The organism is Undibacterium sp. Ji42W, from assembly GCF_049340405.1.
Classification (GTDB): Bacteria; Pseudomonadota; Gammaproteobacteria; order Burkholderiales; family Burkholderiaceae_D; genus Undibacterium.
In genome coordinates, this window is the sequence record NZ_JBMPOV010000007.1 from 1 (window position 1) to 56,993 (window position 56,993).

Consider the following 56,993-nt stretch of genomic DNA (forward strand, 5'->3'; position numbering starts at 1 on the left):
TCACCGCCATCATCGCTTCCACAGTTGTTATGGGTAGCGCCTTTGCACAGACACCAGCCTCCGCATCTGCTACTGCTGCATCCAAACCAGCAACAGCCGCCGCAGCAGCGAGTGTAGCCAAATCTGCGCCAGCCGCGAAAGTGGTAGCAGCTTCTGCTTCAGCCAGTGCATCTACACCAGCAACACCGGTTGCAGAAACCAAGCCAGCAATGCACACAGGCGAAAAAGCTGCCAAGCATACCAAGCACACCAAGAAAGAAGCAAAAGCAGCAGGCGCATCTGCCGCAGACAGCGCAGCATCGAAATAAGTAATTGTAGTCAGATTGCATACCGGCAGCTAGACGCTGTCGGGCAATCAAGCAAAAACAGACAAATCGCTCACAGACATATTAAGGATTATTATCATGAACAAACTCATTACCGCCCTGATCGCTTCTACCGTTTTGATGGGTAGCGCATTTGCACAAACTCCTGCGACGACACCTGCAACTACACCAGCAAAAGCAACAGCAGCACCTGCAGTAGTGACAACGACAGCAGCAACTCCTGCTGTGACGACCACTACACCAGCAGGCAAGGCAGTGACGACAACCGTAACGACCACCACTGCGGCAATGCCAGTAGGTGAGACGAAGACTTCTGCCGTAGAAAAAACAGCAGAAAAACATGAAAAACACGTCAAGCACGTCGCTCATGAAAAGCATGCCAAGGCAAAGACTGAAGTGAAAACAGAAGTCAAGCCAGAAGTAAAAGCGGAAGTGAAAACTGATGCAGGCAAAGTTGCAACAGCAGGTAGCAGCAAAACAGCAACGCCAGCAGTGAAGTAAGCTTGCGGCGTAAGCCGTAACATGAGCAGCAAATTAAGTAGCAAATTAAGTAGCAAATGAAAAACGCGCCATGGTGAGATGTGGCGCGTTTTTTTGGTCATTGTGGTGCGCGTGGCGCATCCTACAGTAAGAGGTTTGCGCCTAGTTCATTCAAAGCGTATTTCCATGCGCTGCATGTGGCCCGCAGATCAGTAGGGTGCGTTGCAAGGTACCGAATGGGTCATCTGATGAAGATGGTCATCTGCGCAGGCAAAGGAACTTATTTTTTTGAGAGGCGTTGTAGCTGCTTTGTGTATACATCCATACAAGCAGTGCGTTACAACGCGCCCTACGGACTGACATTGAACGTGGAATATCTTTGAACAGGCGCACTGAATAAAAAAATCAGTATTGCCCGAATCGCCTGATCGCCTCGTCGACGCTTGATTTGAAATCCGTAGGTGAGGGATCACCGCCGCGGGTGCGGCCATACCGCGTGTTATCTAGTTTTGCAGGGAAACTGGCCTGCAGTTCTTTTAATGCAGGCAGGGCGCGTCTGTCGCCTATGTCGGCTAATGTGTCAATAATATAGACCTGCATTCCTGGCCTGCTGCGATGCAGTTTATCAATCAATGTATCGATGGCGCGATAGGATTTGGCATGTCTTAATGCCTCGATAGCGCTGAGCTGTACCAGCTTGTCACTGTCTTCCAGCAATCTCAGCAGGGTGTCAGTTTCAGCCTGGCTTTGTGGGCCTCTCAGTTCTGATAAGGCGCTGGCTGAAAAATTGCGTGCTCTTGATGATTTGTGTTTAAGTAAGTCATACAACGCTGGCCTCGCTTTTTCTGACTTCAATCCACCAAGAGCGAGACAGATGTGCACGATTTTTTCTGCATCTGCATCACGAAGCTGATCTACCAGGATAGGAATCCCGCGTTCGTCAGGTACTTCAAACAGATAGCCTGTCACCGAGTTGAAATTGTCTCCTTGGGTAGTTGTCAGGGATTTTTCCAGCGCCACCCAATTGCGTTCCATGGTTTTCAGTTCGCTTGCAAAGGCATACTGGCGAAATACCTTGTCTTCTGCAATCGGGTCTCTATCCATAAGATCAAATTCGCGCTTATATGCTCCAGTTTCGTAAGAACCTAGTATTACTTGTAGCAGATGACCTGGGCCACGGTACATGGCTTGCGGCGTGCCGTCTTCAATGAAATAAGAGAACAGAGGCGTGTGGTCCTGATCCTTGCAATCCAGGGCTACGTACATTTTCCCGTTAAACTGCAAAATCGGCAAAAAGTGTGCAGGCCAGCCTTCGCCCTCTTTCAAGCCGTTCTCTTTGTGAAAACGTTTGAAGAATTTGTATTCCTCTACGACCTTGTCTAAAGCTTGAAATTCATATGTGGGTGTGAAATCCACGATGCCATTGTGCCAGCGATACATTGCTCTCAAAATTGGGGGTAGCTTGCAAGGAAGTTGCTGTTCCAAAGTATCAATTTCCTGATCATCAAGTGGCGGTATGACCTGGATTTTGTTTTTGGAAAATTGAATATCAAGCCTGGAAAAAATATTGGGTAAGTCTGCATCCGCATCCGGCAACTTCACATCGACTCTTGGTTTGATATCAGGTGGATCAAAATTGATATCGATATTTTTTTCGCAGCCAAGCAGCAGGAATAGTGTTGCGATGCTTGAGACAACGATACGTAAGAATTGCATGGCTTAAAAATTGTAAGTGTTGGCTTGGCATGAAATTACCAGGCGCATTGCCTTATGGGTAGATCGTACACGGGAAAAATATTTTTATGGACTGTGAGGATTACATACGGCGCATTGAAATGCGCCCTACATCATTTTGAAAAGGCGTTTTCATACTTGTTGGACGCTCTGTGTGTTTGCCGCACCCTACAAACCCAGCCTATGCCCCCACCCGGTTACGCCCGGCCTGTTTGGCTTCATACAATTTCTGGTCAGCCTTGGCGATGAGCTCGGCGATGCTGAGCTGGTCACCCGGCACGGTGGCGGCCACGCCTATGCTGAGGGTGACGATGTTGCTGTCACTGACTTTGGTGGAGCTGTGCGGGATGGCCTGGTCGGTGATGGTGCGCAGCACGGAGGCGGCCTTGCTGATGGCGCTCTGCAGTTCGCATTCAGGCATGAGGCAGATGAATTCTTCGCCACCATAACGGGCGACGATGTCGTGCGGGCGGCGGAATCCGGCTTGCAGGCAGGCGGCCACGGCTTGCAGGCAGGTGTCACCCTGCAGGTGACCATAGGTGTCGTTGTATTGCTTGAAGCAGTCTATGTCTATCATCAGCACGGCCAGGGATTTGCCGTTGCGCTGGCAGTGCCGCCACTCTTTATCGATGGCCTGGTCAAAATTGCGGCGGTTGGCAAGACCTGTCAGCGGGTCGGTGAACACCAGTTGTTTTAGCAGGTCGCGTTGCAGTTTGAGGGTCACATGGGTGTGCACGCGGGCGCGCACCACGTCAGGGTTGACGGGTTTGCTGATGAAATCCATGCCACCGGCCATGAGGGCGCGTGATTCTTCATTGGCATCGTTTTGGGCGGTGACAAACAACACGGGGATGTCGGCGGTGAGCTCTTCCTGCTTGAGTTGGGTGCACACTTCAAGGCCATCCATGCCGGGCATGATGACGTCGAGAAGGATCAGATCGGGCGGGGTTTTCCTGCAAAAATCGAGGGCGCTTTGGCCGCTGGTAGCCATGAAGACTTCATGGTCTCTCGCAAAAATCTGGTTCAAGGCCTGGATGTTGATGACCTGGTCATCAACGATGAGTATGCGTGGCCGGTACGCTGCAAATTCGAGATTGTCCGTCAGGCTGGCCAGAGTTTTTGTGATAGGCATGGTTCTACATGGTGCTGGTGTTTATTACTGTGTTATTACTGTTTTTTTTGTTCTGCTACAGTGTCATGTCGCCAGCATAACATTTGTGCCGGCGAACGCAAACGGATTTTGCTGCATTGTAAAATTTACACGGTAATCTCTTCCAGCAGGTTCAGGGCAGTGGCAAAGTCCAGGTTCAGCATGGCATCCTGCATGGCCTGGCAACGCTCACCGGGCAGGTGCTGTTGCAGGCTGGCCTGCATTTCGTGGTAGCGGGTGCTGGCGCGCATGTTCTGGGTTTGCAGCAGGTTTTTTAATTCCTGCAGCTCGGCAGGCTTGATCGGGCTGGCGCTTGCCTCTGGTGCGGCCTTGTCGGCCATCTGTTCATTGAGCCAGTTCTGTACGCTGGAAATGGTCAGGTTCAGTTGTTGGTCGGCACTGCTGATCAGGTCAGGCACACGCTGCTGGTCTTGCTGGGCAATCGCATGCTCCAGCGCCAGCGCAGCGGCGGCGAAGTCCTTGGCGCCCAGGGTGCCTATGCTGCCGCGCATGGTGTGCAGGGTACGTACGGCGAGCTGCACGTCGTCTTGCCGCCACTGGCTGACAGCCTGGTCAAAGTCTTGCCTGGCATGGTTGATCATGTTTTGTATGACGCCCGACAGGGTCTTGATGAGTGCCGCATTGCCCTTGGCCAGGGCCATGATCTTGGCAGGATCAAACACGCCGCTGGCGGCTGGTGGCGTTGTCATGCCTGAGACGGGCAGTGCTTGTTGTGGTGCTTCTGTCTCTGCTTCTGTTGTTATCGTGGCAGGCGCTGTACTGGCAGGTGGCTTGTGTGATGGCATGGCCGCAGGTAATACAGGTGTAGCGGGGGATGCTGATTTGCCTGCGGCGGGCTGTTCTGGCAACAGGTAGTGCGCCAGCACGCCCAGCATCTGGTCTATATCTATGGGCTTGGAGATAACATCATTCATACCTGCGGCCAGGCAATGTTCGCGTTCTGCGGTCATGACACCGGCAGTCATTGCCAGGATGGGGATGGGCAGGGCCAGTTCCTTGCGCAGGATTTCGGTGGCGGTCCAACCATCCATGATGGGCATTTGCACGTCCATGAGGACGAGGTCAAACTGCTCTTCTGCGATCTTGAACATCTCTACTGCTTCACTGCCATTGTTGGCGACCTTGATGCGGGCCCCGGTTTGCTCGAGTATCTTGGTGGCGACGATCTGGTTGAAATAATTATCTTCTACCAGCAGTATGTGCTTGCCACTGAAACTGCCTGCGCCTGTCCTGGTGGGTGTGCTGCTATTGTTCATGGCTTGTTCATTATGCGGGTTTGCGGCAGCGGGCAGTGTCGCGGAAAGGTTTGTTGCACTATGGTGCAGTTGCAGGCTGGTCTCTTGCAGTACATCATACAGGCTGGAGCCGGTGACCGGTTTGAGCAACACGGCATCGGGCGCGCCTGGTTTGCCTTCCATCTGCAGGGCGCTACGGTCATAGGCGCTGCTCATCAAGATCAGGGGAATACGCTGGCTGGCCTGCATGTCCTTGATGGCGGCCAGGGTGCTCAGGCCATCCTTGCCCGGCATGTGCCAGTCGATCAGGATGGCGCAGTATTCATCTTCTGCCGCAGGTTGGTCGGCCAGGTGCTCGCGCACTTTTTGCAGGGCCTGCTCGCCGGTGCTGGCAGTATCGGCATGCCAGCCCCATGCTTCTATGGTCTTGGCGATATAGCTGCGGCTGGTGGCATTGTCATCGACGACCAGGATTTTCCTGGCCTGGTTGCTGCCTGCGCCAGTGCTGGCGCTCTCTGCATGATTGTCTTCGATGGCTGGTGCGGTTTGCATGGGCACGCTGACGATGAATTCTGTGCCCGTGCCTTCCTGGCTATTGACGCGGATATCGCCCCCCATCAGATCGACAAAGCGCTTCGAAATCGCCAACCCCAGGCCAGTGCCGCCAAAGCGGCGCGAAGTGGATGCATCGGCCTGCTCAAAGGCATTGAACAAGCGGCTGATCTGCTCTGCCGACATGCCTATGCCAGTGTCGCGGATGATGAACTGTATCATCAGGCTGTCTGCATCCTGCTCAGTGCCTTGTACCGGCTCAGCTTGTTGCACCAGCAGCGAGACTTCGCCATTGGCCGTAAACTTGATGGCATTGCCGATGATGTTGATGAGCACCTGTTGCAGGCGCAGGGCGTCGCCGATCAGTTCCTTGGGCACGTCAGTGTCGATGCCCATCGATAATTCCAGCTGCTTTTCACCGACATTGACCGACATCATGTTGGCCAGTGCGCTAAGCACATCCTTGAGATAAAAGCGGGTAGGCGACAATTCTATGCGGCCCGCTTCTATCTTCGAGATATCCAGAATGTCATTCAGTATGCCCAGCAAAGACTGGCCAGACGAGCGTATCATCTCCAGGTAATGGCGCTGGGTAGAACTGAGATCTGTCTTGCCCAGCAGATAGCTCATGCCCAGCACCGCATTCATCGGCGTGCGGATTTCATGGCTCATATTAGCGAGGAATTCTGACTTGGTGCGGCTGGCCATTTCGGCCTGGTCGCGCGCGCTGATCATCGAGGTTTCCAGTTGTTTCTGGCGGCTGATGTCAGTGGCAATACCCAAAAAACCGATGTTTTGCCGGTGTTCATCATAGATGCTGTTGATCACCAGGTTGACCGGGATATGCTGCCCCAGCTTGCTGACATACACCCATTGCTGGCTTTGCGCCAGGCCACGCCTGGCCTTGGCGACAAACACTTCAAAGCCCTCTACCGGGTAGCCCAGCTCGGCACTCAGCTCTGCACTGCGGGTGACGACTTCTTCCGGCAAGTGATAGATGGCAGGCGTTTTTTTGTCAACCAGCTCCTGTGCCTGGTATCCCAGCATGCGTTCTGCCCCTTTGCTGAACAGGGTGATGGTGCCATGCATGTCGGTAGCGATAATGGCAAATTCGCTGGCCGCCTCAATCACGCTGGCCAGCTTGGCCTGGGCCCGGTTTTCTTGTAACTGCGCCTGCTTGAGTAGCGTGATGTCGGTGGCAAAGGCATAGAAACCCTGCACCTGGCTGGCCACGATGTGGGGCGTATAGTAAGCCAGGGCATAACGCAGGGTGCCATCGGCGTCAGTGATGGAGCGCTCGAATATCCTGGGTTCACCTTGCAGTGCGGCTTGCATGTGAGGCGAATTTTGCGCATATATTTCTGGCCCGACCACATCGCGCATATGCATGCCGCGTATCTGCTCAGGCGTCAGGCCAAACCATTTATGGTAGGCGGCATTGGCAAAATGATTGTGCAGTGTCTGATCCCAGTAACCTATCATCGCGGGCATATGGTCTATGGTGGATTGCAGTGACTGTTTGCTCTTTTGCAGTTCTTCAGAAAACCGTTGCCTTTCGGCTTCCTTGAGCTGGTTTTCATTGCGTGCCGCCGCCATCAGCATCGGCGGCACCGAGGTAATCAGGATGGGTAGATACACAAATAATAACTGCCAGCGGGCTACGCCGCCGAGGGGCAGCACCTGGCCCAGGCTCAGCATCAGCCCCAGGCAGGTGATGGCCAGCACCGTCAGCAGATGCGATTCATCAAAATTGAGCCTGTGGGTAGCAAAGGTCAGTGCCACCAGGATGTACAGGAAAGGCAGTGGCAGATACAGCAGCGTGATTACCACCAGCACCAGGATCGGCAAGGCATAACGGGCAAAGCGTTCCCAGTTGATGCGGCTGGCCCAGGCAGGTGCTGCTTCCAGCCGCATCCTGCGTACCAGCGGGTAAATCAGGATCAGACCCAGCGAGGCCGACACATACCAGCCAGTGAAGATCAGTTCAAAGTCACCCAGGCCAACCCAGGCTGCCAGTGCTGCCGCCAGCGTGGCACTGCAGGCGCAGGGTAATAAAAAGCCTAGCAAGATCAGCTTCAACATATCGCTGCTTGAATGCTCAAACCCCTGTGCCAGCCCCGCATGCCGTATGGTATAGCTGACCAGCACCACTTCTACCGCATTGGCAAGGGTGAACAGGATAGCTACTGCCAGATTATTGCCCGTCAGCAGGTTGGCGGCCAGGCTGGCCAGCATGGTCAGCACCAGTATCTGCAATTGCCGGGTACGCCCCTGTCCGTGCATATAAGCCACTGCCAGTGCATTGGCAAACCACAGTATTGACACCTGGTTGTCGCCCCGCGTGAGCCACATGCCCGCCACCGCCAGCACAAAGAACCACAGGCAGGCCGGGAGCAATACCCTGGCGGCAGACATGGGATGCTGCTGGGCTGTCATCAAGCATGTTCTCCGGTTGTGGGCAGCGTAAAGCGGGATGGGATTGGTCTGGCTAAGTTTACCCGATTTTCTTGTGATAATTACAGCATAACTATGCAAGAATGTGGTTTATTGGTGCGGTAGCGGTTTTTGTACTGCGCCCACGCTCATCCCTATGGGGCGCAGCAGCTTGTCTGCCGTACTCATGCTGGGGCTGGATACTTCACGCTCTATGTCTTGTAAAGTCCGGGCAGACACCCCGCAAAGCCGCGCATAGTCAGCAATGGTCAGGCGCAGGCTCACACGTATTTTTCTGATGACAGCCGGAACCTGCATCGCCGGAACTGCCGCCAGCTCTGCAGCCAATGTGCGCTGCGCTTGTAATTCTTCTGCTGGAGACAGTGGTTTGAAACGCTTGTCCATAGACGCTTTTCCTTTGCTTGCAGGTCTAGTGGACTGTAATAGTGGAAAACGGACTGCCTGCCATGTGTGCGACGATCATGGCTGCGTTGCAAATACGCGCGATAGCCCCGCTATCGCTGTGTTCATGTGTTCCACCCTTGCCTTGCTCTGATGCGCCGGGCACATGTCATTCGCTCTCGATTCCATTGTGAGAGTCCACTAGCGGAGGCATTGAGGATCTTATATGCACATTATAGTATTATCATTGTTGAGCGCAAACGGCTTACTATGGCAGTGTGGTGTGTAAATGCCAGTGTTCTTGAAGAGGGGGGGGGCTGTCAGGAGCAGGGCAGCTAATTTCAATCATCAATTGCCTCTACACCCTGCCGCCGCAGTTGTTCTACATGATCCTTCATGGCCTTGAGCACTTCTGGCGGGTGCCCTTGCCAGTCTTTGACCTCGCCGACGACTTTCAATGCTTCGCGGCTGTGGTATGATTTTGTCGGATTGCCAGGGACTTTCTTGTCCGTCAGGTCAAGGATGATTTGCTTTGGGAAGTGAAGATTCCATGCGGCGCATGGCAATGCGCCCTACATCACGGCAATTGCAACCGCAGGAGCGGCTTTCGCTGCCAGCAGGTGTGCGGTAACAGTCATTCACGGCTAAAGCCCCTTCTGCGAGAGATGGGGCATCTGCTTGACAGGGTAAGATGTACTTGCCCCTCATAAGCAAGATAAGCCAATTAAGCCATATAAATCATATAAGCCACATAAGTCTGGCAAGCCACACTCAGGCCACCACCAGGCTGCGCCTGATGCCCTCGCGCATGCTTGTGGTCAGGCCATCGCGCGCACGGTATTCGCTGCGTTTGTTGGAAGGGCGCTCGGACAGTGGCACATCTTCGCTCGTCAGCGGCAACAGGTAATTGCCATTGGCTTGTGCGCAGGCACCGGCAGCCTGCCACAGACTGTCGTATTCTGCCTTGATGGTCTTGCTGAAACGGTAGCGCCAGGATTGGTAAATATGGTTTTTCTTGGCGATGCATTCTATGCCTGCACAGTGCAGTTCGCGTGCCAGACTGCGCAAGGCTTCAATCAGCAAGAGGCGCGGCTGTATGCCAAAGAGGCTCTTGGTACAGGCACGCATGGTCTCGCGCGCGTTCTGCTTGCAAGACTGCAGGCCGCCCACCCTTATCATCAACTCGTGGCCTTTACGGTCAAAAGAAAAACTCAGGCATTGTAGCAACTGGTTGCCCTGGAACAGACCCAGGCTCAAGCCACCTTCACGTTTGAAGGCGCAACTGCGGAACAGGCTGATGCGATAAACTTCCTGGTTCTTGCCCTCTAACGTGGCCAGGGTAAAGTCATTGCCCGTCAACATGTCCTGGGCGCGGTGCCGGCCAAACAACTGTGCAGATAAATGAAAATGATTGCGTAACAAACGCAGGCGCGACACGCAGCAAATCTGGCGGTCAAAGAAAGGGCGGTGTATGGCATCCAGCAGGGCAATATCGCCAGGTGTAGCCTTCTGCAAATAGGTCTGGTGCAGGAAATGGAACCAACGCAAGCTCACCTGCGGGCGCAAGCTGCTTCGCAACAGGAACAGAAATTTGCTCTTGAGGCTGCTGTTGTCATCTGCCAGGCGCACATGCAGGGCCCAGCGCAGGCTGCCCATCAAACTGCCAGACGCATGCAACTTCTTTGTATCAATGGCCTCCAGTACCCTGCCTGCAGTCCATAGTTCACGCCAGTTCAAAATATTCACAATCGCACCATTTGTTTCATACTGCAGGATAATGTAACCCAATGTATCAGATATGGGAATATATTAGCAAACTTAATTTTGTCGTCAATTTGTCATCACTTTGTCTGGAGTTAAAAGAAAATAACAAACACAAATAATTTCCACATGGAAATTATGTTGATTTTGGTAAATAAAAAAGCCGAAGTTAGCCGATTTTCAGGCAAGATATTTTGTTATGTAACGTTGTGTTGCAATTCACATCAATTTCTGTGTGGCCTATACATGCAGTTTTTGCATGCTAATGCCGCGACAGCTTGTTGTCATCGACTGAAAACGATTGTAAAAGTCGGATGCAATACCGCTGCCTGCCTATAGCCTGTGCATTACGCAGTCTTATTGCTGATAGGAAATATAAATTGTGAAGTACAAAATACTTTTTGCCAATACGAAGTAAAATGAAGGATGCAGGCATGTAGCACAATCGAGGTCTTAGCTAGGCATGATTGACATGAACGAACTTCCCGCAGGCAAAGCGACAATCATCAGGACGATGATCGTGGGGATATGCATTGTCATCATCCTCGCTTGCGTGCTGTACAGCATCTTCCTGCTGCCTTATTCAGGCAAGATAACTGACATCATTGTGGGCATCGTGCTAGGTTTTGCCGTACTTGCCTTGAAACTGATTGGGATAGAGCCTAAGGATGCCGGACGCGGTCACTAGCTTTAGCCATGCATGTCATCAATTGAAATTAAAGAACCCTGTAATGCAAATACCCAAAAGCAAAGACACGTTTGGCGCCATATGGCTCCTGACTATCTTGATGTGGCTGCCGCCAGTCTGGCAATATTTTTTCCAGACAGATTTCTTTTTCAAAAATATGCGCGGCCTGCAAAATTTTACAGTTTCTGCACCTATTTTATTGATCATACTGGCCTATGCTATTTTGCTTACGCTGCCAAAGACCAGAACCTGGAGCATGGTTCTCAGTGCAGGCGGCTCACTTTTTACCATGGGCTTGCTTATGCAGTACTATGAGATGTTGCAGCATACTGGCGGCCTGGTCGTGATGGTGATTGGAGGTGCCTTGTTGAATACCTACAGGCAGACAATAGACCAGAAAGCCTATGAGCTCGCCGCCGATAAGGCCATGAATATAGATGATGTCACTGAGCCTGCCCTTGGCAAGGCGCAGCAAAGCCGGGCTTGAGTCATGCGATGCGCATGGCACATTGCGCATGACACATCCTGCTGCGTGACTTTGAGTTGCATCATGATTCATCTCTTTGATCTCTTTAAAGAAGCTGCTCCAGCTCGACATTTCCCCCATCCATATCCGCGCCGCGTATACTGTTGCACATTGGCTGCGCATTGCTTCAAATAAAAGATAAATCATTTATCCAATACGCGCTCGCTAAAAAAAACGTACTTACCCAAATACATTTAAACAACATGCACAAAACCTGGTCCTGGCCTGACATCATCGCCGGTTTGTCGCTGGCTGGCCTGCTGCTGCCAGAAGCCGTTGCCTATTCCAGCATTGCCAACCTGCCGCCACAGGCAGGCATCGTTGCCGTGTTTGCCGGGCTGGTCTGTTATGGCCTGATAGGCAGTAGCCGTTTTGCCATCGTCGCAGCCACTTCTTCATCGGCTGCTGTGCTGGCATCTGCATCGGCGGCCATGGCCAATGGCGATGCGGGTTTGCGCATGCTGGTAGCTATGGGCATCGTCATCATGACCGGTGTATTTTTCATGCTCGCGGGCGTGGCAAGGCTGGGCAGTATTTCTGATTTTATTGCACGGCCTGTGCTGCGTGGTTTTGCCTTTGGCCTGTCTGGCGTCATCATCGTCAAGCAGTTTGCCCATGTGGTGGGTGCGCATGTGCATTACACTGACATGCCGCGCTTTATCTATAGTTTGTTGAGTCAGCTACAAAGCTGGAACTGGCTGTCACTGGCGGTGGGCGTAGTCGCGCTACTACTCTTGTTTATGCTGGCACGCATCCCCTCTATGCCAGTTGGCCTGATCGTGATTGTGCTGGGCATACTGGCCGGACAAAGGCTGGGTCTGGCGCAACATGGGGTAGAATTGGTGGGGCAGATAGACTTGCATCTGCAAGTGCCAAGCCTGCCTGACCTCACTTATGTACAGTGGTTGCGTATTGGTGAATTGAGCATTGCCATGCTGATGATACTGTATGCTGAATCCTATAGTTCCATCCGCAATTTTGCCATACGCCATGGCGATATCATCGCCCCCAACCGTGACTTGCTGGCGCTGGGTGCAGCCAATCTGTTGTCCGGCCTGTTTCAGGGGATGCCGGTGGGGGCGGGCTTTTCTGCGACTGCCGCCAATGAGAGCAATGGCGCGCGCAGCAAGGTCGCGGGCTGGTCGGCAGCAGCGGCCTTGTTCATCATCGTGCTGACGCTGTTGCCCGTCATCGCCTTGACACCATCGCCCGTGCTGGCAGCCATTGTCATCCATGCAGTCAGCCATTCGCTGCGGCCCTCTATGTTCTACCCGTATTTCAGCCTGCACCGCGACAGGTTCGTGGCAATTGCTGCCGTGGTCGCCGTACTCATGCTGGGCGTGCTGGATGGTTTGCTGGTCGCCATTGGTATCAGTTTGCTGATGTTATTACGTAGGCTGGCAGAATCCAGTGTGTCTGTGCTCGGTCGTTTGAATGGCGGCCATGATTTTGTCAACCTCGTCAACTATCCCGAAGCCAAGGTGATCCCCGGCGTGCTGGTCTTGCGGCCAGAGACCGGCCTGTTCTTTGCCAATGCTGAACGCGCCTTGACGCAAGCCAGGCAATACATCGCCGCCAGTGATGCCAAAGTCGTCGTCATCAGCCTCGAAGAATCACCTGACCTCGACAGCACCAGCATAGAAGCCATTGCCGACTTTTGCGCCACCTTGCATCTGCAGAAAAAACACCTGATGTTCGCCCGCCTCAAATCCAGCGCCCGCGTCGTGTTGGAAAGGGCCGCCATACCGCATCTGCACACAGGCAGCTTCAGCGAACTCAGCGTCGATGATGTCGTCACCATGGCGCGGGAAGTGTATGTGGAAAAAGATTGAAGAGATGCCAGGCCAGTAGGGTGCGCCATGCGCACCTTGTTCCATCTGGCATGTTATATCAATCGATATCAATTGATATCAATCACTACCTTGCCACTCGCCTTACCTGCTTCTACCAACTGATGTGCCTCCATCGCGGTGTGCAAATCAAATGCACGTTCATCCAGCCTCACTATAAGCTTGCCAGCATCAGCCAGCCTGCCAGCTTCACGCAGGATGTCGCCGTGGTGCTGGCGCTGCTGGCCGGTGATCAGGGGCAGCAGTGTGAACACGCCAGAGTAAGTCGCGGCCCTGAAAGACAGCGGTGCCAGCGCATGCGTGCCCCAGCCCAGGCAACTGACGACATGGCCGCCGTAAGTGCGCACCGCTGCAAACGAGCCATCCAGGGTAGCGCCGCCAACGGTGTCATACACGACATCAAAACCCGCGCCATCTGTATATTGCTGCACGTAGTCGGCCACGCTGTTGGCCAGGTAGTCAATCGCCGTTGCGCCATAGCTTTCTATGATGTCTTTTTGCGCGGCGCTGCCCGTGGCATACACATCGGCACCCAATGCCCTGGCCAGTTGCACAGCCATGTGACCAACACCGCCAGCGCCGCCGTGTATCAACACTTTTTGCCCAGGCTGCACCCTGGCGCGATCTACCAGGCCCTCCCATGCGGTGATAAAAATCAGGGGCAGGGCGGCCGCTTCACGCATGCTAAAGTTTGCTGCCTGATGTGCCAGCAAGCGCGCATCCACGGTAGCATACTGTGCCAGTGAACCGGGCACACCCGCGATGCCACCCGTCATGCCATATACAGCATCGCCAGGTGTAAAGCCGCTGACGCCAGCACCAACAGCTTCCACTACCCCTGCCATGTCTATGCCCAAAATGGCGGGCAGCACAGGTTTTGCGTGGGCGGCCTTGCCAGCGCGGATTTTGATATCCAGCGGATTAACACCGCTGGCATGGATGCGCACCAGCACTTCGCCTGTGCCAGCCTGAGGGCGGGCTATTTCGCGCATGACTAAAGGTGCGCCAAAGTTGTCCAGTACCAGTGCCTGCATAGTGTTGTTTACCATGATGATTTCTCCTGAAATGTAGAATGAAAGTAGTCTGTTTACAATCTGGACGGCGCCGCTTGACTTGACTTGACTTGTTTTGTCTTGCCTGGCCCCGCGTCTCCAGTGCAAAACAGTCTATTCCCGCACCCCTTGCAGATAAACGGGCCTGGCCGCAATGCAGTTTTCCGAAAAACTGCATAATGCGCAGGTTCCAGCGCGCAAGGCAGGCTGACGGCGGTGCTAGAATGCAGACATTGCGCTGGGGATAAAACACGGGAGTATGCAAATTGGACAAACTTGATGCATTAAAAGTGTTTTGCCGCGTGGTTGAACTCGGTGGCTTCAGCCGCGCTGCCGACATGCTGGGCATGTCCACTTCTTCTGTCACCAACCAGATCGCCTCACTGGAAAAACACTTCAACATCAAACTGCTGAACCGCAGCACGCGCAGCATGTCGCTGACCGATGAAGGGCGGCATTGTTATGAACAGGCTTTGCAGTTACTCGGTGATATGGGTGAGCTTGAGGCCAGCCTCATGCATTCCAACCAGGCACCAGCTGGCAGTATCCGCGTAGAGCTGCCCGCCATTATCAGCCGTCTCTACATTGCACCGGCCCTGCCGCGTTTTATCGCTGCCTACCCTGACATCAGCCTCAAGATCACCGTTGGCGACCGCAATATCGACATGGTGGAAGAGGGCGTCGATGTGGCCGTGCGCATAGGTGAGCTGCCCAGCTCCAACCTCATCGCCAAAAGCCTGTGCAAGACCAGCTACCTTTGTTGCGCAGCCCCGGCTTTCATTGACAGGCATGGTCAGCCACAACAACCGCAAGAACTGGCGCAATACCCCTGCCTGGGTTTCTTGCGCCCCAACTCGCGCCAGCTAAGAGCATGGCAGTTTCAAAAAGGTGGCGAAAAATTCTCACACCTGCCATCACCATTACTGGCGATGGACCATGTCGAATCCCTCATGGCAAGCGCCAAGGCAGGCGCAGGCATCATCCAGCACATGTCCATCTCATTGGCTGGCCCGTTGCGGGAGGGCTTGCTAGTACCCGTTTTGGCAGACTGGGCAGTGCCCGGCCCGGATGTCTCCGTGCTGTTCCAGCAAAAACACCACCGCGCCGCCAAGATCAAAGTGTTCGTGGAATTTCTGGAAGAAGTATTAAGGCCGTATTCTGTGTGAGCTACGTTGGATGAATCCAGATTGATAGCACCTGATGACATTGCCTGACGCCAGATCAAAGCCGTGACGCAGAGCGCATTGTAATGCGCCGCACGCGATTCCGGCATGTATGAGGCAATGTACATTGCCATAGACCGCCATGCACTATAATGGTAAAAAAACCATAGAAAGCATTCATGCAATTGCGCCACCTGTTACTACTCCTGTTATCCCTGTTCCTGTTTCCCCTCGCCAGCCAAGCACAAACAGAAGCATCCAAAGAACTCGTGCTCAATCAAGAGCAACTTGCCAAATACGGCCAGACCTATAAAACCGCAGAGGTCAAGCACCTGCGCCAGTTTCTCAATACCTATGCAGACCACCGCCAGGATGTCTCCCCCGCAGAGGAAAGAGCCGCCAGTGTTCTCGATGAGTTAAAGATAGACAAGAAAATCCTCAAGGGTAAATTCCTGGTCTATCTGTTTTCCAATTTCCTTGGCGGTGGCAAGGGCGTCTCCATCGTCTCGCAAGACCATCCAGAAATCAAACTCGATTTCTGGGTCTATAAAATCGAAGACAACGAGTGCGAAGTACGCGATTTGCTCGTGCAGGCAGACAAGCGCGACATCGAGGCATTCAAGATCGTCTATCGCAATTATTTGCATCACAAGACTTTGTATATGTGATGGCGATGGAAGATGTCTCACTGTACGTAGCGTTGCAACGCTACGTACAAGCTGGTAAAAAAAACAAATATCGCATGGAGCCAGTTAATGGGAGTTGATCTGCAAGTAGTCGTTGATATAGGCCTGAAAGAGCCATCCCATGCTTCGGTATTGGCTGCCTTGCAATCGAGCTACGAAGACATGTGCGAACTGTGGCATGATCACTATGAAGTGCCCGTTAACGCTGGTTTCAAGGCCTTGAATCTGGAAAAATTCAAAGAGGTTTATACCGCCAACTGGACAATGTCAGAATTCATCCCAAAGAAGAACTATACCGGTGACGACATACCGCAAGCGTACTTTTACTTGAATGGCCCCTACGGCTGGCGCGCAGAACTGTGTCAGGACGCCGTTATCTTTAACGACAGCACTCGCTGGGCTAGATTTTGCAATGATGATCAATGGAGGCAACTGATGATCGCAAGCGTCAGCCTGTTTGCCAGTGCGCTCTCTTCAAGCCGCGCCTGTTTTATTCCAGACAGCAGCTATTGTGGCTCGGAATGCGCTGATACTCTCTGGGAGAACGGCAATTTCAACGCCGTATATAACTGCTTGCAGAGCCAGGGACACAAGCTGCAAAAGCTTCAGCCTGCCGGGGCATCTTCACACATGGAATTTATTGCAGTGATGACCAGCTAAAATCCAGATACAGTTGCCAGCTCAAATGATATTACCCCTAGCTTGCAGTGCGCTTTGGTGCAAAGCTGGCACGTCTCTTGATTGAACCCGGCCCATTTTAGAAAGAGCAACCATGTTCTTCAATAAAAAGAAAGAATCACCCATAGGTTTGCTCAGCGAACCACGCGAGTTGCATTACATATTCGCCCACCAGGGCGTGCGTCAGACATGTATAGATAACCCCTTGCAGTTTTTTTCCATCATTGCGTCGGAAGAACAAAGAAAATACCTGGCCTGGATGTGGAATACCTGCGCCAAATATGCCAAAAAACCACCCAAGGACCTCAGAGTAGATGATGTCAAAGTCACGACTTGCCGCATCCAGAACTATCCAGCCGCGATACTCAAAATGCCACAAGCCAGGGCAGTGGCAGAAGCACACTATGTCGCCGCAGTGCTCATGTTCAACAGCGACAACGAACTGCCGCCAGAAAACGTAGGCGTGCGCTACTTCACACTAGAGTGCGGCATCAATATGGACGGTACGCTCAGGACAGTTTTTTGTGAATGGACAGACGATACGCATCGCAATTTTGGTGATGGACCACGGCCAGAACTTGAAGCATTCATGCAGGTAGTGGCTGACAGGCTGTCAGCCTAGGTAAGGAGGAGTCCTCGGCCTCGCGTGAGCGGGAGGGGTTTTTCGCTGATTTTCGTGAAGATATTATTATTTATCCGTAAAAAAATATCCAGAAGGTACAAATGTTGGAGAATGTAGTAGAAATCAAAATTCGTTTACGACGCCGTGTGATGGATTTGGAGAGGTACCTGGCTTTGTTTGAACTCATTGTTGGCGTATCAGAATTTAATATCAGCTATCCTGGAAATGAGGAAATGAGGAAATGAGGAAATGAGGAAATGACTGATCAAGTAGAATTTCTATGGCATCAAGCTATTGCACATCTGGGTTTTAATAAGGTTTGGAGCAGATAAAACTCAAATTGGGCAAGATGGGAAATTTTATTTTTCACACTTTGAGGATTTCGAGCAATGGTGATGTGAAGGTGCTATTGCCGTGACGTTAGATGAATTACAAAATTATTTGGAAAATTTTCTGATATACAGAATTCGATATCACTTCTTGACAGCCTTGTTGGTGGTGTTCCTTAGATCAGAATCGCCGTGATACATCAGTACTTGAAAAGATCGACAAGCGTTTAGAGAAATATCAGGCTTTGCTGAATAAGAAAGATTGAGAGAATGAACCTGACGATGGTAGCGACGTAGGTACCATTAGTGCAATCGTACTTGAAATCACTTACGCTGCCTGTTTCGCGTCACAATAAAGTAAATACCAATAACAGAAAAAATCGGGCCTATAACGCCAAAGACGAAATGTACAAATGCCAGTGCCAAGTGATTATCTTGAGCCAAGGCTAGCGCCGTTGGCATAGCGATGGTCAGGAATAGTCCTGCCAATAAATATTTGGCGCCTTTAATGGCACGCTCTGTCCATTGCTGCTGCAATTCATCTCTCCTGCAATAATTGGTTTATGTGATGCAATCCGCGCTGCTGTCTTTTATGCGCAGTTTTGCGCACACATTGTAATGTCGTAGATACGATTAGTGCAACGTAATCGTACGCATGATCAGCAGTAAATCTCTATACAGCTTGATTGTCATTCCTGATTGATGATACCGGACAAAGCTTCATCATGTTCACGTCGAAATAGATAAGTGGTGACCGTGGGGCTTGCTCGTTAGCTTTGGTTATTTACAGCATGACATGGGTTCGATTACGATACACTAATCGTATCTACGTGCTGGTGAATGTTTTAGACAAAAATATGAACGAAACAATGATTTATCTTGATGATCCGGCTTATTTTGGCATTTGGGGTAAAATTAAAATTGATCAAATCCCTATGTTCAGAACCTGGCTTTGCTCTGAGCATAACATTTCTAAATTGACTGCCCATCAGGCGTTTACGCAATATGTCAAGCATGGCGAACTGACACAGATTTATGTGGACTACGGCTGGCTGGAGATTCCACACCTTCTGAAAAATATGCCTGATTTTGTCGAGCCAGACACTTCAGTAGCAGCCGTTTCCACTATTAACCCATCGAGATCAGCAAAGTTTTGTAGCGAGCATTAAGTTTATTTTGGGTGTAAAAACTGCCCAGTGTGTACCGACGAGTTTATTCATCATGGCCGCCGGATTTTGAATCTCCCCCGTATCCCCTAGAAGAATTCTAAGCAATTAAAGAAATTGGCGGAATTGCATGCGAAATTCCATCGTGAAGAAAATGAGACCGCTATCGCGTACCTTTTTGGCACGAACATAGATAGTAATTCCTGGAGCCTGAACAACAATATCAGAGGATTGGAGTCAAAGATATTATCCTCAAAAATATTCTTCTTGAAATTACTATTTATACCGACGCTAACGCAAATAAAGGAGCAATAGAAAGAGTTATTCAAGTCTTGAATCTCCCAGATTCTGAGGAAATCTCGGTTTCTGTTTATCTTCCAAACGGTGATTACCCTGACTGGTTTTTCATGAATATGGAACAGTTTACTGGTTTCATTTTCAGATTTTTGAATTGGAGAAAAGCATTTAGTCTTGTGCTCAAGACTAACACTAGTGCTTATGTTTTTCTTCTTCCTGAAGAACGCTTAATGCTTTTCCAGCATGTAACTGAAGGAACTTGAACTCCATCAAAAACTCGGGCTGGAACTGACATTGACAATATCTGGAAAAATGAGACGTCACGACATCAGCTACTCACTCCGGCATCCCCAAATACAACTCCTCCACCCTGGCCCGCGCCCACGGTGTCTTGCGCAAAAACTTCAAACTGGATTTAATGCTGGGGTCGCTCTTGAAGCAGTTGATGTCTATCATCTGTCCCATTTGCTCCCAGCCATAATAAGCGACGAGTTGTTCGAGGATTTTTTCGAGGGTGATGCCGTTGAGGCTGCGGGGGGCTGGTGTGTTCATGCGGGTGCTCTCGTTGGTGCTCATGTTGGTGATCTTGTTCAGATTCACGTTGGTTCTTCGGTGATACGGATGATATCACCGGGGGTGCGCGGGTGGTATCAGGCGGGGCGGTACCAGCGTAGGCTGTAGGGCAATTGCCATGCAGGCACGCGGCCTGGGGCCTGGCGGTCTATCAGGAGCCAGGCTGAGGTGATCAGCATGAAGGGGAAGTGGGCGGGGCCGGCGGCGGTGGCGGCCAGCATCCAGGCCCAGCAGGTGCCGCCGCACCAGAAGGCGGCTTGCAGGCCATAGCGCAGGCTGTCGCGGTCGGCCTGCCAGCCAAAAGCGGCGAGGCGGGGGCGGCTGTGGCAGCGGTTCAGGCAGTATTGTTTGGCCGGGCTGATTTGCCATAGCAGGGCAAGTGCCAGCAACATGGCAAAGCACCAGCGCATGTCGCCGATGACGAGTCGCAGCACCAGTGAGGCCAGCATGATGAACGCACCAGCCAGGCTCCATATCAGTAAATAGGCGATGGCAAACAGCAGCAAGGCACGCAGGCGGCGGCGTGCGAGGCTGCGTTGCCACAGGTAAGTTATTTCTTGCGCGAGCAGGGGTGACATCATGGCCAGCAGCATCAGCAGCCAGTTGGCCATCATGCTAGTACTGGAATTGGTGTGCCAGACAAAGACCAGGCGATCGCCGATATTGGCCAGATAAGCCAGGTCTATGTTGGCAAGACTGCCGCAGTACTCTGGCACACGCACGCCAAATTGCAGCGCAGCCAGCCCGAGCCAGCCCACCATGCTGAGCAACAGCAAGGGGCGGGGACAGCTCAGCATGGCCGCGCGCAGGATGGCAAACAGCGTGGCAAACAGCATGGCTACAGGCTTTCGCGGAATACGCTCACGCGCTCTACCGTGATGTCGTGCTCAGGCTTGACGGTATTGCGCGCTACGAATTGCACTTGCAGGGTATCGCTGAGCTGGCTTTCATCGAGTTGCAGGTTATCGACGATGCTGGTGATTTCAAACACCTGGGTGATGCCTGCACCGCCATGCGGGCTGTCTGTCTTGCTGGCGTCGGATACGCCAAACAGTGACAGCACGCCAACCTTGTTCTCTGGGTGGTCTTTCGGATCGTCGCCACTGGGCACGTTCACGTACACATAGAAGACGGCAGCATCATTTTTGCCGCGTATGTTTTCCAGGTTCAAAAAAACGCGGTCTGGTTCTTTGGGCGTGGCGCTGAACAGTTTGACGCTCTCAAAGCTGTTATTGACCTTGTCTGTGCTGGCTTTATCCAGCGTCACGCTGGTGTGCGACACGCCACCGGCCAGTTTGATGCGATTGGGATTGGCCCCTAATAATTCTGTCGCCACCTGGCCTCCTGCAGATTTGATATCCAGAAAATTCACCATAGGCGCATCGCTCAAGAGACGCAAGCCTGTGAGCCTGACTTTTTTGCGCGTGCTGCCCGCCAGCGGGTCGCTGGTGTCCTGATAAGTGTAGTTCAATGGCGTGGCCGTGGTATCAAGCATTTGCGAGGCGGTGAAAGTGATGCCTTCACCATCGGGGTCAGGCACGATGAATTTACGGTCAGCCGGGCCTTTGAGCCAGCTATCCTGATCAGGGTCAAGATTTTGCGGATCACGCTTGCGCCAGACTTCCCACAGGCGGTCTATATTCGCATGGTGCAGCCAGAATATCGGGTCAAGCGCGGCGGTGGCAGGGATGGACATCAGGCCATAGGTCGTGCGGTCTTCTTCATGCTCTGGGTCAGCCAGGCCGCCGACCAGGCCATGCACGGTATTGTGCGGGTCAGATTCGAGATGGCCGTTAACGCCTTTGCCATGATTGAATTTAGTGTCTGGCCCGCCAAAACCAGAGTTGCCACCACTATCGCCTCCGATAAAGGCATGGTCTTTCAAGGCATTCAGCGAGACGTCTTCAGGTTCGACGATGAATTTGCCGTGGCCATCACCATAGCGGGCTTCGACAAACAAATGATTGGGCGAACCATCCGGCATGGTCTTTTGCAGGAAAGCCGGTGGTACAGAACGTGAATCAGGGTCAAAGTAATTCCAGTATGGCAGCGACCAGTCAGCGGGGCCACCGAGCTCGACCACGGCACTGCGCACGATGGCTTCAAACGATGCCAGATAACCACGATGCCAGGGCAAAAAATACCAGCTCTGATGCTGGCACTGGTCCCAGAATCTGGCCTTGTCACTGTCTGAGGGCAAGGCCTCGCCACTGCTGTAATAGCCATGGGCCGACCAGAGTACTTCATTAAAGCCATGCATGGCCGCCAGAAACCGCCAACTGGTGCGCGATGCCAGCGGCCTTTCCTGCATTTTGCCTACCGCCTTTGCATACCAGACCAGCGTATCGTTCCAGTCAGAACCCAGTGTTGAGACGTCCTTGCGTTCAAATGTCATACATCCTCCGTGTGATGGTCAGGTATGCAAAAAAAATTGCTATAAAATCTTGCAATATCATCTATTTATTGTCAATTGTTTATTTTGGCGAGAGACATGGATCGCCACTACAGCGCCGCTGCAAAATAGTCTCCCGCATTGGTGGTGCTGTCGTCGCAACGCTAATTGCGATAAACTGTCAGCGGCGCGATGGGTGAAATGCGTTGCTGACAGACACGGTTTCCCCCAGGGTAATGATAGTGACGGTGATGCTTCATATTGAAGGTAGCGGGTGCACAATGAATCCAGATCAAGCTTTGCCAGGTTTTCGTCTCGTTGGCGCGGGTACGACCTTTCAGTCGCGTGATGTATGCGACATGGTCTCTGAATCACAACTGTTTTCCGACCTTGAGTGGAAAGACATCGAAGCCCTGGCTACCTATCTGCAATGTTATGAAGTCTCGGCAGGTAGCATCATTTTCAGGGAGGGCGAATCCGGTTCCTACATGGGCTTCCTGGTCAAGGGCGAAATCGGGATACTCAAGACCGACCTCGACGGCACGCCGCATCGCATAGTATCGGTAGGCCACGGCAAGACCATCGGCGAGATGTCCATTATCGATGGCGAAAAGCGCTCAGCCACCTGCATCGCCTCACAAAACAGTATCCTTCTTCTGTTGACCAAGGACAACTACCAGCGCATCATCCGCGAAAAACCTGCGCTGGCCGTACAAATCCTGGCCCGGCTGGCCAAACTCATGAGCCAACGCCTGCGTAGTGTGAGTGGGCAACTGGTGGAGTTTTTGTGAGTGATTCTTGAGAGAAGGGCGGTTCCCCCTGGCGATACAGACTGGCTGCATGTTTGCTTGGCCGGTATCTTCTTGCCGCTATACTGCTGGCTGCTGAACAATCCACTCCATCCTGCCAATCCAGCTTGATGCGCTTATGAGTATCGTTGCCTGCTACGTACAGGTCACCCTTGAACAATTACAACTGATCAGGCAACAACCTGTGCTTTTGTGGCAAATGAAAAATGATGCGCGCTTTGCCAGGGCTGCCATGCTGGATGTAGATCAGGACTAGCAAGTAATGTCATGGCTCGCATCACCGAAAAAGCGGCTTGAGCAACAAGACAATGTCGCCCGCATGCATGTGCTTGACCGGGAAGAACGCGCTGCAAAAAAGACAGATAAGGACGCTTTTAAAAAAGCCGTCGGGCAAGAAATGCACAAGATGGGCAACAAGCCACAAGATACCGACGCCTTGCCTACCGACCCGCTGTTGAAAGGTATAGAAGGGCGTTGCGAGAAAACGCAGCGTGATACGGCGATCAATTTTGGCCTGGACGATCCGTGTGTTTATGCACCGGCAGAAGTCAAGGCAATTGCAGATGCCTTTGCGCTCACCAGGGAATCTGCGATCAAGGCACAATTCAACCGCGCCACGATGGCAAAATATGAAGTAGGCGGCATGTCCTGGAAAGAAGAAAAAGATAGTGTCTATGAAAAATTTCTTTTACCTTCATACCGCGCTGTCAGCCAGTTTTATCAGTCCGCCGCCAAGGCGCAGCATTATGTGCTGGTGATTTATAATTAAAAGGCTGTCGCGAAATTTGGATAAGCAAGCACTGTCATCAAAAAAACGTACTAAAGCAGAGTAACAAGTTGGCATAGCCTGAGCGTATGAGCATGTGTAGGGTGCGCCGTGCGCACCGTCTTTCTGATCAAAAACCTCAAGAGGTGTGTTGCTTCATTCACAGGAGTATATGCCTACGTTAAGAAATGGTGCGCATGGCGCACCCTACCCAACCCTAAACAATGTGGCAGCGTAGTCGTTAGGCGCAATTGTAATGTGCATGACGCACATGGTGCGATGCCCTGTAACCTTGCCTGGTTTTACGTGCATTCTGGTTAGATTTGTCCACTTTTTTTGTCGGTATCAAGATAGAGCAGGCGAAAAAAATCCATGGCAACACTGTAAATACCTGCGCAAAAATTACTACATTATCTGCACTGTTACCTAGCAAGAGTTTACCGATTTTGCAGAATATCACCCAGGGCAAAAAATTTGATACACCCAGAACCGGGGCGATGGCCAGCAAAAATGCGCCTAAAGCAGCAGACTTTGTTTTAAAAGCGCGGACCGCAGTGGGGACTATCATCAGCAATATGGGCGCCAGGAAAATCAAAGCTCCATTTACTCCGGCGATGGATGAGAATTGGAATGCCAGCCACCATGAGAAGCAAGCTGCCATGAGAAAAATGATCGGACCAAGAACTTGCATAAAATGTTAATCAGTCAGTAGGTTGCGGTGCAATGCACCTTATGTGCGTAGCACATACGGCAATGCGCGTTTGCCACGGCATGTAACACCAGCATAAGGCATAGTATAAAGTGCCCAACAAGAGGCATCGCATCTACCCATCACTCACTCTTTACTAATTCGCTTCAACCTCTGCCCCAAAATCGCCCAGACACAATCCTCGCCATCAACATTGCCGACTATAGCCCAGCCAGTGCCTATCTTTTCTACGGTGGTGACGCATTCCAGTTCTGCGCCCAGTTTTTTTGCCCAGTTCTCGGCGGCGCTTTTGCCTTTGAAGAGTTCCTTGCCTTCAAAAATGACGGTGGTGTCAAACACGGGGGCGGAGAATACGGTGTTCATATGGTGGGTTCCTGTGAGGCTTGTCTGGTGTGTAGCTGATATTGTAAATGGCGTGAATGATGGTGGTTATGCGTTCTGCCTCAACGAGCATACAACAGCACCAGTTCCAGGCTGTTTGAACCCGGCTTGCCCTGCTGGATGACTTCTGCGGCATCGTCATTCATGAAGTGAGTTTGCAGGATCAGGAAATAGGCCGTGTTGCTGATGCCATTGAGCTTGCCCTGGTTGCTGGCATAGTAGGGGAAGCGTTCAGGGTAACGCGTCCATTCCGCAGCGCGCCGGTAAGCCAGAGACAGTTTCTTGCCTGCGTCCGTTTGATATAAATTTTTCCCCAGTTGCATAAAAATTTCTGCCGTGATGGTGGCGGGGTGCAGGGTGTAATGGGTATAGCTGATACCGTTGATGCCTTTGTCGGGGCCGCCGCAATAATTATTGGTGTTGCTGCGGCAAATTTCCAGCGGCATGCTGCCATCATCTGCAACCTGGTTGGATAACAGGGTTTGCCAGCGCTGTTGCGCGCGTTCCAGTTGCTTGTTGTTGCCGGTATAGGCGGCAATGCTGGCGTCCATCAGTACGCCCCAATTGCCGTGATTGTTGGCCTTGTCAGCATGTGACAGTGGCAGCGCCACGTTTTGCAGCATGCTGATGAAGTCACTGTCATCCCAGGGGCTGGCATTGCGCACCCAACTGGCGGCGATCACCAATTGCGGGATATTGAAATTGAGTTCAGCCGCACCTTGGTCTTTTGATGCATGTGTCAGCGTCTTGCCCCAGGCATCAGCGATCTGCTGGGTGTGGCGCGCATAAACGATGTCGTGACTGAGCTGGTAGCAGAGGGCTGCACGATAAGCTACCCCCGCATCCGTGTTCAGGTATTTGCCGCTGGGATCATGGCTGACCCCGTCAGCGGTGTAATGGCGCGCCGGGCTGTAGTCAGCCACTGCATGGCTGGGTTGTGCCAATTCCTTATCGCAACGCTGGCGCAATGCGGCCCAGCGTGCGGGTTCTTGTCGTAAGGCGGCGAAGCGTTCTGCACTGAGCATCATGGGCTGTGCCGGTGTGACACTGGTCTGAGCATGGCAGGGGAGGGCGAACAAGGCCAGAACGAGACTGGGTATGAGGTGACCGGGATTATTTTTCATGACGACGATAAGCGAGCTGGACATGAGGCATGATACCGTGTCCGGGCAAGGCGAGGTGATAAAGAGGAAGTCCTGTGCATGGACAGCTATTGTTGCATCAAGCTGCTCGCCTGCTAATTACTCATCGTCATTCAAAAGTAACATGCGTTTTTTTCTCCAGCCAAATGTGCAGATTTGCACAGCCTGTTTGCCTTGTATTCGCAAAATAATGATTTACCATGATTGCTACCTGTACAGGTCTGCATCTGCCTAGCTCCCGCTTGCCCAGATGGAATACCAAAAACATCAGGAGACAAGAACGTCAACTGCTTTAATTTTTAGCTCATTTTTTGAGCCAGTGCACTTGCGTGCTGAGCTGGCGCGTACGCGTTCAACACCAAAACAAAGCCAGGGGTGCGGACGTATGCCTGTCCTGGTTGCCGGGTCTATGGGTAAACACTTTGCCAGGGTAATCATCGTTGTACAAGTGCAAAGTGATTGATGTGCAAAAAACTTGATCCGCAAGCTGCTTAACATCACGTAAATAAAATCACATAAATAAAATCGCATACATAAAATAACGGAGACATCAATGAACAAGATCAAGATTACCTTGCAGGCCATCATGCTGATGGCCTGCTCGATGCTGGCCAGCCTGACTGCACATGCAGTCACTGCCGGGCCAGGTAGCTGGAGTAGCCAACAGACCTGGGCGGCTGACGGCGTCAATGGCGGCAACCTGACAGGTTATTTCTACTGGCCAGCAGCGCAACCGGTGCTGGCAGGCAAACGCGCCCTGGTGCTGGTGCTGCACGGCTGCACACAGACCGCCTCCGGCGATGTGATAGACAAGACCAGCGACAAGGGGTTTAACTGGAAGGTGGTGGCTGAGCAATATGGTGCCGTTATCCTAGCACCAAATGCGACTGGCAATGTCTACAGCAACCATTGCTGGGACTATGCCAATACCACCCATACCCGCAGCGCGGCAGGGCATGATGCAATTTTGCTGGACCTGGTCAACCGCTTTGTCACTAATCCGCAATATGCGATTGACCCTAACCAGGTGTATGTCACTGGCTTGTCCTCTGGTGGTGGAGAGTCCATGGTGCTGGCTTGCCTGGCACCCGATGTATTTGCCGGTGTTGGCATCAATGCTGGCCCGCCACCAGGCACCACCACCTTGCAGATTGGGGCCGTACCCTCAGGCTATACTGCTGCCACGGCAGCCAGTAAATGCCAGGCCATGGCAGGCAGCAATGCAGCAAAATTTGCTACCCAGATTGCCGGTGCGGTGTGGGGCACCAGCGACTATACAGTGGCGCAAGCTTATGGCCCCATGGATGTAGCCGCCATGCGCCAGGTCTATGGTGGCAGTTTTACCCAAGGCAGCAGCGTGAGCATCGCTACTGGCGGCACCAATATCCCCTATACCGATGTCAACGGCAAAGTACGCACGCATGAGATCACCATCAGCGGCATGGGCCATGCATGGCCTGCGGGCAGTGGCGGCCAGAACAGTCATTATGTTGATAGCACCAAGATCAACTATCCGGTATTTTTGATGGATTTCTGGTTCAGGAATAATCTGCGCGCATCGACCGTGCCTGCACCTGTGATGAGCAGTTGCTCCAGCTCAGGCATCACTGCCACCAGCGCCACGATCAATGGTGCTGCTACAGCCAGTGGCAGCATCAGCAACTACACCGTCAATCTCAGCGGCCCCAGCACTGTCAACGATACCGCAGCAGGCAGCGGCGGCAGCTTTAGCAAAAGCTATAACCTCGCCAGCGGTTATTACACAGGCACAGTCATTGCCACCGACAATCTGGGTCAGGTATCCGCCAGTTGCACTATCCCGCAATTTCTGGTGGGTACTGCGCCAGCGATATCGGCACCAGGTGGTTTGAGCGCAGGCACTCCCACGGCCACCAGCGTAATGTTGAGCTGGAATACAGTCAGCGGCGCAACTGGCTATAACCTGTATAGCAATGGCACAAAAATCACAGCCTCACCACTCACTGCTACCAGTTACACCGTTACTGGCCTCACAGCCAGCACCAGTTATAGCTTTGCTGTTTCGGCTGTGGGCAGCAGTGGCGAAAGCGCATTGTCTGCCGCCATCAGCGTCGCCACCGCGTCAAGCTGGGTTTGCAGCGCAGTCACTGCCAGCAATTATGCCCACGTACAAGCAGGCAGGGCGCACGACAGTGGTGGTTATGCACTGGCCAATGGCTCCAACCAGAACATGGGGCTGGACAACCTGTTCTATACCAAAACACTGGCACAGACAGCTGCGGGCTATTACATCATTGGTCATTGCCCTTGAGCTTGTTCACTGAGATAGGCAATAGCAAGCAGGAGCAGACATGCCGGACGCGCATGTCTGCTCCTGCGCCATCAGCGCCAGTCTTTAATACGTACCCTGAATTTGATAAGGCGCAGTCAGCCATTCATAACCCGCTGGCGAGCTGCTTATATGGCCCAGACCAGGGAAAGATATGTGCGCACTGCCAACCAGATAGCCCTTGCTTGCCGCCAGTTGCAATAAATGCTGGCGCGAATTGACAGCAGCGGCTGCGTCAAAATCATACGCGATGGTGATCGTCGGATCTTTGAACTGGGCTGCACCGGCATGTATCACGTCACCCCACAGCAGCAAGCTCTTGCCCTGGCTGCTGATCAGGTATGCCGTATGCCCCGGCGTATGGCCGTAGGAGGAGATAGTGCTGACACCTGCGAACAACTCTTGTGCGCCGCTGAAAGTTTTCAAACGGCCAGCATCGGCATATGGGTTCACTGTCGCGCGTGACTGGGTAAATGTGAGTTGTTTTGCTGCTGGTGCGGCATTAGCCTGGGCTATGCTCAACCAATAGTTTGCGTCGTTATTATCGACATACACCTCTGCATTGGTGAACAGGCGTTTGCCGCCAGCGGAGAGGCCGCCAGAGTGCTCACCATGGATATGCGTGAGCAAGACCGCATCGACCTGCTCAGGCTGGTAACCGGCAGCGCGCAGATTGCGTATCAGCCTGTTGCTGCTGCCACTGCCATCGCTGGCAGCGCCAAACAACTCGCCCGCGCCCGTGTCAACCAGCAAGAGCTTGCTGCCAGTGTTGATCAGATAGGTATTGATCGACAGTTCAGCAGGCAGCTCTTCATGATGATGGGCGTAGGCTGCGCGCACATCCTCAGGCTTGCTCATGATCTCATCGACATGGCGGCTTGCAGTACCGTCTGACAACACTGTGACTTCAAAGCTGCCCAGCATCATGCGGTAAAAACCTGGAGCCTGGAATTTAGCCATGGGTACTGCTGGTTTCGCCGTTGTTTCGGCTTGTGCCTGGGTTTGCATCATCGACCACATGGCCAGCGCGCTGGCAAAGCTGCCCAGCATGATGGTGATAGCCTTAGTGATGAGGCGGAGTTTGGTTGCGGTATTGTTTTTCATGATATTTCTCTTGTCTTGTCTTGTCTTGTAGGGTTGGCGTTGATTTTTGTCGGTTTGTAGTCTGACCAGGGCTTCAGTATAGGCAAGAATTATGTTTAAATAGTATAGTAAAAAATAATTAAACCATGTAGTGCAGCTAATGAATTGGATTAACTGATGCGCGCCAGTGAATTTGCAGAATTCAAGGCCTTTGTGGCCATAGCCGAAAGGCAGAGCTTCGCCAGGGCGGCAGCTTTTCTGGAAGTCACACCGTCGGCACTGAGCCAGGTAATGCGGCAACTGGAGACCCGCGTCGGTGTGCGGCTCTTGCACCGCACTACACGCAGCGTCTCGCTGACCCAGGCTGGCCAGCAATTGCTCGACCATTTGCGGCCCGTGCTGGAAGGGCTGGAGAAAGCGATAGAAGCCATCAATGAATTTCGCGATACGCCTGCGGGCACAGTGCGCCTGACCTCGCCACGGGTCGCGACAGAATTGCTGCTCGCGCCCAGGCTGGCAGAATTCCACAAAACCTATCCGTATATCGTGCTGGACATCTCGGTAGAAGATAAAACCGTGGATTTGGCCAAGGGCCGTTACGATGCAGGCATACGCCAGGGGGAATTATTGGCGCAAGACATGATCGCCATCAGCATAGGCCCCGAGCGCCGCTTTGTTTGTGTCGCTGCAAAAAGCTATATCGCCAAAAACGGCATGCCACATACTCCGCGCGATTTGCAAAAGCATGAATGCATACGCATCAAGCGCCCCACGACCGAAGTGCATATCCCCTGGTCTTTCATGGACAAAGGGCAGGCACTGGAAATTGCCGTAACCGGCCACCTTATTGTCAATGATGCCAACCTCGCCCTGGCCGCCGCCCTGAATGGCGCTGGCATTGCCGCCCTGGCAGAAGACCATGTGCGCCCCTACCTGCAAAGCGGCCGCCTGCAAGAAGTACTACCTGATTTTGCAACCATACGCGCGGGTTTTTATCTGTATTACTCCAGCAAACGCCACATGACGACAGCCTTGCAGGCGCTGATTGCATTCTTGCGGGTGGGAGGTACCAAGTAGTGGAATAGCGCCATAAAAAATACCTGATCAAAGCCGTGATGTAGGGCGCACTGTAATCAGGCCCAGTCTCCGAATGCAGTAAACACGCAACATCCATGGCGAATAAACTTTCCTTCCTCAAACAAGTGTTGCTACAATTCGGCCATCGTAGCAATACCGCACATACACTTTATGTGATCAACACCCTCTCCAGGGAAAATTTGCCAGGTCAAAACAAGAAGCACAACAAGACCAGGTACAACATGGAATGTTCAGCGCGATGCCATTACTCAAACCTTGTGCAGGCCTTGCAGACCGGCTCTGTAGCGCATCACAAAAATACGATATAAAAATCTGAAACTCAGTTCAGCTTGTTTCCAACTAATTTCAGCTTGCTCATCATAGCGTGTAGCCGTATGGCGTGTGCCAGCGACACTGCACGCCTTAAAATAAAAAAAACATGAAAACCAATTATTACCTCGTTATCGACTTTGAAGCCACCTGCTGCGACCAGGGCAGTGTGCCCCGTGAACAAATGGAAATCATAGAATTCGGTGCAGTCATGGTCGACGCAACAAATTTTCAGATGCTCAGCCAGTTCCAGCGTTTTGTCCGGCCTGTCAGGCACCCCGTGCTGACGGGCTTTTGTACAGAGCTCACATCGATACAGCAACACGATGTGGATGGCGCGCCTTTGTTCAAGGATGTGGCCGCTCAATTCAAGAAATGGCTGCATCAATACCAGGGCTTTGTATTTTGCTCCTGGGGCGATTATGACCGCAAACAATTGCAGCAGGATTGCGCCTTTCATCGCGTTTCTCATCCTGTCGGTGCGCCGCACATCAACCTCAAGTCCTTGATGTCTGAACGCCTGAACCTGCGTAAAAAGCTGGGCCTGGGCCAGGCTCTGCGCCAGGCAGGCATGCAGTTTGAGGGTACTGCCCACCGTGGCATAGACGATGCGCGCAATATCGCGCGGCTGTTGCCTTTGCTGTTTGATGCCGGAGATCATTAAGCTGGCGTGACGATAAGAAGTGCAATTACCGTTCTGTAGAAGTGATTCAGAAAATTTCCTGCTTCTATACGCCACACATATCAGAAATTAACAAAAAACTATCCACTACCGTAAAATACCCGGCCTTGCATCCTGTAGCCACCATTTGACATAAATCTCATGTTCACGCGTTTCTTTTTAAATTTGTTCATACTCATTCTCCTGGCATTGAGTAGCTATGAGACCGTGACCGGCTTTTTCGAAAACCGTCACTTCAGCAAGTATGGAAAGGTCGCCGAGACTGAACAAATACGAAAGTATGCGCAGAGCGTTCACACACGAAAATCGCGCGGACATAGTCCTGATGTGACCATGACGAACGAAGCCATGATCAATTTCACGACGGTAGGCAATCAAAGAATCAGCGTCAATAAAAAACTACCAAAAGACATTCTGGAAAAATACCAAAAGCATGATCAGGTCGGTATAGAATATCTGAGTACTGTACCTGAAACAACACGCTGGGTAGGAGAGAAGCGCGACGTACGCGGCTCCTTTTATTTCTGGCTGGTGATGGTAGCGATTACCTATTTTTCCATGATAATGGGGAGCAGGAAAAGGAATTGATATTTTTGTGCTGCGATTGTTAGTTTGCGCTGGATTATGACCCGGCGTTTGCATCAAATTCTGACCCACTCGTTTTAATGTCTTTTAAGGGTTAGGTTGAGGCTAGTTTAGTCTTTTTTTCCTTTACGTGTTCGTTTGCTGGCTGAATTGACCCGGTCAGTTTGATCCACCTTCCACTTCCTGGCGAAGGCTGCCACCCGGTCATACGACCCTTCAAATCCCAATTCTTTCAGATCGAGATGAAGCTGTTTTAAGCTGCGTCGTTGCTTCCGATTTTTACCTGCTTCGGTTTTAAGCCAGCTTGAGAGCTGCAATGCGTATTTGTCGATAGCACTGGTTGTTTGTCGTTCCGCATAGGCTGGCTCTGTGACTTCAGAGCGCAGATAGCGTCGGACTGTGTTGCGAGAGATGCCAAGTCGTCTGGCGATCTCCCGTAATGGGATTTGGTCACGAATGTGCCAGCGTCGAATAATACCTAGTAATGCCACGTCAATCACTCCTGCTCCCTACTCATCAAGATAAGTAGGATTGTGTGCTAAACGTGGGTCAATTTTAGATGCAATTTATCCAGCAAAGTGGGTCAATTTTCAGTGCAAATCAACACCTCCATGACTGTTGGAATATTGATCATGTAGTCAGAGATCGGGAGACAACGTGTCTGCTTTAAAAAAATGAAGAAATGTTTTGATCATCAGGAAAACGACAATCCAGATACCAACGCTGCAAAAGTATCCAAAGTAATATCCAGTGTTATTGTAACGCCCAAAGAAATGGTCACCTGCCAAGAAAAATATAATCAGAACAAGGAAATTCAGTGCACCAATGACGGGAGAAAGTATTACTAAAAATATTCCCCGTACCAATGCTCCCTTTTTTAGATAATGCACACTGCCAGGTATCAGCACGCTTAAGACAGGCGCAAAAAATACCAAAAGCTGTAAAATTGTATTGCTAGCATTGTCAAACGAAATGATGCCTGCTTTCATCAGTAAATACACAGCTAGGGCTCATAAAAAAAGGCTTAAGCTTGACAGAGAAAATTTTAAGTTGTCAGTCAAAATACTGTCTTTTTCAAGTTAGTCATGAATCAGCTTATTGCCCGGCTTTGTCTGCACGATGGACAGCAACCCCTAACAAATTATTCTCACGCTGCCATCCATGAGGCGCGCTAAAACGGATAATACATACAGCACCATAGGCCAACAGAAACCCAAAGACCAGCATGTGCGTCACCACAAGAAAGACGCCATAGACTAGGGCAGCAAGGGCCAAGGCCTGCATGAATCTGTATGTATTCTCGTTTTTCAGCCACAGCAAGACCAGCAGAAGTAATGAAACTGAGATAGACGCAACAGCAAAACCAGGGTGAATGTGGAGGGTCATCAGCTCGCGTTCATTTAAATATGGCCAATGCACATCCACGAGCTGCCCGGTGATAAGCACCAGGGTAGTTAAAATGTGAACAGACAGGAAAGTCAATGCATTGCTGTGGTTGTTTTTCATAGGGAGATTTATTCTGAATATTTCGTGCTCGAATTGTAGCCAACTATTTTAGAGTGGCTCTCAACCGTTGCAGATTACTATACACTTGAATCCGGATGTTCAGAAAAGTGACGAAATAAGGCTGACTTATTTCCCATCTTCATCAGCACGATGGATGGGTTTGGCAAAAATACTGAAAACACCCTGAAACGCTAACGGCGCACTGTATTGGATTACTTGGCCTGCAACGAGCATCAGCGACAAATCTATACCAATCATAAAATGGTAGCTGATGTATGAACCGTAGATACTGGCTGCCAGCGCAATGCCAAATATAGGCTTGTATGTTTTTTCATTCTTGAGCAAGAGTAAACATAGTAAACTGGCTGAAAATAACAAATGGACCTGCACCAGTTCAGGGTGTAGCAACATGCGCCCAAATGCAGTTTTTTCAGAGAAGGACCAATGCACACCTATCAGCTGTCCGTTTGTCAGGAGCAGGACCTCTGCTGTATAAAATAATAGAAAAAAAACAGTGACTTTGTAATTGTTTTTCATGAAGAAAAATTATCCTGAAAGATAGTCATACCTATGAATTCCTGCGTGATTTTTATTTTTTTTTACTGGCATGTAGGATGTGACGCACGATCTCCGGTAAACGTTTAAAGCCAAAGGCGCATTTTATTTCAAACGCGAGAGCATATTATTTTTTGATCGAAAAATCATGCGCCGCTTTTAAAATAAGGTTCAAGGCGCACAAATGGCTCAAGATAAAGTCTGAAACCTGTTTCTTTCCTTGAGCTGCCTCTTGAATATTCACCGATCTTCAACTGCCCCAAAAATTCCATATACCTGCCGCGCTTGTCATCGACTGCACAGATGTTCTTGCAGCCTATGAGTTCAAGATACAATAAGGGTGTATCCTGGCCTGTGACAAAAACGCTGACGGTCACATCGCCATCCAGCGTCGAATCAATAAGCTGTATCGTCGCCACCGGTGTCGTGAAGGTGTAAGTGATGGTACGAAATTCATCTTCTTCAACTGCTGAAGCGAGGTCGAGAATATCAAGATAAGCCAGGCGCTGTTTACCTGCGGCAATGATGTCGGTGTTATTTGTCATGGAGGGTGCGGCCTGTACAAATCAGGAAAGATGTACATAGCTTAACATGGCATTTAAAAATTGCACGTTCGATACCAGATCACAATCATCAGGATTTCATTGCATGTTGACGCGCTTTACTTATGCAGTTGTGCTTGCCACGGGTTTGGTCAATACCCGCGCGGTAGGCAATCACCGCGTTTAAGGAGGCCCGTGAGTTTGCAAGGCATGGGTCATTGATATAAGTGCCTGTGATCACGCTGGTCGGGTGCGCCGTGCGCACCGCGTTTGATATGACGAGAAGATAAATTCCCCCGAAAAAACGGTGCGCACGGCGCACCCTACTGGTTGCAGAGGAGTTTCGACTTAATCACATTCTCGCAAGGCAGCCTCTACACATTTCAAGCGGTGGAGATCAAGTTCATAAATGTGCAGGGCTTCTTTGCCCGGTTTTCTCTTTTTGAAACTAGCTTCATGTTCAACGACGGTTAATTGCATTTTTCTTTTTGCATACGCCAGCTTGATCTTTGCTTTTTCTGGTTCTCCTGCCAGTAACAAGAGATAGGCATGGTTGGCTGCAGAAAGTTCATTATTGTTGCCTTTGCCGTAAAATTTCGCGACATCTTTGAGCGTGTTGAAGTTTGAGAACCAGCTTTCTGCGATGTGCAGGTGTTGCGCTACAAGTTGCAGGCTTGCCTTTAGCTCATCCGCATTTTCTGCCGGGTATACCTCTGAATGGTAGCTTGCCAGATTGATCCCTAATCTTCGGCCTACGATGAAACCAAAGCTCTTTTCAGCTGGGTCAGTTTGCCAATAAGTATGCATACCGGGGACACTCAGGCCAATTTCGACCCAGAAATTGCCACTACCATATCCAGATTGTTGCAAGTAAAAACCTTCTTCCCAAGACTCACGCTTACGCAAGAAGTATGCACCTGTCGTTTGCTGAAAATCCAGATTGGTGATCAAGGGTTTTAAATGCTTGGGTGCAGTTTTTGAAAATGCACCGTAGTCTCGCTTAACAGCCATATATCGTACTTTCAAAATTTGGTGATCCTGATCAATAGCGATCATTTCGTTTTTTCATCATGCTTAATTTGATCAGAAACAAATTCACAAAAATTGCCATACCTTCTGCTTTTTTGCCTTGGTGTCATGGAGGGTGACCAGAGTACCACAGGATATGAACCAATTTTTTCACTGATGTCTAAGCACCAGAACGAATCAGTCATGAAATTATCAGTAATAAAAATTAAATGCTCGGGAGCGGGTGGACCTTGCTCCAGCCAATGTTCATTCATACGTATAAAGCGATTTTTTTCCAGGATGTGTGCATCCGATGCGTAGTCTTCTCCCAGGCTGAGAAAAAAGCTGGCATAGCTTGCAGACAAACGTGCGAATGCAATCAATTCAGGTGGGATGCGAAAATCCAGACATGATTCTATATGCGTAATGCTGTTACTGGTGGGGACTGGATGACGTTCCCATTGTGGCACAAGAGCTGTGTCAAATTGCTGGATAAGTTCGTTCATGTGATGACGGATATTGTAGGCTATCGGTTATTTTTTTAGAACTCGGGGCCGCAGCCACAGCTTGCGAAAATCCATCCAGCCGCAGCGAGCGAGGGTCACGCCGCCGAGTTGCGGGCCATAGTCTATGCCGTGGCGGGTGTGGCGCATGGGTAGTATCCAGGCTTGTTCTACCATGCGGGCGAAGCAGGCTTCGATGAGGTCGGCACGTTTTTCCGCGCTTGCTTCAGCGGCGATTTTTGTACTGGCTTTTGCGAGCCAGTTTCGTTCTGCTACATCCGTCATCTGCTTGACCAGTGATTCTCCAGCCAGCCAGCTATAGAGACCAAATTCCATGTCGTTATCGAGCACGTCACCGGCGATGACGACATCAGCCCAGTCCCGCCAATGGTAAGGGCCAAATTCAGGGAAGGGCAGGATGTGGATGCTGACATCTGCACCGGCCTCGCGCAACCTGGCTGCGATGCAATGGGTCAGGGCGATATGGCTATCGAGTTCATAGGTCACCACGTCAAGGTGGGATGGTAATGCAGGTACTGTCGCCACTGTCTCTCGCGCTGGCAGATGGTGCCATTGTGGTAGCATGCCAAAGGCCATGGGGCGGGTTTCTTTCGCGGCCAGTTCAGCGGCAGCGGGACGCAGCCACGCGCCAATGGCAAGACGCGCTGCGGGAGTCGCAAATTCTGCCCGTGCCGGGTTCAGCATGACCAGGTCACAGCCTTGTTCCAGTGCGCGTATCTGCGACCAGCTATCATCAGCGGCGGGTACTTGATCAGGTGAAGCGTGCGCCAGATGCAGATCGACTTTAGGCAAGGGGCTGCCATGTGGCACGACCCACAGATCGATTTCATCCAGCAAGGCGCGTTCACGGAAGTAGCCATCAAATGCCGCCAGTGTGGCCCGGTGTTCATTATTGCGTATCAGGCGAAAAGGTCCTGCACCCATGGGCAGGCTGGCAAAATCTGTTCGTTTGTCATCATCCACTGGCATGATCACCGCGGCATGGTGAGCCAGCAAATTCAGCAGCAAATGGTCGGGCTTGTTGAGTTGCAGCTTCACGCTGCGCTCAGCCCCGCTGATGCCAGCCAGATGCGCAAACATGGCGCAGTAAGGGCCGACGGTATCACGGGCGCGTTGCAAGGAATAGGCCACATCCTCGGCGCGTACAGGACGGCCATCGTGGAATTGCAGGCCAGGCCGCAAGACAAATTCCCAGCTACGGCCATCGGCACTGGCATCCCATCGATGTGCCAGTGCCGGGATGATCTGTTCGCTTGCGCGGTCGTATTCGGTCAGGCCAGCGCAGATTTGCATGATGATGTGTTGCTCGGTGCGGCGGTTGATGTGAATGGCATCCAGTGCATGCAGCGGGCGGTAGAAGGGCATGCGCAAGCTACCGGCGCGGCCACCACCAAGATAACCAGGCAGCGATTGCTTGAGACGCTCACGTCCCGCACTGGGCAAGCCATCAAAGGCGGCTTCGAGTTTGCCGTCAGCCAGCAAGTGATGCAGTCGTTGCAGACGCAGGCTTTCATGGTCTTGCAACAGGTGCAGGCGTGAGCGATGGCCGCGCCCATTGCCTGGCTGCCAGTCTATCCAGCCTTGCTCCTGCATGCGTTTGAGCAGCAAACGGGCATTGCGTTCGCTACAGCACAAGGCGGCGGCAATCTGGGCCAAGTCGGGCGCTTGGGCGCTGGGATACCATTCGGCCAGGCGCTGGAAGTGATCAAGCAGGCGCATCTTTGTCCGGCAATAAAGGGGGAAGGAAATATCAGATTCTATCCGTTTTTGTGTTTCCGCCTTTGATATACGCTAGTGGGCATCGCTCAACTCTGCTTTTACATTCTTCATGTCCACTCCCTCGCTTTGGCAACACACCAACTTTCGCCGCTTATACGCATCGACCATCAGTTTTTCATTGGGGACCCAAATCTACCAGCTCGCCATGCCACTGATACTTTACCAATTGACGCAATCAGCCGGGGTCATGACGGGCATGCGTGCGGTTGAGCTGCTGCCCAATTTGCTGCTGGCGATGTTCATTGGTGTCTGGGTAGATCGCATAGACCGTGGCCGCTGGGCACGCTTTGCCATTGTCGGCATCGTCGTATTGACTGGTATGCAGGCGCTGCTGCTGGAGAACGGTGCGCGCGCACTGTCATTTTTCTTTATCACTGCCTTCCTGCTGATGACTCTGCATTATCTGTATGCCATCTGTCGCATGGGCATGTTGAAAGAAATGCTGCCAGAACAATTGCTGCTGCCTGCCACCGGACAATTGACGGTGCTCAATCAGGTGTTCAGCATCCTCGGTCCGGCGCTGGCTGGTGCCGTGATTTCCATACGCATGGACCTGGGCCTGTGGCTGCCCATGCTGGCCATGCTGCTGGCCGCCTGGTTGCTCAGGGACTTGCAACTGCCGGTGCGCAAACCGGATGCAGATGGCTTCTGGAATGAATGGCGCGATGGCTGGCGCGTGCTGGTCGCCAACAAGCCGCTGTGGCACCTGGCCTGGCTGGTGGTCATCATCAATGGCAGCGCAGGCGTGGTGGATGTACTCTTTTTATTCCGCGCCCGTGACCAGTTGCAACTGGGCGCAGCCGAAGTCGGCCTCATGTATGGCGTGGCAGGCATAGGCGGTGTTATCGGCGGCGTGGTTGCCAGCCGCCTGCGCCAGCGCTTTGGCCTGGGCCGCCTGCTGGCAGTGGAGCTGGGTGTAGAGGCGTGCTCCATGCTCTTGCTGGCCTGGGGCAACAGCATACCGTTGCTACTGCTGGCGTTAGCCATCAACAGTTTTTGCACCGTCATCGGCAATGTCTGCATCTGGGGCTACCGCCAGGAGAGTACAGACAGCCGTTACATAGGCAGGATATCCGGCCTTACTGGTTCGCTATTCAAACTGTTGATGCCGGTGAGCCTGGTGTTGTCTGGTGCGTTGGTGGGGGATTTGCCACTGGCGTGGATATTGAGTGCCTGTGCGGTGACGCATTTTTTACTGGTGGTAGGGACGCGGGTGTCGGCGGTGTATGGGGTGGAGTAAGGGGTGGAGTAGAGGGTGTCGGAGTGGTGTAGGGTGCGTTGAAACGCACCGTTTCTAAATTTTTGAATACACTTAAGAGCATCAAAAGCGGTGCGTTATAACGCCACTCGCTGAGGTTTTTACAGAAACAGAAAACACGAAAGTTGCACGACGTGAGTACTTAACGTTCCTTATTTTGATTCGGTGCGTAGGATGCGTTATAAGGCACCGTCTTTTGACTGAAGAAGTGACCAGATTCAGAATGCTGGTTTTTCGGCCAAGGGCCAATCGAGCTTATACCCATACCTGTTGAACGCGCGCCGGAGTTTTATCAAGGTTTTTCTTGGCATGTTGGAGCCAAGATTTATCTGTACTCTGCAGGATGTCATATCTGGAACTATGCCAATTCCCAATAACAGGTAGACCATATCCACATATCCCAGACTGCATGCCTCGGTTAATGCATAACTGGATACCATGCCACCGCAAGAGCTGAGTAGCTCAACAATTTCGATGTCGTTTTCCACGACAAACCAGTGCATGACCGTTTCGCCTGAATAGTTCTTGCAGTTTAATAATTCTGGCTCGCAGTTGATCATCTGCCGTACCGAATGCGGGGTGTAATAGACCGCTTCCATGAGGCGGTCGTAGCCATAATCTTTTCCCGGATGTCCTGCAATGTAGTTTGAGATCATTATTGGACTTATACTTGGTACCTGCATCTTTGGCAGTAAAGAGGGTGAGATCGTTGAATTCGAGGTTCAGAATCTCTAGCGCATCTTGTTGATTGATAATTTATATCAGATCGATTAAATTTTATTATAGGTGTGCCAATCAAGCTGTCAATGTTGGGGATTTCCCTATGAAGATGGCATTTCTGTACTTGCTTTGTCTGTGACATTTCCAGTATAGACCCATTTGACAACTGATAAAAACAGGATTATTCTACAAAAATGAAAACACTGAGCATACTCTTTTTTACCTCCGCCCTCCCGGCATGTCAGACGACATCCCGGGGCCGCTGATGTGTGCCCGTTGAAACTCTGATCAGATAGAATCAGAAAAAAAACAAAGGCCCACAAGGGCCTTTTTTGTTTTCCAGCACTTTGTTTCCGGTACTCTGTTTTTGCCCTTGATAACCAAAAACTCGGCACCACTTTAGTCAACACTTTGCAGTGTACCTTGAATCAATCACTCTCTCAATGAGGAGCCATATAACATGAAGTCAGCAGATGTAGAACGCGCGCGGGTCCACTGAAATAAGGGTGGTCGCATGGCCCCGCGGCGCTGTCACCAGGACAACCCCACGACCGCTCGCTATGTAGAAAGACCCATCATGACGAACAATGTCCCCCGTGCCGCTTCCAACAAGGCATCTGCTCACTCTGCGCGTAACAACTGGCGCAACTTTGGCATCATCGCGCACATCGACGCTGGCAAGACCACGCTGTCTGAACGCATCCTGTTTAAAACCGGCGAAATCCACCGCACAGGCGAAGTCCATGAAGGCAATGCAGCCATGGACCATATGGATCTGGAAAAAGAACGTGGCATCACCATCGGTGCAGCGGCGACCCGCTGCGTCTGGAACGGCCATGAATTCACGCTGATTGATACACCTGGCCATATTGACTTTGCGATAGAAGTTGAACGCTCTCTGCGCGTGCTTGATGGTGCCATCACTGTCTTGTCCGGCGTGGCTGGCGTGCAGCCGCAGACTGAGACTGTCTGGCACCAGGCTGAGAAACATGGCGTGCCCATGATCATCTTTGTCAACAAGATGGACCAGACCGGTGCAGACTTTGCCCGCGTGACAGAACAAGTGCGCAAGCACCTGGGCGCGCGCCCTGTGCCGCTGGCGATACCTGTTGGTGCTGGTGATGAGTTTGGTGGCGTCATCGATGTCTTGCAACAGCGTCTGCTGCAATGGGATGCCAAGGGCAATATGACGGTGATGGCTCTGCCCGCAGAACTGGAGGCGCAAGCACAGATAGCGTATGCCTATGCAGCCTCGGTCGCGGCAGAAGCGAATGACGCATTGACGGATGCCTATCTGGCGAAAGACACGCTGACCCATGCAGAAATTTTGCAAGGTTTGCGTACCCTGACGCTGGCCAGAAAAGCCACGCCCATGCTGGCCGGTTCTGCGTATAAAAACGCAGGCATAGAACCGCTGCTCGATGCGGTGATAACCTGGCTGCCTGCGCCTGACGACCGTGCTGCTCCCGTTGCGACATTGAACGGTGACAGCGTGACTGTGGCAACTGGTGATGCTGATCCTCTGGCGGCGCTAGTGTTCAAGGTCACGCATGATGAACATGGTTCGCTGGCGTTTGTACGTATTTATGGTGGCAGTTTGCATGAAGGTGAAACCATCTGGAACGCCAGCCTGGATAGTTCTGTGCGCATAGGCCGTCTGTATGTCGTGCATGCGGATGAACGTACCAGTACCACGCAGTCTGGCGCGGGCAGTATCATCGCCATCGCCAACCTGAAAGATGCGCTGACCGGGCAAACTTTGTCCAGCAAGGCGCAACCGTGGACGCTAGAAACCATCCATGCAGGTGAACCTGTGGTGGCGCTGGCAGTTGAGCTAGGCAGTGGCACTGACCGTGCAAAGATGCTGGCAGCGCTGGACAAGTTCCGTCGTGAAGATCCGTCTTTGCGTCTGGAAAACAATGTCGAGACTGGCGAAACCATTTTGTGGGGTATGGGTGAGTTGCATCTGGATGTGGTGCTGGAACGTGCCCGCCGTGAAGCTGCGGTGGACATACGTGTCGGCGCGCCGCATGTGGCTTACAAAGAAACAATGGGCTTGCCTATGGTCGAAGCAGAAGGCAAGCTGGACAAGCAAAACGGCGGCAAAGGCATGTATGCCCGCGCGGTCGTGCGGCTTGAGTTGCTGGATGAGGGCGATTTTGCCTTTGCCAATGTCGTCAAGGGCGGCGTGATACCAACAGCGTTTTTCCCGGCTGTTGAAAAAGGCGTACAGCAGGCCATGCAACAAGGCCCGCTGGGGCAAAAAGTGACAGGCGTTAAAGTCACTTTGCTTGATGGTGATTTTCATGCCGTTGACAGTAACGAAATGGCTTTCATCATTGCTGCCAAGGAAGCGGTGCTGACAGGCTTGCGCAAGGCCAACCCGGTTTTGCTTGAACCCGTCATGAAAGTCACCGTTGATGCCCCCGCCATTAACACCGGCGATGTCATCGGTGACTTGCAAAAACGCAACGGCCGTGTCTTGGGCATCACAGAAAACACAGGCCGTGTTGAAGTGGTGGCCGATGTGCCCCTGACCAGACTGTTCGGTCACACGAATGACCTGCGTTCTTTGTCACAGGGCAGGGCGTTTGCCAGTGCGGTGTATGCACGCCATGCCGCATGTGATGTGAATGAGGCGTCGTTTGTGTGAGTGGTATTGAATGTGGGTGATGGGTGAACCGAAATCTGGTTTGCCTGTTATCTGCAAGTTAGTATGAGAAAAGCCAGGGCGGGTGCTCTGGCTTTTCTCTTTGGTGCTGACCCATACATTGTTGATTCTTGTATTGTGTTCGACGTTAATTTAGACGACGATGTTGGTTCAACATCAGGATGCACATTCGTGCACAGACGTGAATCTACTCGGCTGGTGTTTCAGATACGCTCGTAGCGTGCCTTGGCTGTCGCTGCGTATATGATATTCGTGAACAACGAAAGCCCCTGGGCTCCAGCTTGCGCTGGAGCGACCTTAATATGGCGTGGGATGATAAAGCGAGTTACCAGCCAGGTGGAAATGTTGGTATGCCAGACAGGCAGGTAATCCTGACAACCTTCAATTCGTCATCTTGCGCAGACAGGAATCCATCGTATTAACACTCTTTGCTTTGATATGCTTTATCGGCTGTGATGAATATTTAGATTTGCTAACCCCCGCCCTTGATCGCCGCCGGGCTCACGTTTGTGCAGGCGGGCTATGGCATTATTGATACCCTGGCTTGAACGAGGAATTTCCTGAACATTCTCAATGCCCATGCCGGTGATGAATATCCGGATAATGTGCGTGCGCATGTACCAGAGGCAGGTGGCGGTGTGCATGCGCGTGGGGTTCTTTGCCGTCCCATGCAAATTCGTGGTCATGCTGGTGATGTTCGTCATGCACATGCGCGTGGGCGTGTTCCATGGTTTCGTGCTCATGTGCATGTTCATGGTGTTCCGTCAGGTGCAGCCAAATGCCTGCGCCCATCAGGGCGGCGGCCAGCCAGAATGGGGGGCTGGGTGTGTCGCCTGGCAATAGCAGAGAAATTGCTGCACCGACAAACGGGGCTGCCGAGAAGTAGGCACCTGTGCGGGCTGTACCCAGATGTCTGAGCGCCAGCACGAACATGACCAGGCTCAGGCCATAGCCACAAAACCCGACGATGCCTGTCGCCAGTATTGTCTGGCCTTCAGGAAAAGTATCTCCCATGGCCAGCGCTATCGTCACATTGACCGTGCCTGCGACCAGGCCTTTGATTCCGGCGATTTGCACGGCATCGCTGGCAGCTACTTTGCGGGTCAGGTTATTGTCTATCGCCCAGCAAAGGCAGGCTGCGGCTATGGCTATAGCGCCCCAGGGTACACCCAGGGCAGGTGCCTGCTCCCACGATAGCAAGATGCCCGCCGCGACGATGAGCAGCATGCCAATGAAGATGCGGCGGTCAAAGTTTTCTTTGAAAACAAACCAGGCTAGCAGCGCAGTCAATACACCTTCCAGATTGAGCAATAGTGATGCGGAGGAGGCCGGAGTCAGGCTCAGTCCCAGCATCAGCAAGACAGGGCCAGCAATGCCACCTGCAACGACTGCGCCACTCAGCCATGGCAAGTCTTGCCGCTTGAGGGGTGTGCTCTCGCGGCCGTTCTTGCGGGGCAGAATGGCGCGCAAGATATACCAGAGCAAGAGACCCAGGCCACTACCGAGGTACAGCATGCCCGCTACGCCGATGGGGCTGGAATGTACCAGCAGCAGTTTGGCAAACGGGGTGCTGGCACCAAACAGGGCTGCGGCCATCAGTGCATAAAAGACGCCTTTGTGCATATACTTTGCTCTGGTTTCATTAGTTTGATTGTTGCTAGCCTATTATGGCATGGCAGGCAGCCTGTGCGCGTTTGACCCGGGCAGGCATGCATGCCATGCATGCTCAGGCTCAGACTCAGATGCAAGTAAGCTTAAACACCATGCTTTGCAAACAATGCCTTTGCCAGCGACAATACGTCAGGTTGGCAGCTTGCTTTTTTTTAAGTTTGCATCGTGCCAATGTCTGCGGGCTTTGCCTGCAGGGGCAAGCCTGCTTCGCGCCAGGATTCTATCCCACCCGCGAGGAAGCGTGCATCAAATCCACGCGCCCGTAATGACAGGGCGGTTGATCTGCCTATGTCCAGTCCATGGACGCAATAAATCAATATGGGGTGTGACTGATTCAGCTCTTTACTCCAGTTGCCTACCTGTGAGGGGTCGCGCCATTGCGCGCCTGGCAGCATATCCTTGCCTTCCGCAAAAAATTGCGCCCTTCGCACATCGATGATTTGTGTTGCGGGTTCTACGTGCATGCTGGCAGCAACTTCAACTGCCCAGATAGCAGCGTCTGCGGCAACAGCCGCACCATAACGGCGATAGATGCTGTCCCAATTCAGATTCTGCATGAATGCATCCACATAAGCTGCCGCTTTGGCACCGAAGTCCATGTGATAGGCATGCTCATACATGTCCAGCGCGAGTATGAGGGTAGCACCAGCCAGTAATTGCGTATGGTCGCTTGCCCAGTGATTGATCAGACGGCCTTCGCGGGCAGACCAGGACAGTAAGGCCCAGCCCGAGGTTCCGCCCATGGCCTTGGCCAGCGCCGTAAATTCTGTCTGCCATTGTGCGACTGACCCAAAGTCACGCTCCAGCGCGCTCGATAAGCCACAGGAAGGTAAGACCCCATCACCACCCAGCACATCAAAATATAGCTCATGCAGGTAGGCGGAATTGGTGGCGATCAGTTCTTCCCGCTTCAGGCCATTGATGGTAAAGGCAGGTGTGGCCGCCCAATCCAGGCTGGTCAGTTGCTGGCGCAAGGCATTCAGTCGTTTGACCGCCCCGGTATAGTTGTTTTCATGGTGGCTGAAAATAAGCTTGCTGCTCAGGCCCTTGAGCAGGTCCAAATCGAGAGTAAGCGAACGTAATATCATTTCCATATTGCCACCTTTAAGTATGGGAGATGAGGGGATAAATCAATAAGCCAAGTACAGCCGCAGCAGCGACAAGTACAGGCTCCTGCAATTTCTTGAATTTCCATAGCAGCGCTATGCTCACCAGGGCAATCAAGGCAGTCGGGATATCGATGATAGAGCGTTTGGCAATCACGATCACAGACCCGGCAATCGCCCCTATGGCTGCCGCCGTGATGCCGTCAACAAAGGCCAGCACACCGGGGACTTTGCCGTATTTTTTGAAGTAAGGTGCAGGTATGACGGTGAACAGATAGCAGGGCAAGAATGTCGCCAGCGCTGCCACGCATGCCCCCGGTAAGCCCGCCACCAGATAACCGATAAATCCCACTGTGATCACGACCGGGCCAGGCGTGATCATGGCCACAGCCACAGCATCGACAAATTGTTTGTCAGTGAGCCAGTGATGTTCTGTTACGACGCCGCCATATAGAAACGGCACGATCGCCAGGCCAGAGCCAAACACGAAAGCACCCGCCTTGGCAAAGAAGATGCCTAACTGCGCCAGCAGTGATACATCCAGGTTGCCAAGCAAGCCCGTCACCAGCGGCAGGGTGGCGCCGACGGAGTTCACCGTGTTTTTGTTCAGGAATTTTGGTGGTGCACGCAGCAACCAGACCAACACACCAGCAGCAATAAACAGCCAGGCGATTTCTGATTCGGTGACGACCGTGACAGCAGCCAGGAGCAGGAAGATAGACCACAGCAGTTTGTCCTTGCCCACGCTTTTTTGTGTCAGCTTTTTGGTGCTCATGACGATGATGCCAATGACTGCGGCACCAACACCGTAGAAGACAGACTGCATCCACGGCAAGCCTCCAAAATGCATATACGCCCATCCCAGTGCCACTACCATGAAAAATGATGGCAACACAAAGGCGATGCCCACCAGCGTCGCCCCTAAGATCCGGTAATGCACGTAGCCCAGATAGATAGCAAGTTGCGCCGCCAGCGGGCCGGGGGCAAGCTGGGCCAGGGCCAGGCCTTCTTTATAATCAGCCTCACTGATCCAGCCGCGCTCGCCGACAAGGTCGCGGTGCATATAGCCTACCAGTGCCACCGGGCCACCAAAACCCAGCGTGCCCAGGCGCAAGAAATAGGCGATAAGTTGCCAGAGTGTGTAGCTGTTGCCGTTTGCCTCGCCCATGTCATGCTCCTGTTACAGTCCACCGGTTTTCTGGAAAGAGGCCAGCAAACCATCAAATACAGCACTGGCTGCCTGCAAGAGTTGATCATCATCGGTAATCGCTGCGCGCATGCCTGCCAGCACGCTTTCTATTCCCACCGCTTCGGGTGGCTGCACGCCGCCTACATCCAGGTAATGCACCAGTGCACCGAGTTGTTGCAGGGCCGGCGTTTGTAGTGCAAAGCTTTCGATGAGTACTTCAACACTGACGCGATTGCCGGTGTGGCTAAAACGCGCACCATCAAAATCAAAACCCAGTGCATCGGCCGGGCAATCAGCAGGGCTGGCCAGCCATAAAATGACCGCATGGGCATCGATATGGCGGCGTATCAGCCAGGCGCAGGCCAGTCTGTCCACCCAGGGGCGGGCACGGGTTGCCCAGATACGTCCCTGGTAATCGCTCATCGCTAGCTGGCTGATCTGCGCCTGCACGGCATGCGGCTCGTCCGGGGATTGCAGACGGGCGATGCTGAGTTCCAGTTCCTGCAAGGTGATATCGGCCTGGCGTTGCGCTGCGCCGGGGAAAAAGTCTATCTCTGCCAAAGTGGCAAAGGCCTTGCGCAGCTTGCGGGCCTGCTTGATGCTGTCGGCCAGCGTGCCTGCGCTCAGGGCAGCAGCAGCCTGGGCCACTTCGGCCAGCAGGGCGGCATAGTCAGCATTGCGGTCAAACAGTGCCGCAAAATTCGCTACTTGCGGCTCTTCAACCTGTAACAGCATGGACGTGCCACCAGCCGACAAGACATCGGCAGCGATGGCCTCCATGCTGCTGCGGCATGGGCTGCTATCTGGCATTAGATACACGCCATCGCGCAAGACCACGGCACCAGAGGCTTTCAAGGCCCGCCACGCACGCATCCTGACGGTGGCGTTCTCTGTGGGCAGGCTGATAATCAGTAATATCCATTTCATTTGGTAGATTATTCTACATATTAGTAATTATTGCTACAAAATTTTAGTGCTTGCATGGGTGCCCATGAAAATATAAGTTTTGCAATCATGTGGGTGGTATCACAGCATACGCACCCAAAAGCAGCATTTTTGCTGAATAGTATGGTATAAAAATTGCTGGCCATAAATAATCACTTTGCATATCCGGAAGTATTTCACGCCATGCATGAATCCATTTCCCTCGCCCCTGCCAGCTTCTTGCCAGAATATGTAGAACTCTGCACTTGCCCGGAGTTGTACGCCCTGCTGGCGCAGGCTGCCGTGCCGGATGCAATCGAGCAGGCGGCGGCTTTTGGGCGCTGGTGGTATCACCCAGATAGTGATGGCATGGTGTTGTCCAATGTGACGGCAGGCATGCTGGGTGTGGTATCTGGCTGGCACGCGGGCTTGGAGCACGGCTTTGCCAAAGTACTCGCAGATGACATGGCGCAGGTAAATGCCACCCTGCGCAATGCGGCTGCCAGGTACGGGCAGATCGACTATGAATTTCGCATCTTCAATGAAGGCAGCGGCCTGCGCTGGTTGCGCCTGAGATCGGTGCCGCAAGCGCCTGCATCTGTTCTTTGTGAAGGCATACTGACCGATATCACTGCCGCCAGGCACGCCGCCATGCGCGAGCGCCTGGGCTTTGAATCGACCCGGCTATTTGTTGGTGCAGATTCAATAGGCGTGGCTGTCACCAAAGTTATACAACTGGTCTGTGAAAACCTGGGCTGGGAGTGGGGCGCTTATTGGACGGTCGCAAGCAATGCCTCAGGTGAGCGTCAACTGAGGTTGCAGGATTACTGGCATGCTCAGCAAGAGACCCTGCAACTGTTCACGCAAGAAAGCCAGGCCATGCAGGTGCGCCCCGGTACTGGCCTGGTCGGCCAGGTGTGGCAACAAGGCGAGCCGCGCTGGGTAGAGGACATGAACAGTGACGAAGATTTTTTGCGCAATAAGAGTGCGACACAGTGCCAGCTGCGCTCCGGCTACATCTTCCCGGTCGCCTACATCACCGATGAAGGTGAGCGCCACTGCCCCGGCGTGCTGGAATTCTACAGCCGCCTGACTCGCCAGAGCGAAGCGCAACTGCCCAGCTTGTCCGCCACCATAGGTGCACTGATTGCGCAAACCGCCCAAAGGCTGGAGCAACAAGAAACCATACGCCTGCTGGCACAAATCGATGGGTTGACTGAGCTCGCCAACCGCAGCCATTTTTACCAGATACTCGACAGCGCCTGCAAAAGAAGCGCCACCACCGACGCCGTATTTGGCCTGATCTTTATTGACCTGGACCGCTTCAAACCTGTCAATGATGCCTTTGGCCATGAGGCTGGCAATGTGGTCTTGCGCGGTTTTTCGCAAAGAGTGCAGGGCTTGCCCATACCCGGCAAGCTGGTAGGGCGGCTCGGTGGTGATGAATTTGCGATACTCTACCAGCCCGATGGTTCTGCCACGCCCTTCAATGAACAGCTCGACAGTCTGGTCAGAGAGGTGCTGCATGCAGCGCAACTACCCTTTATGTTTAACGGCCATGAGATTACTGTCTCGGCCAGCATAGGTATCAGCATCTATCCCGACAATGGCCTGACCGGCCCTGAGCTCTTGCGCGGTGCCGATACTGCCATGTACCGCATCAAGAAAAATGGCCGCAATGACGTCAGCTATTTTTCCAGCAGCACCTCCTACACCCTGGCCGTGCAACAGTCAGACCTGGCGCAGCGCCTGACGATGCAAACCGAGCTGCACCAGGCCATTGCCGAGCAAGCCCTGTTCCTCGAATACCAGCCCATCTTTGCCGGTAATGGCCAGATCCATGCGATAGAGGCGCTGATACGCTGGCGCCGCGCCAATGGCGACATCGTGCGGCCCGACATCTTCATCCCCATTGCTGAAGAAAGCCGCCTCATCATACAGATAGGCAGTTGGGTCGTGCACCGCGCCTGCCACGACCTGGCACGCCTGCACCGCTGTGGTTTTGAGAATGTAAAGGTACATGTCAACATGGCCGCCTCAGAATTCACCTCCAGCACGCTGCCAGATGAATTGCGTGCCGTCGTCGAAAGATCAGGCATCAAACCGCAGCACCTCTGCCTGGAACTCACAGAGAGCATGCTCATGCAACAGCCTGACCATGTCATCCCCATCATGAGCACGCTACGGCGTCAGGGTTTTGGCATCAGCCTGGACGATTTTGGCATGGGCTATTCCTCGCTCGCCCACTTGAAGAACCTGCCCATCTCGTCGATGAAGATAGACCGCTCCTTCATCAAAGGCCTGCCACAACAAAGCGAAGACCGCGCCATCGTCCGCACCATCATAGAGCTAGGGCGCAACCTGCGCCTGAACGTGATTGCAGAAGGCGTAGAAACCGACTCCCAACTCGCCTTCTTGCGACAGTTTGGCGATACCCTGATACAGGGTTTTGTACTATCCAGACCGCAACCTGTGGAGGAGTTGATACGGGTGTATGGCAAGGGGCTGGAATTGCCGTTGGTGGGTGATATTTAGCCGGGTTTGTTAAGTCACCGCTGACAGACAGCCATCAGCTCCTGCTTGCATTAATGGCGATCATGAGCCTGGGTAAACTCTGTCACCTGATTATTTGGATACCTTTTCTATCGTCATTCCTGCGCAGGCAGGAATCCATCGTGTTCATATCCGTGCGTTTGAACTTTGCACAAGCCACATTAAAGTCAGATAAGGTTTTAATCATCGCATTCGCACGATCTACGATATCACCGTAAAGTAGGGCGCATTGCAATGCGCCGCATGGGTATGTCGCATGCCGTGGCAATATATTATTGCAGCGCACGTCGCATGCATACGGCGCATTATAATGCGCCCTACCACCGGAGCTTTGCAAGCAGCAGAATTGGCTTCAGTCATGAACCTCGCCATAGCAGTGCGCATGACGCACCTCCATGCGGAAGGTTTATTTGATCTCTTGAAGCTTTACATCAAAGACTCTTTAGTTTGGCAAGTTCCAGACGAACTGACCAGAAAACCAGGAGCGCATTGCTTTGCCGTCGTGCATTTCCGGCGAGAATTTACATCTGGAGAACGCCTGCAAGGTCGCTGTATCCAACAGCGCAGAGCCACTGCTGACGGAGATGTATTTTGCTGCGATGCCTCCGTTTTCATCAATCAGGAAACGGAATTTTGCCGTGCCACGCAACTGTTGCTGCAAGGCTTCTTCAGAGTATTCGGGCTGAGTACAGGAATTTCGATCAAGAGTCGCAGGCGAGTAATTTTTGGGGCGCTCCACTCTGACATTGGATACCATCGTTATCGTACGTTCAATCTTATTGTTCTCTTTGTCGGCAAGTTCTGCCAGGTCTGTCCGTCCCAAAGTCCGGTACACTTTGCTCAACTCTTCTAGAGAGGCAGATTTTTGTGGTAATGCTTTTTTACCCTGTTGATTAGAAAAAGTGACGGCTTTTTTCAATACAGACACTGCCTGCTCTAACTTTCCCAATTTGACATATACACGACTTAATACCCTGTAAAGGTTCGGCATAATGAGTTCATCTTCAGTCCCTTTGGATTCAAGGTTTTCTACTGCTTCAAATGCAAATTTTTCTGCTGCGGCATATTTACCTTCCTCCATCAGCATTTCAGCAATTTCACGTAATAAGATGGAATAACTCGCGCCATCTTTCGCAGGGTCTGTGCCAAGAATTTCTTTGGTCTTGAGTGCCGTGGCATACGCCTCGTCATATCGTTTCATGTTTTGGAGTGTGTGAAAGCGATTTTCGTAAAGATGTGCAAAATAAGTGAAGTAGGTACTTCTGTTAGCTTCTGCAATGTTGAGTGCCAGATCATTCACTCTCAATGCGCCTGCGTAGTTCTTGTAGTATGTCTGTAAGTTAGCTTCATAAGTGAGCTCGTCCAGGATGTTGCTACTGGCTGCCAGGCATGTATTGGATGATGCCAGCGAGAAAAGGCAGATAGCGAAGAAAGATTTTATTGATTTTATTGAATTCATATTTGTGAAAGCTTGAGGCGCAATACAGTAAATGATCATTTGACCGGGCGACCGAACAGGTCAACTGGCATATGCAATTGCTGTTGTTATTGATTGCCATTCATCCAGCGAGAAATGGCAAATCATACCTGAATAGTCAGCTTCCAGGTGTGCTGAGCGCAGTGCCATTGCCTGCAGAAGACACCGATTTGTAATGCGCTTACTTGTGGGCGGATGCCTGCGAATACCTTATATTAGCGAACTGTAACAGTGGAAATCGGAGTGCCTGCCATGTGCGCGACGATCATGGCTGCGTTGCAAATACTCGCGATAGCACCGCTATCGCTGCGTTTTGCGCCTTGCCCTGATGCGCCGGGCACATGTCCTTCACTCTCGATTCCACTGTTACAGTCCACTAATCGCATATGCGTGTGATCACAATACTTGCCAACGGGATTGACTTATGCATCAAACAAAACATAGACCGGTTTTAAAATGAAACTAAACTTGGAAATACCCTCTGAAGAAGACTGGGGCGACTATAGAAATGACCTTGACCAAAAATATGCGCATAAAATGTTTTTTGGAAAAAACCTGGAAGAAGCAAGACTTCTTTTTGAAGGGGCGGTCATAGAACGAACAGAAGAACTCAGGTTCATGCCGGTAATTCCGTTTCGCTATTATATTTTCGCTTACTGCCGGTACCTGACATCAACTGCAGTGTTGGGTAGATGGGATGCCTCAGATGCTGCCAGCTGTTTTTTGCGACTGGTCGAGAGCAAATTGAGTGATGAATCTGATGCGATTTCTCCAATAATGAATGAACTCATGCCTACAATCGAGTACGTCGCAAAAAATCAAGTATTGTTTGATGCTGATGTTGATATCTATGGCGACTTCAATGAGATTTTTTCAGAGATAAGGCGGCTGGCGCAGATGTAGCCACCAGGTGGCAAGGCAGGGGGCATTGCAATTCCTTCTACGACCTGAATAAGTAGCATATAGCTAGTAAAGTAGGGCGCATTGCAATGCGCCGCATGGGCATGCTGCATGCCGTGGCAAAGATATCTTTGCCGTGTGCGTAGTTCACATACGGCGCATTATAATGCGCCCTACGACCGGAACTTTGCTAACATCAGGAGCGGCTTCAGTCGCACATATGGCTATCATCATGCCGATGCATGAAGGTTTTACTTTTGATTTCCACCGCTCAAATGCTGATGTGCCACCTCAGCCACATCCGCAAGCACAGACTTTGCCAAATGCCTGATGCAGTTGTTGACATCGACGTTGTCTGCGCCATTGATGGCGATGCAGGCATCGATGACAGCGCGGGCGTGGTCGGCATTGTCGACATGATAGTCTTCACTAAAAATAAATGCCTTGATTGCCTCCATGGCAGGTGCGGCTGCCTTGCCTAACTTGCCCAAGGCGATGACGGCAGGCCCGGCGCTGATAAAACCTTGTCTGGCGACTGTCTTGCGCAGGGCTTCGATAACAGCGGCGGAGTCGTCACCTATGGCGGCAAAGCAATCTGCCAGCAATTGATTGGGGCAAGGATAGCCACTAAAATCTTCTACTTCTTCGTTGTCCCGTGCCAGTCTCAGCAATTTACTTATCTGGCTGCTGGCCTTGTCACCGAGTTTCATCAAAGCCACTAGCATGGCTGACTGCACACTCCAGTCATTGCCTTCAGTATCAAAGATCATGTCACCGAGGCGATTGATCAGTACTTCATCTTCTATGCCGAGCAAGCCCAGTGACATGGCTGCATTGCCCCGGATGAACCAGGCTTCACTGTCAAGACAGGGGGCCAGTATCGCTACTGCTTCTGCTTGCCGGTCTTTGCATAGTGCCAGGGCAATGACGCCAGTACGGTATGCCTCGTCATCGCGATTGCTGCCATATGATAGTGCCCGGCGCACAATTATGTCTTGTGCCTGCAAAGGCAATGCCATCTCCAGGGATTCAAAACTTCTGAGTATGCCGGATTGCAAATTGTCGTTGCCATGCTCAAACCTGCTCATTACATTGTCAAAACCTTTGGGGTTTTTCGTCAATGCCGCAGCCAGTGCAATGCCGGGCTGGTAGGGTCATTCATGCACTCCGTATTCTTCCATCGTGTCGAGGAGCTGTGCTATGTGCCGGTCGTCGAGTGTGGGAAACGCATCCATCATGGTTCCGGCAAAGGAGGTCAAAAATCCGTCACCAGTATCGAGCAAGGCCAGTACTTCTTCCTGCGCCAGATGGCCATAACCTGGCAGTGCATACATGAGACTGTCCAGGTCGGTCACCACCTGTGTGTATTCTTCTTGTGTTTTCTTTCTGGAAGCGCCCTTAAACAGGCCGAGGAAAGTTTCATCGCTCGATGCAGCTTTGAAGGCAGCCAGGCTGCGCGTGTAATTCAGACGATAGCCGGTCAGCATGCGGGCGACGCAATTTGCTGTGTCAAAGCCCGGCATGTTCATGACGGTCTTGAACAGTGTTGCATCCATGCGCAAGACCAGGGGAGATGCATGCAGTGCGTGCAGGCCTTGCAAGGCTTGTTGATTGATCTGGTAATCGTCACCTTGAAAGAGATTAAGCAGGCAGGTACCAATTTCTGTGAGGCGCGGGGCTTGCCACCTGATCAGGTATTCGCCAGAGCTGGTGCGCAGAGTAGCATTGAATATGCTGGTGACCCTGAGTGTGCCTATTTGTTTTTTACCTTCAAGAATATTGATTTCACGGCCTTCCCAAAGGCAGGCCGGGTACATGTCTGGCATGGATAAACACACAGCCACCCGACCACTTTCACCCGGCTGCACCTGGTCGCTATCCAGGTATTCATGGATGCCCGTGCTGCAGTGATTGTCATGTAACTGGTGGGCGGGTCTGTATCCGTTAAGCACGGCAGACTGCCTGCCGTCGTTGTCGGTACGTGAGAGGCTGAGTATGCCTTCAAAATCCGCGAGGCGGGGTAGTGTCATTGCTTGTTTTGTTTTTATCTGATGGTTGCGAATATAGGTTATATGCGCACATGAGTTTTATTGTGCTGATTCATTATGATCCCTGGCTTTGCAGACACTGTCGTGCTCAAACGGTATGCCTATCTCCTTTGCTTGTTGGATAACTAGCGTGCTTTCGTCAGTGACGGTTATTTGTAGCTGTTGACCTTCATGAAAATGGAATTGATATGCTGTACCCATCGGTGGCGTCCATATTTCGCGTATGAGTCTGATGTTACGCCACAAGATCCTCAATTTTCTGAAGCGGCGATGAAAAGTAAATCCAGCATCGTCGATTTGCGGACGTGCGCGTAACAGGTGATGCAAAGCCAGGCCACTAAGCTGGGTGACCATAAAAAATGGTGACCCTATTCCTAGAATCAGAATGACTAGCCAACTGCTCGCTGATCCTGAGCTGAGCACGCTCAGCAGCCAGAACAGGCCAAACAACACGAGGCAGACCAGTGCACACGGCACCGTGACAGGGCTGGTCAACAGCAGCATCAGAAACAAATAGAGATCAGAGCGTGTGATGCGGTTCATGCAGGTCATAGGCGGATAGACCTGCTATTGTGACATAACAGAGGCAAAGCAGACCGCCAGTATCCATATCAATCCCGGCTACCTTCTTTTACATGCCTCGATCTCATTCACATTTGCTTACACTAATATTTGTTGAATATATTTATTTTACTATACTGATCTCCAGCTGCCAGCATCACACGCAGCGACTGCCCCGATAGCATCTTCCATCAACGGTTCTCTCACATCGGGGGAGGTTCCTCCTTAGTCATCAGCTTTAGCATCAGCATTAGCATCACCCGCATCGACAGTTCACACATTCACCTTATTTTATTCGGAGACAGTATGAATTCACTCAAACTTATTTTGATGGCCGTTGCAATTTCGGTGTTACAACTCAGTGCAGCTCATGCGGCGAATATTTCGCTGCGTGTTGCCTACAGCGATGGCAGGCAGGGTACCAGCTTCACTCCTGTGCGGGCCGAGCTTGGCGAGTTTGCGCTGACACCCAGCATGCCTGACAGTGGCCAGGGCGAACCCTGGCGTGTCATCGCCAGAAATGCTCAAGGTACGATCGTCCATGAAGTGCTGGTGCGGAATGTGCAGCAGCGCCATGTCGAGGCGTTTGACCCCAAGACTGGAGCCATCGACGTGTCGCAGCAAGTCAGGCAGGCTGACGGGGTGTTTGAGGTATCCTTGCCTTTTGATGACAAGGTCGCCAGCATAGAGATCCAGGCGCAAGCCACGGGCGATGCGCGCATGGCGCTGCCACCACCGCAGCCAGCGGTATTCAAGCGCGCTGCCCTCGACCAGATAGTGCGCAACGGCCAGGCCGCACGTATGCAGCCACCACCATCTGCCACTCCGGCGGCAACCGTCACGACCATCATCAATAATGGCCCGTCCAATGCACGCATGGATCTGGTCTTTGTTGGCGATGGCTATACTGCTGCCGAGATGAGTAAATGGCGTACGGACGCGCAAAAAGTCATCGATGGCTTCATGGCCGATCCTCTGTTTGCAGCGAATCGTGCCAGCATCAATGTGTACCGTGTTGATGTCGTCAGCAACCAGTCCGGCGCAGATGAGCCGGACAAGGGCGTGTATCGCGACACCGCCATGGATGGCAGCTTCTACTGCTATAACATCGACCGCCTGCTGTGTGTGAACTCAACCAAGGTATATGACATCGTCGGTTCGGTACTTGCGCCTGACCAGCGTGACGTCATTGTCGTGGTGTCCAACTCCACCCGCTATGGTGGTTCTGGCGGTGAGATCGCGACGCTCTCCATGCATGCCCAGTCTGTGGAAATTGCCTTGCATGAGATAGGCCACACCGCCTTTGCCCTGGCTGATGAATATGATTACGGTACTTGCAGCCTCAGTGCTGAACCCAGCTCAGGCGATGTATCTCTGAATGGCACACGCAATGTCAAATGGGGTGGCCTGATCTCGCCTGCCACCGCCGTACCAACCGGCCTGGGGCAATATGCAAATGGCACGGTCGGCACCTTCCAGGGCGCGCAATATTGCAAGACCGGGAAATACAGGCCAACAGAAAATTCCCGCATGCGCACGCTGGGCTATCCTTGGCATGCAGTCAATGAAGGTTTGGCCAGGACAGTGTTTGCCTCATACACACCAGCACCAGGTGGTGCTGTCACTCAGACCGGCAGCCTCGCCAGTGGCGCAACGGCCAATGCACCCAGCGCATCACCCGGCTACATCCAGTCTGGCAATGGCACCTATAGCATACAGTTGAGCGGGCCAGCGGGGACAGACTTTGACCTCTACCTGTATAAATACTCAGGCAGCGCCTGGACCAAGGTCGCCAGCAGCGAAGGCAGCACATCGACTGAATCCATCAATTATGCGGGCACGGCGGGTTACTACTATGTGCAGGTCAAATCGTATGCGGGGAGCGGGAACTACACGGTGACTTATAACTTCCCACCGAAGTAAGTTTTGCATGGGCGTTTTTGAGTAGTTGCGGGACAAAACGCCCATTCTGGATTTTCTATGCAGGGCCATACAAACCGTGTGGCCTTTTTA

53 protein-coding genes and 1 pseudogene are annotated in these 56,993 nt (G+C 52.1%); 23 read left to right on the forward strand and 31 right to left on the reverse strand.

The window, feature by feature from the left end; genetic code table 11:
- Together ACO0LG_RS15900 and ACO0LG_RS15905 are read left to right on the forward strand one after the other, a co-directional pair.
- Window positions 1-308 (forward strand): hypothetical protein (locus tag ACO0LG_RS15900; RefSeq protein WP_423028021.1); only part of this gene is annotated, 308 nt, incomplete at its 5' end.
- Between the two features lie 96 nt (window positions 309-404).
- Window positions 405-827 (forward strand): hypothetical protein, encoded by a 423-nt coding sequence (locus tag ACO0LG_RS15905; RefSeq protein ID WP_423028023.1) that lies wholly within the window; start codon window positions 405-407, stop codon window positions 825-827.
- Between the two features lie 384 nt (window positions 828-1,211).
- On the opposite strand, the gene ACO0LG_RS15910 is transcribed toward ACO0LG_RS15905, so the two are convergent.
- The 6 genes from ACO0LG_RS15910 to ACO0LG_RS15935 all read right to left on the reverse strand — a co-directional run bounded on the left by ACO0LG_RS15910 (window position 1,212) and on the right by ACO0LG_RS15935 (window position 10,079).
- The gene (locus tag ACO0LG_RS15910) at window positions 1,212-2,522 is read right to left on the reverse strand and encodes a HEAT repeat domain-containing protein (RefSeq protein ID WP_423028025.1); all 1,311 of its coding nucleotides are present in this window, start codon (window positions 2,520-2,522) and stop codon (window positions 1,212-1,214) included.
- A 199-nt stretch (window positions 2,523-2,721) separates the two neighbouring features.
- Window positions 2,722-3,672: a diguanylate cyclase gene (locus ACO0LG_RS15915; RefSeq protein WP_423028027.1), complete on the reverse strand. Its 951-nt coding sequence runs from the start codon at window positions 3,670-3,672 to the stop codon at window positions 2,722-2,724.
- A gap of 125 nt (window positions 3,673-3,797) precedes the next feature.
- Window positions 3,798-7,934 carry a response regulator gene (locus tag ACO0LG_RS15920; protein ID WP_423028739.1) on the reverse strand — a complete coding sequence of 1,379 codons (4,137 nt, stop codon included), beginning with the start codon at window positions 7,932-7,934 and terminating at the stop codon, window positions 3,798-3,800.
- A gap of 108 nt (window positions 7,935-8,042) precedes the next feature.
- Entirely contained in the window at window positions 8,043-8,336 is a 294-nt protein-coding gene (locus tag ACO0LG_RS15925) for a helix-turn-helix domain-containing protein (protein WP_423028029.1), read from the reverse strand.
- A gap of 338 nt (window positions 8,337-8,674) precedes the next feature.
- Entirely contained in the window at window positions 8,675-8,899 is a 225-nt protein-coding gene (locus ACO0LG_RS15930; RefSeq protein WP_423028031.1) for an NAD(+)--rifampin ADP-ribosyltransferase, read from the reverse strand.
- Window positions 8,900-9,104: 205 nt separating this feature from the next.
- Window positions 9,105-10,079, reverse strand: coding sequence for a DUF535 family protein (locus ACO0LG_RS15935; RefSeq protein WP_423028033.1), 975 nt, complete (start codon window positions 10,077-10,079; stop codon window positions 9,105-9,107).
- A 487-nt stretch (window positions 10,080-10,566) separates the two neighbouring features.
- Between ACO0LG_RS15935 and ACO0LG_RS15940 the strand changes: the two genes are divergently transcribed.
- The 3 genes from ACO0LG_RS15940 to ACO0LG_RS15950 all read left to right on the forward strand — a co-directional run bounded on the left by ACO0LG_RS15940 (window position 10,567) and on the right by ACO0LG_RS15950 (window position 13,140).
- On the forward strand, window positions 10,567-10,782 hold the full coding sequence (locus ACO0LG_RS15940) for a hypothetical protein (protein WP_423028035.1): 216 nt from the start codon (window positions 10,567-10,569) through the stop codon (window positions 10,780-10,782).
- 43 nt (window positions 10,783-10,825) lie between these two features.
- A complete protein-coding gene (locus ACO0LG_RS15945) occupies window positions 10,826-11,269 on the forward strand; it encodes a hypothetical protein (RefSeq protein ID WP_423028037.1) in 444 nt (147 codons plus the stop codon).
- Between the two features lie 242 nt (window positions 11,270-11,511).
- Window positions 11,512-13,140 (forward strand): SulP family inorganic anion transporter, encoded by a 1,629-nt coding sequence (locus ACO0LG_RS15950; protein ID WP_423028039.1) that lies wholly within the window; start codon window positions 11,512-11,514, stop codon window positions 13,138-13,140.
- A gap of 68 nt (window positions 13,141-13,208) precedes the next feature.
- Here the strand turns inward: ACO0LG_RS15950 and ACO0LG_RS15955 are convergent, their stop codons facing one another.
- Window positions 13,209-14,207 (reverse strand): zinc-dependent alcohol dehydrogenase family protein, encoded by a 999-nt coding sequence (locus ACO0LG_RS15955; RefSeq protein WP_423028041.1) that lies wholly within the window; start codon window positions 14,205-14,207, stop codon window positions 13,209-13,211.
- Between the two features lie 269 nt (window positions 14,208-14,476).
- Here ACO0LG_RS15955 and ACO0LG_RS15960 point away from each other — a divergent pair, with 269 nt between their 5' ends.
- From ACO0LG_RS15960 to ACO0LG_RS15975, 4 genes are all read left to right on the forward strand, one after another.
- A complete protein-coding gene (locus ACO0LG_RS15960; protein WP_423028043.1) occupies window positions 14,477-15,376 on the forward strand; it encodes a LysR substrate-binding domain-containing protein in 900 nt (299 codons plus the stop codon).
- 176 nt (window positions 15,377-15,552) lie between these two features.
- Window positions 15,553-16,041 carry a hypothetical protein gene (locus ACO0LG_RS15965; protein ID WP_423028045.1) on the forward strand — a complete coding sequence of 163 codons (489 nt, stop codon included), beginning with the start codon at window positions 15,553-15,555 and terminating at the stop codon, window positions 16,039-16,041.
- 87 nt (window positions 16,042-16,128) lie between these two features.
- Window positions 16,129-16,719, forward strand: a complete 591-nt coding sequence (locus ACO0LG_RS15970) for a hypothetical protein (protein WP_423028047.1) — start codon at window positions 16,129-16,131, stop codon at window positions 16,717-16,719.
- A 112-nt stretch (window positions 16,720-16,831) separates the two neighbouring features.
- Window positions 16,832-17,359: a hypothetical protein gene (locus ACO0LG_RS15975; protein WP_423028049.1), complete on the forward strand. Its 528-nt coding sequence runs from the start codon at window positions 16,832-16,834 to the stop codon at window positions 17,357-17,359.
- A gap of 653 nt (window positions 17,360-18,012) precedes the next feature.
- Here the strand turns inward: ACO0LG_RS15975 and ACO0LG_RS15980 are convergent.
- Window positions 18,013-18,225, reverse strand: a complete 213-nt coding sequence (locus tag ACO0LG_RS15980; RefSeq protein ID WP_423028051.1) for a hypothetical protein — start codon at window positions 18,223-18,225, stop codon at window positions 18,013-18,015.
- Between the two features lie 320 nt (window positions 18,226-18,545).
- Here ACO0LG_RS15980 and ACO0LG_RS15985 point away from each other — a divergent pair, with 320 nt between their 5' ends.
- Window positions 18,546-18,857: a hypothetical protein gene (locus ACO0LG_RS15985; protein ID WP_423028053.1), complete on the forward strand. Its 312-nt coding sequence runs from the start codon at window positions 18,546-18,548 to the stop codon at window positions 18,855-18,857.
- A gap of 630 nt (window positions 18,858-19,487) precedes the next feature.
- Here the strand turns inward: ACO0LG_RS15985 and ACO0LG_RS15990 are convergent.
- The 3 genes from ACO0LG_RS15990 to ACO0LG_RS16000 all read right to left on the reverse strand — a co-directional run bounded on the left by ACO0LG_RS15990 (window position 19,488) and on the right by ACO0LG_RS16000 (window position 22,119).
- Entirely contained in the window at window positions 19,488-19,727 is a 240-nt protein-coding gene (locus ACO0LG_RS15990) for a VF530 family DNA-binding protein (protein ID WP_423028055.1), read from the reverse strand.
- 74 nt (window positions 19,728-19,801) lie between these two features.
- Window positions 19,802-20,560, reverse strand: a complete 759-nt coding sequence (locus tag ACO0LG_RS15995) for a DUF2182 domain-containing protein (protein WP_423028057.1) — start codon at window positions 20,558-20,560, stop codon at window positions 19,802-19,804.
- A gap of 2 nt (window positions 20,561-20,562) precedes the next feature.
- On the reverse strand, window positions 20,563-22,119 hold the full coding sequence (locus ACO0LG_RS16000) for a tyrosinase family protein (RefSeq protein WP_423028059.1): 1,557 nt from the start codon (window positions 22,117-22,119) through the stop codon (window positions 20,563-20,565).
- A 278-nt stretch (window positions 22,120-22,397) separates the two neighbouring features.
- Here ACO0LG_RS16000 and ACO0LG_RS16005 point away from each other — a divergent pair, with 278 nt between their 5' ends.
- The 4 genes from ACO0LG_RS16005 to ACO0LG_RS16020 all read left to right on the forward strand — a co-directional run bounded on the left by ACO0LG_RS16005 (window position 22,398) and on the right by ACO0LG_RS16020 (window position 24,392).
- Entirely contained in the window at window positions 22,398-22,907 is a 510-nt protein-coding gene (locus tag ACO0LG_RS16005; protein ID WP_423028061.1) for a Crp/Fnr family transcriptional regulator, read from the forward strand.
- A gap of 136 nt (window positions 22,908-23,043) precedes the next feature.
- Window positions 23,044-23,181 carry a hypothetical protein gene (locus tag ACO0LG_RS16010; protein ID WP_423028063.1) on the forward strand — a complete coding sequence of 46 codons (138 nt, stop codon included), beginning with the start codon at window positions 23,044-23,046 and terminating at the stop codon, window positions 23,179-23,181.
- A 6-nt stretch (window positions 23,182-23,187) separates the two neighbouring features.
- Window positions 23,188-23,694 (forward strand): DUF1877 family protein, encoded by a 507-nt coding sequence (locus ACO0LG_RS16015; RefSeq protein WP_423028065.1) that lies wholly within the window; start codon window positions 23,188-23,190, stop codon window positions 23,692-23,694.
- 320 nt (window positions 23,695-24,014) lie between these two features.
- Window positions 24,015-24,392, forward strand: a complete 378-nt coding sequence (locus tag ACO0LG_RS16020) for a hypothetical protein (protein ID WP_423028067.1) — start codon at window positions 24,015-24,017, stop codon at window positions 24,390-24,392.
- A gap of 134 nt (window positions 24,393-24,526) precedes the next feature.
- Here the strand turns inward: ACO0LG_RS16020 and ACO0LG_RS16025 are convergent, their stop codons facing one another.
- The gene (locus ACO0LG_RS16025) at window positions 24,527-24,763 is read right to left on the reverse strand and encodes a hypothetical protein (protein WP_423028069.1); all 237 of its coding nucleotides are present in this window, start codon (window positions 24,761-24,763) and stop codon (window positions 24,527-24,529) included.
- Window positions 24,764-24,843: 80 nt separating this feature from the next.
- A complete protein-coding gene (locus tag ACO0LG_RS16030) occupies window positions 24,844-25,929 on the reverse strand; it encodes an alginate lyase family protein (protein WP_423028071.1) in 1,086 nt (361 codons plus the stop codon).
- 547 nt (window positions 25,930-26,476) lie between these two features.
- On the opposite strand from ACO0LG_RS16030, the gene ACO0LG_RS16035 reads away from it, so the two are divergent.
- On the forward strand, window positions 26,477-28,213 hold the full coding sequence (locus tag ACO0LG_RS16035) for a PHB depolymerase family esterase (RefSeq protein ID WP_423028073.1): 1,737 nt from the start codon (window positions 26,477-26,479) through the stop codon (window positions 28,211-28,213).
- 84 nt (window positions 28,214-28,297) lie between these two features.
- Here the strand turns inward: ACO0LG_RS16035 and ACO0LG_RS16040 are convergent, their stop codons facing one another.
- Window positions 28,298-29,335 (reverse strand): MBL fold metallo-hydrolase, encoded by a 1,038-nt coding sequence (locus ACO0LG_RS16040; RefSeq protein ID WP_423028075.1) that lies wholly within the window; start codon window positions 29,333-29,335, stop codon window positions 28,298-28,300.
- A gap of 156 nt (window positions 29,336-29,491) precedes the next feature.
- On the opposite strand from ACO0LG_RS16040, the gene ACO0LG_RS16045 reads away from it, so the two are divergent.
- The 3 genes from ACO0LG_RS16045 (at window position 29,492) to ACO0LG_RS16055 (ending at window position 31,991) form a co-directional block, all read left to right on the forward strand.
- Window positions 29,492-30,391, forward strand: coding sequence for a LysR substrate-binding domain-containing protein (locus tag ACO0LG_RS16045; RefSeq protein ID WP_423028077.1), 900 nt, complete (start codon window positions 29,492-29,494; stop codon window positions 30,389-30,391).
- A 439-nt stretch (window positions 30,392-30,830) separates the two neighbouring features.
- The gene (locus ACO0LG_RS16050; protein ID WP_423028079.1) at window positions 30,831-31,385 is read left to right on the forward strand and encodes an exonuclease domain-containing protein; all 555 of its coding nucleotides are present in this window, start codon (window positions 30,831-30,833) and stop codon (window positions 31,383-31,385) included.
- Window positions 31,386-31,736: 351 nt separating this feature from the next.
- Window positions 31,737-31,991: a hypothetical protein gene (locus tag ACO0LG_RS16055; protein WP_423028081.1), complete on the forward strand. Its 255-nt coding sequence runs from the start codon at window positions 31,737-31,739 to the stop codon at window positions 31,989-31,991.
- Window positions 31,992-32,149: 158 nt separating this feature from the next.
- On the opposite strand, the pseudogene ACO0LG_RS16060 reads toward ACO0LG_RS16055, so the two are convergent.
- The 8 genes and pseudogenes from ACO0LG_RS16060 to ACO0LG_RS16095 form a co-directional block, all read right to left on the reverse strand.
- Window positions 32,150-32,488, reverse strand: a pseudogene (locus tag ACO0LG_RS16060) (helix-turn-helix domain-containing protein); the annotation flags it as partial.
- A gap of 138 nt (window positions 32,489-32,626) precedes the next feature.
- Entirely contained in the window at window positions 32,627-32,977 is a 351-nt protein-coding gene (locus ACO0LG_RS16065; RefSeq protein WP_423028083.1) for a hypothetical protein, read from the reverse strand.
- A 106-nt stretch (window positions 32,978-33,083) separates the two neighbouring features.
- Window positions 33,084-33,494: a hypothetical protein gene (locus ACO0LG_RS16070; RefSeq protein WP_423028085.1), complete on the reverse strand. Its 411-nt coding sequence runs from the start codon at window positions 33,492-33,494 to the stop codon at window positions 33,084-33,086.
- Window positions 33,495-33,620: 126 nt separating this feature from the next.
- A complete protein-coding gene (locus ACO0LG_RS16075; RefSeq protein WP_423028087.1) occupies window positions 33,621-34,031 on the reverse strand; it encodes a hypothetical protein in 411 nt (136 codons plus the stop codon).
- A gap of 164 nt (window positions 34,032-34,195) precedes the next feature.
- Window positions 34,196-34,594: a hypothetical protein gene (locus ACO0LG_RS16080; RefSeq protein WP_423028088.1), complete on the reverse strand. Its 399-nt coding sequence runs from the start codon at window positions 34,592-34,594 to the stop codon at window positions 34,196-34,198.
- Between the two features lie 345 nt (window positions 34,595-34,939).
- Window positions 34,940-35,647: a hypothetical protein gene (locus ACO0LG_RS16085; protein WP_423028090.1), complete on the reverse strand. Its 708-nt coding sequence runs from the start codon at window positions 35,645-35,647 to the stop codon at window positions 34,940-34,942.
- Window positions 35,644-36,105: an SMI1/KNR4 family protein gene (locus ACO0LG_RS16090; RefSeq protein WP_423028092.1), complete on the reverse strand. Its 462-nt coding sequence runs from the start codon at window positions 36,103-36,105 to the stop codon at window positions 35,644-35,646. The genes ACO0LG_RS16085 and ACO0LG_RS16090 overlap by 4 nt, the downstream gene beginning before the upstream one ends.
- A gap of 27 nt (window positions 36,106-36,132) precedes the next feature.
- Entirely contained in the window at window positions 36,133-37,842 is a 1,710-nt protein-coding gene (locus ACO0LG_RS16095) for an ABC transporter substrate-binding protein (RefSeq protein ID WP_423028094.1), read from the reverse strand.
- Between the two features lie 109 nt (window positions 37,843-37,951).
- On the opposite strand from ACO0LG_RS16095, the gene ACO0LG_RS16100 reads away from it, so the two are divergent.
- A complete protein-coding gene (locus tag ACO0LG_RS16100) occupies window positions 37,952-39,142 on the forward strand; it encodes an MFS transporter (RefSeq protein WP_423028096.1) in 1,191 nt (396 codons plus the stop codon).
- A 236-nt stretch (window positions 39,143-39,378) separates the two neighbouring features.
- On the opposite strand, the gene ACO0LG_RS16105 is transcribed toward ACO0LG_RS16100, so the two are convergent.
- Entirely contained in the window at window positions 39,379-39,816 is a 438-nt protein-coding gene (locus tag ACO0LG_RS16105) for an ankyrin repeat domain-containing protein (RefSeq protein ID WP_423028098.1), read from the reverse strand.
- 641 nt (window positions 39,817-40,457) lie between these two features.
- On the opposite strand from ACO0LG_RS16105, the gene fusA reads away from it, so the two are divergent.
- Window positions 40,458-42,533 carry an elongation factor G gene (fusA, locus tag ACO0LG_RS16110; RefSeq protein WP_423028100.1) on the forward strand — a complete coding sequence of 692 codons (2,076 nt, stop codon included), beginning with the start codon at window positions 40,458-40,460 and terminating at the stop codon, window positions 42,531-42,533.
- A gap of 588 nt (window positions 42,534-43,121) precedes the next feature.
- Here the strand turns inward: fusA and ACO0LG_RS16115 are convergent.
- The 4 genes from ACO0LG_RS16115 to ACO0LG_RS16130 form a co-directional block, all read right to left on the reverse strand.
- Window positions 43,122-44,174, reverse strand: coding sequence for a DMT family transporter (locus ACO0LG_RS16115; RefSeq protein WP_423028102.1), 1,053 nt, complete (start codon window positions 44,172-44,174; stop codon window positions 43,122-43,124).
- 200 nt (window positions 44,175-44,374) lie between these two features.
- Window positions 44,375-45,316: a Fe-Mn family superoxide dismutase gene (locus ACO0LG_RS16120; RefSeq protein ID WP_423028104.1), complete on the reverse strand. Its 942-nt coding sequence runs from the start codon at window positions 45,314-45,316 to the stop codon at window positions 44,375-44,377.
- 10 nt (window positions 45,317-45,326) lie between these two features.
- Window positions 45,327-46,496, reverse strand: a complete 1,170-nt coding sequence (locus ACO0LG_RS16125) for a chromate transporter (RefSeq protein WP_423028106.1) — start codon at window positions 46,494-46,496, stop codon at window positions 45,327-45,329.
- 12 nt (window positions 46,497-46,508) lie between these two features.
- Window positions 46,509-47,444, reverse strand: coding sequence for a chromate resistance protein ChrB domain-containing protein (locus tag ACO0LG_RS16130; RefSeq protein WP_423028108.1), 936 nt, complete (start codon window positions 47,442-47,444; stop codon window positions 46,509-46,511).
- Window positions 47,445-47,645: 201 nt separating this feature from the next.
- Between ACO0LG_RS16130 and ACO0LG_RS16135 the strand changes: the two genes are divergently transcribed.
- Window positions 47,646-49,976 carry a putative bifunctional diguanylate cyclase/phosphodiesterase gene (locus ACO0LG_RS16135; RefSeq protein WP_423028110.1) on the forward strand — a complete coding sequence of 777 codons (2,331 nt, stop codon included), beginning with the start codon at window positions 47,646-47,648 and terminating at the stop codon, window positions 49,974-49,976.
- A gap of 460 nt (window positions 49,977-50,436) precedes the next feature.
- On the opposite strand, the gene ACO0LG_RS16140 is transcribed toward ACO0LG_RS16135, so the two are convergent.
- Window positions 50,437-51,453: an energy transducer TonB gene (locus ACO0LG_RS16140; RefSeq protein ID WP_423028112.1), complete on the reverse strand. Its 1,017-nt coding sequence runs from the start codon at window positions 51,451-51,453 to the stop codon at window positions 50,437-50,439.
- 474 nt (window positions 51,454-51,927) lie between these two features.
- Between ACO0LG_RS16140 and ACO0LG_RS16145 the strand changes: the two genes are divergently transcribed.
- Entirely contained in the window at window positions 51,928-52,374 is a 447-nt protein-coding gene (locus ACO0LG_RS16145) for a hypothetical protein (RefSeq protein WP_423028114.1), read from the forward strand.
- A gap of 248 nt (window positions 52,375-52,622) precedes the next feature.
- Here ACO0LG_RS16145 and ACO0LG_RS16150 read toward each other — a convergent pair whose 3' ends face one another.
- The 3 genes from ACO0LG_RS16150 to ACO0LG_RS16160 all read right to left on the reverse strand — a co-directional run bounded on the left by ACO0LG_RS16150 (window position 52,623) and on the right by ACO0LG_RS16160 (window position 54,962).
- Window positions 52,623-53,459 carry a hypothetical protein gene (locus ACO0LG_RS16150; RefSeq protein WP_423028116.1) on the reverse strand — a complete coding sequence of 279 codons (837 nt, stop codon included), beginning with the start codon at window positions 53,457-53,459 and terminating at the stop codon, window positions 52,623-52,625.
- Window positions 53,460-53,525: 66 nt separating this feature from the next.
- Window positions 53,526-54,401: a hypothetical protein gene (locus tag ACO0LG_RS16155; protein WP_423028118.1), complete on the reverse strand. Its 876-nt coding sequence runs from the start codon at window positions 54,399-54,401 to the stop codon at window positions 53,526-53,528.
- 57 nt (window positions 54,402-54,458) lie between these two features.
- Window positions 54,459-54,962, reverse strand: a complete 504-nt coding sequence (locus ACO0LG_RS16160; protein WP_423028120.1) for a hypothetical protein — start codon at window positions 54,960-54,962, stop codon at window positions 54,459-54,461.
- 324 nt (window positions 54,963-55,286) lie between these two features.
- Here ACO0LG_RS16160 and ACO0LG_RS16165 point away from each other — a divergent pair, with 324 nt between their 5' ends.
- Window positions 55,287-56,903: a M64 family metallopeptidase gene (locus ACO0LG_RS16165; RefSeq protein WP_423028122.1), complete on the forward strand. Its 1,617-nt coding sequence runs from the start codon at window positions 55,287-55,289 to the stop codon at window positions 56,901-56,903.
- Window positions 56,904-56,993: the final 90 nt, after the last annotated feature.

What these genes read in the sequence shown, in the direction of transcription:
- ACO0LG_RS15905 (WP_423028023.1), top strand. Translation starts at nt 405, where the DNA reads ATGAACAAACTCATTACCGCCCTGATCGCTTCTACCGTTTTGATGGGT.
- ACO0LG_RS15910 (WP_423028025.1), bottom strand. Translation starts at nt 2,522, where the DNA reads ATGCAATTCTTACGTATCGTTGTCTCAAGCATCGCAACACTATTCCTG.
- ACO0LG_RS15915 (WP_423028027.1), bottom strand. Translation starts at nt 3,672, where the DNA reads ATGCCTATCACAAAAACTCTGGCCAGCCTGACGGACAATCTCGAATTT.
- ACO0LG_RS15920 (WP_423028739.1), bottom strand. Translation starts at nt 7,934, where the DNA reads ATGACAGCCCAGCAGCATCCCATGTCTGCCGCCAGGGTATTGCTCCCG.
- ACO0LG_RS15925 (WP_423028029.1), bottom strand. Translation starts at nt 8,336, where the DNA reads ATGGACAAGCGTTTCAAACCACTGTCTCCAGCAGAAGAATTACAAGCG.
- ACO0LG_RS15940 (WP_423028035.1), top strand. Translation starts at nt 10,567, where the DNA reads ATGAACGAACTTCCCGCAGGCAAAGCGACAATCATCAGGACGATGATC.
- ACO0LG_RS15945 (WP_423028037.1), top strand. Translation starts at nt 10,826, where the DNA reads ATGCAAATACCCAAAAGCAAAGACACGTTTGGCGCCATATGGCTCCTG.
- ACO0LG_RS15950 (WP_423028039.1), top strand. Translation starts at nt 11,512, where the DNA reads ATGCACAAAACCTGGTCCTGGCCTGACATCATCGCCGGTTTGTCGCTG.
- ACO0LG_RS15955 (WP_423028041.1), bottom strand. Translation starts at nt 14,207, where the DNA reads ATGGTAAACAACACTATGCAGGCACTGGTACTGGACAACTTTGGCGCA.
- ACO0LG_RS15965 (WP_423028045.1), top strand. Translation starts at nt 15,553, where the DNA reads ATGCAATTGCGCCACCTGTTACTACTCCTGTTATCCCTGTTCCTGTTT.
- ACO0LG_RS15970 (WP_423028047.1), top strand. Translation starts at nt 16,129, where the DNA reads ATGGGAGTTGATCTGCAAGTAGTCGTTGATATAGGCCTGAAAGAGCCA.
- ACO0LG_RS15975 (WP_423028049.1), top strand. Translation starts at nt 16,832, where the DNA reads ATGTTCTTCAATAAAAAGAAAGAATCACCCATAGGTTTGCTCAGCGAA.
- ACO0LG_RS15985 (WP_423028053.1), top strand. Translation starts at nt 18,546, where the DNA reads ATGAACGAAACAATGATTTATCTTGATGATCCGGCTTATTTTGGCATT.
- ACO0LG_RS15990 (WP_423028055.1), bottom strand. Translation starts at nt 19,727, where the DNA reads ATGAGCACCAACGAGAGCACCCGCATGAACACACCAGCCCCCCGCAGC.
- ACO0LG_RS15995 (WP_423028057.1), bottom strand. Translation starts at nt 20,560, where the DNA reads ATGCTGTTTGCCACGCTGTTTGCCATCCTGCGCGCGGCCATGCTGAGC.
- ACO0LG_RS16000 (WP_423028059.1), bottom strand. Translation starts at nt 22,119, where the DNA reads ATGACATTTGAACGCAAGGACGTCTCAACACTGGGTTCTGACTGGAAC.
- ACO0LG_RS16005 (WP_423028061.1), top strand. Translation starts at nt 22,398, where the DNA reads ATGAATCCAGATCAAGCTTTGCCAGGTTTTCGTCTCGTTGGCGCGGGT.
- ACO0LG_RS16010 (WP_423028063.1), top strand. Translation starts at nt 23,044, where the DNA reads ATGAGTATCGTTGCCTGCTACGTACAGGTCACCCTTGAACAATTACAA.
- ACO0LG_RS16015 (WP_423028065.1), top strand. Translation starts at nt 23,188, where the DNA reads ATGTCATGGCTCGCATCACCGAAAAAGCGGCTTGAGCAACAAGACAAT.
- ACO0LG_RS16025 (WP_423028069.1), bottom strand. Translation starts at nt 24,763, where the DNA reads ATGAACACCGTATTCTCCGCCCCCGTGTTTGACACCACCGTCATTTTT.
- ACO0LG_RS16030 (WP_423028071.1), bottom strand. Translation starts at nt 25,929, where the DNA reads ATGTCCAGCTCGCTTATCGTCGTCATGAAAAATAATCCCGGTCACCTC.
- ACO0LG_RS16035 (WP_423028073.1), top strand. Translation starts at nt 26,477, where the DNA reads ATGAACAAGATCAAGATTACCTTGCAGGCCATCATGCTGATGGCCTGC.
- ACO0LG_RS16040 (WP_423028075.1), bottom strand. Translation starts at nt 29,335, where the DNA reads ATGAAAAACAATACCGCAACCAAACTCCGCCTCATCACTAAGGCTATC.
- ACO0LG_RS16045 (WP_423028077.1), top strand. Translation starts at nt 29,492, where the DNA reads ATGCGCGCCAGTGAATTTGCAGAATTCAAGGCCTTTGTGGCCATAGCC.
- ACO0LG_RS16050 (WP_423028079.1), top strand. Translation starts at nt 30,831, where the DNA reads ATGAAAACCAATTATTACCTCGTTATCGACTTTGAAGCCACCTGCTGC.
- ACO0LG_RS16055 (WP_423028081.1), top strand. Translation starts at nt 31,737, where the DNA reads ATGACGAACGAAGCCATGATCAATTTCACGACGGTAGGCAATCAAAGA.
- ACO0LG_RS16065 (WP_423028083.1), bottom strand. Translation starts at nt 32,977, where the DNA reads ATGAAAGCAGGCATCATTTCGTTTGACAATGCTAGCAATACAATTTTA.
- ACO0LG_RS16070 (WP_423028085.1), bottom strand. Translation starts at nt 33,494, where the DNA reads ATGAAAAACAACCACAGCAATGCATTGACTTTCCTGTCTGTTCACATT.
- ACO0LG_RS16075 (WP_423028087.1), bottom strand. Translation starts at nt 34,031, where the DNA reads ATGAAAAACAATTACAAAGTCACTGTTTTTTTTCTATTATTTTATACA.
- ACO0LG_RS16080 (WP_423028088.1), bottom strand. Translation starts at nt 34,594, where the DNA reads ATGACAAATAACACCGACATCATTGCCGCAGGTAAACAGCGCCTGGCT.
- ACO0LG_RS16085 (WP_423028090.1), bottom strand. Translation starts at nt 35,647, where the DNA reads ATGATCGCTATTGATCAGGATCACCAAATTTTGAAAGTACGATATATG.
- ACO0LG_RS16090 (WP_423028092.1), bottom strand. Translation starts at nt 36,105, where the DNA reads ATGAACGAACTTATCCAGCAATTTGACACAGCTCTTGTGCCACAATGG.
- ACO0LG_RS16095 (WP_423028094.1), bottom strand. Translation starts at nt 37,842, where the DNA reads ATGCGCCTGCTTGATCACTTCCAGCGCCTGGCCGAATGGTATCCCAGC.
- ACO0LG_RS16100 (WP_423028096.1), top strand. Translation starts at nt 37,952, where the DNA reads ATGTCCACTCCCTCGCTTTGGCAACACACCAACTTTCGCCGCTTATAC.
- ACO0LG_RS16105 (WP_423028098.1), bottom strand. Translation starts at nt 39,816, where the DNA reads ATGATCTCAAACTACATTGCAGGACATCCGGGAAAAGATTATGGCTAC.
- fusA (WP_423028100.1), top strand. Translation starts at nt 40,458, where the DNA reads ATGACGAACAATGTCCCCCGTGCCGCTTCCAACAAGGCATCTGCTCAC.
- ACO0LG_RS16115 (WP_423028102.1), bottom strand. Translation starts at nt 44,174, where the DNA reads ATGCACAAAGGCGTCTTTTATGCACTGATGGCCGCAGCCCTGTTTGGT.
- ACO0LG_RS16120 (WP_423028104.1), bottom strand. Translation starts at nt 45,316, where the DNA reads ATGGAAATGATATTACGTTCGCTTACTCTCGATTTGGACCTGCTCAAG.
- ACO0LG_RS16125 (WP_423028106.1), bottom strand. Translation starts at nt 46,496, where the DNA reads ATGGGCGAGGCAAACGGCAACAGCTACACACTCTGGCAACTTATCGCC.
- ACO0LG_RS16130 (WP_423028108.1), bottom strand. Translation starts at nt 47,444, where the DNA reads ATGAAATGGATATTACTGATTATCAGCCTGCCCACAGAGAACGCCACC.
- ACO0LG_RS16135 (WP_423028110.1), top strand. Translation starts at nt 47,646, where the DNA reads ATGCATGAATCCATTTCCCTCGCCCCTGCCAGCTTCTTGCCAGAATAT.
- ACO0LG_RS16140 (WP_423028112.1), bottom strand. Translation starts at nt 51,453, where the DNA reads ATGAATTCAATAAAATCAATAAAATCTTTCTTCGCTATCTGCCTTTTC.
- ACO0LG_RS16145 (WP_423028114.1), top strand. Translation starts at nt 51,928, where the DNA reads ATGAAACTAAACTTGGAAATACCCTCTGAAGAAGACTGGGGCGACTAT.
- ACO0LG_RS16150 (WP_423028116.1), bottom strand. Translation starts at nt 53,459, where the DNA reads ATGAGCAGGTTTGAGCATGGCAACGACAATTTGCAATCCGGCATACTC.
- ACO0LG_RS16155 (WP_423028118.1), bottom strand. Translation starts at nt 54,401, where the DNA reads ATGACACTACCCCGCCTCGCGGATTTTGAAGGCATACTCAGCCTCTCA.
- ACO0LG_RS16160 (WP_423028120.1), bottom strand. Translation starts at nt 54,962, where the DNA reads ATGAACCGCATCACACGCTCTGATCTCTATTTGTTTCTGATGCTGCTG.
- ACO0LG_RS16165 (WP_423028122.1), top strand. Translation starts at nt 55,287, where the DNA reads ATGAATTCACTCAAACTTATTTTGATGGCCGTTGCAATTTCGGTGTTA.